Raw genomic sequence first — 57671 nt, forward strand, 5'->3', positions numbered from 1 at the left:
AATTTTGCAGCAGATTCAGCAGCGTTTGGAGCGGCCTAGGCCCTATAATATGCAGGCCCTTTATTTTGGTTTGGTCCCCTTACTCAATGCGCCGGGGCGGATGGGGCATGCCCAAACCGCTGCCGATTGTTTGTTGGCCAAGGGAGAAAAAGCGCAAAAGAAGAAATTGGAGCTTTTATTTTTGCAAAATCAGGCTAGGAAAAGAGCGCAAGAAGAGGTCTATCGGGACATTCAGCGCATCTTACAAGAGCAGGGGCAATGGATGGAGCGTTCGCTTTTATTGTTAGCACAGCCCCATTGGCCCCTAGGCGTTTTGGGCATTTTGGCCAGTCGATTGAGCAAAGAATGGGGGCGGCCCTGCCTTCTTTTGGGCCAAAATAAGGCGGGAAACTGGCAGGGATCGGGGCGTTGCCCCGAGGGCCAAGAATTACTGCCTGCGGTAGAGGCTTGTTCGGCGCAATTACTGCAATATGGTGGACATAGTCGGGCCCTAGGTTTAGAGCTCAAAAAAGAAGAATTGGCTGCTTTTGAGGCCGCCCTAGAGGCCCAGCTTTATCAGCAAATGAGTAGAGGGCCAGAACCCGAGGCCATTGCCATAGATGCGCAGCTAGATTTTTCTTTAATTGGGCCAAAATTTTGGAAACTGCTCAAGCAATTTGCGCCCTTTGGGCCGGGCAATCCCAATCCTTGTTTCATGAGCAAAAACCTTTGCGATAGTGGCTACTCCAAAGCCATCAACCAAAAGCATTTGCGTTTATTTTTGCGGCAGGGCCAAGGGAGTCCGCAAGAAGGCATTGCCTATAACTTTATGGAACATTTTGAGCAAATCAAGAGTCGCAAGCCCTTTCACCTATGCTATCAGTTAGAAGAGCATTTTTATCGGGGTCGGAGAAAGCTACAATTTGTAGCTCGGGACATTAAGTTTTAACAAAAAAGCGCTAAGCCCTTGGGGCTTAGCGCTTTTTTAGGTCTTTTTTGGGCCAGAAATTAGTTCAAATCATTTTCCATTAGGCCGCCACCATTGAGGCCAGCTCCTAGGTCCATTTGGACCTCTAACTGGTTAATCAGGCTTTCACCAGCTTTAAGACTTAGGCTAGCAAAATCGACAGTAATATCTCGGCTATTGCCGCCATCTTCTACAGGCACCGAAAACTGTCCAGCTTGTAGCTTTACCTCTCGGCTACTTTCTAAGTACTCGAAAGAATTGGAGCTAAACTTCAGGTCGGCAATTTGGAACTCCACAGCTGCTTGGTGGAGCCAATTGGCTTGACTATCGGAGGTATAGAAAGCGCCATTTCCTTGAATTTGGAGTTGGCTATCTTGGTAGCTATAGCTTCCTTGGAGCGTAAACTCATCATTGGTCATGCTAAGATAATCGAGTAGGGCTTTGGGTTCGGAGCTACCGCCCTTAGTAAAGCCGAGTTGGTCCTCGATACCTTCATAAACCATATTGAGTTCCTCGAAGGCTTCAAAATGTTCCTCTTGAGCCATTTCGAGTTCCTCCTGTAATTCGTCTAATTCTGCTCGGATCTCTTCTAATTCGCTTTGTTCCTCTGCGGACAATTGATTTTCTCGGGCTTCTAGCCCTTCTTTAGCGATCGTTTTCTCCTTAATTTGATCTTGGAGATCTAGGGTCGCATCTTCTGCAGAATAGAAAAGCTCTTGATCTTGGGCCACCACATCGGTGTACTCAAAAAGCAGGTCTAGTACCGGATCGTATTGGTTGAGTAAAGAAAGGCTATTCACATCTCCATCTTCAATCAGACCTGCTTCGAGTTGCTCATGTATTTTTTCTACTGCGCTATATTCGGCATTACCAGAGCCCACGCCATCTACGCCTGTATTTCCGGCTAGGACCTCTTGAATTCCGGCGGTATATCCGGCTTGGAAGCCCTCCTTATATTGTTGGAAAAAGGGTTGGATTTGGCTTTGGTAAAGCGCTTGAAAATTAGCTTTTAGTTGTTTGCGAATAGATTTATCGAGGCTACGTTTGCCCTCCTTATCTAGTTCGGCAATAAAATTATCGTATTCTGTTTGTAGGGCCAGTACTTGGTCCTCGATATAATCATTTTGGTTTTGGCCTGGGGCCAAAGCGGTAGGATGTTCTTGTCCAAAAATGCGCTCAAGGTCTTTATAGGCATTAGTCACCTCTGTGGCTAAGGCTTTATCCTCTTCTGAGGCAGAAGTTTGTTGTAAAGCCTCTGACTTCTCTTTTTTGATGAGTTCATTTAAGGCCTTTCTCATCTCGCCAACTAGGCGGTAGCGGCCTTTCTCCATTTCGGCAGAAGAGGCATTTGGGCTTTTATAAGAGTCATCGATGAGGAGTTCGCGAGCTTTTTCATAGCCTAGAACATACTTATCTTGACCAACATTACCAGCGGCGGCCAGCAATTGGTTTTGATAATCGGTTGCTTCGGCTAGGGCGGCTCCTTCCTCGGCGGTATCTGAATTATTGATTCCTTCTACCAGGCCTTTTCTGGCTCCACGGATATAGCCTTCTTTAAAGTTTTGCAGTTGTTTTTCCCATTCGGCGATTGCGCTGCGCAAGAACTGTTTCTCTTCATTAGACAGCTGTTCTGAGAGTAAGCCTTCGGCCTGTTTGCTCAATTCTGCGCTTAATTCCTGATAATTTTCTAGGGGCGTAGCATTTTGGTCAAAGCTAAGCAGGCTTTGAGCTTGGCCTTCAATTTGGGCCAGCAACGCTGGGATTTGGCTATCCTCTAATTCTTCGGCGGCAGCTTGGCCCGACTCTTTAGCGGCCTGAATAATTTGGGGTACAAATGCTTTCAGGTCTTCGAGCATAGTAGGCACACCATTGGCTTCAAACTCTCCTTGGAGGTTGGCCATTTGGCTCGGGCTAGCTTGGCGTTGATCTCGTCCATAGGCATAGCCTTTTTCATAGGCGCTGGCATAGGCATCGCCCAGCGTGCTGCGTAGCTCCTCTATTCTTTGGTCGAGGACAGAGCCTGACTTTTTGGTTTCTCCCTTAATTGTTTGGTTCAGGCCATCTTGGCGACCATTTGTACGGCCGAGGTGGAACTGTCCTTCTAATTCAGAAGCATAAGAGAGGCTAGGATCTTTGGGCGTATAGCTTAATTCTTCAAAATTATCGCCTTCTTTTTCGTTGGTAGCGGCTAGATAGCCTTGTTGATACCCTAGGTTATAGGCTTCTCCCTTATCAAAAAGATATTGGTAACCTTCTAAGAAGCCCTCTTGTGTGGGGGCATCTAATTCTGCGGCGACCGTTTCTTTGGTGGCTTCAAAGCTCTCGCCATTCAGCAAGGCCTTTTTATGTGCTTCAATATCTTTTCGGGCAGTTTCTTGGCCCAGCTGATAGCCTCTATCGTGGCCACCGCCTTGCATTTTTCGGCTCACCTCTTCCGTAGAGATCAGGCCAGCTTGCAGCATTTGGGCCATCTTATAGCCTTCTGCGCGACCGGCATTAAAGGCGGCAAGCGTATTCTTATCGGCTTGGGCATATTCTGCATCCTTGCCAGCGGCAGCGGCCAGCGCCTCTTCTTGTCCTGCTAGCGGAGGATAGCCCTCCAAAGACTGATAGCCAAAGAGCAGACCATCTTGGCGGGCTTTTTCGGCATTATCTTCTTTGGCCACCTTGGCGGTAGCATCATCTAATGCTTGCTGGTAGCCTTTTTCGATTTCGGTCATTTGGCGATCCACCTCTGCTTGGGGATCTTCATTACTGCTGCCTTTTTTTGTATTGGCGGCTGTTTTTTGGGCCTGCTCTTCTAGCTCTTTGCGTTTTTTGGCCAATGCGGCCTGCATTTTGGCGGCTTTTTGGGCTAAGATCTCATTGGCTTGAGCTTTAGCGGCCTCTGCAGTTTGGGCTTCGGGGGCTTCCTCATCGCCATAAAGCTTTAAGCTTCCGCTCAGTTCTTCAGTTAGTTGGCCACTAGCCATTTTGGCAATATAGAGCCAGTTATCATAATCGAGATCATAGCCTTCACGGTACTCCTTAGATTGGCCAATAGAAGCAGCTTGAGCGCTATCATTTTCATAGCCATCAATCATTTGAGAGAGCGCTTGGCCTCTAAAATTATCATATTGGCTAGCTTGGCGACCAGCATTATAGCCTTGATAATAATGCTCTTGCGCTCCGGCTTCTTTTTGTTTGCCTGTCATGGCATCATCATAGCCAGCAAAATACAGTTTTCCTTCTCTGGCACCAGCGGCGCTGCCCACCTCATAGCCTTTTTCGAAGGCGGCTTCTAGCTTTTTGGTATCTGCTTTTCCTTGCATTTCCTCTTCAATCACCTTAGCCAGGCCTTTCTTTTTATTGGTCCAGGCTTCTTCTGGTGTTTGGCTGGGGCGTTCTTTAGCGGTAGCGCTCTCGTATTTAAACCAGAGGCCATAGCCATATTCCCAGCCTTTTTCGACATAATCGACACCGCCAGACGTTGCGCCAAACTCCTCCTTTGCATTTCGGATAGTTTGCGCTTCTTCTCGCTCCTCTTTAGTTTGGGCCTGTTTGCCTGCATTATTTCCGCTGTATACCGTTTGGTTGTAGCCGACATAAAAACCTTTTTCGAACTCCTCCCCTTCTGCTTTTGCATTGGCAAAAGCCTCTTTGACCTTGGCATCGACCTCGGCCTTTTTCTCGGGCTTGCCAATAGCTGCTTGATAGTGCTGATAGAAGAGCCCGCCCATATGTCGGCCGGCCTCATAGCCTTTTGCCTTAGGGCTATCGGCGGCTACAGACATCTCTTTATCGACTAGCTTTTGCTTTTCGACATTATAGTTCGTATTGAAAGCATGATAATAGCCTGTGCTGAACTCTTTTTTGACATTTTCATCATTGAGTTGCGCCTTAATTGTGGCTAAGTTCTCTTCAATTTTTTCAATTTTGGCCGTTAGTTCCTCTTTTTTAGCGGGATCTTCAGTTGCCTTAAGTTCCTTTTTATATTTATCGAGATTAACGGTAGCGGCTGCGGCAATTTTACCAATATCTTGGCCCTTCTTATACTCTACACTATTGGTTTTGGCCTTTTGTTCATTATCGAGCTTTTGCTGCTTAAACTGATTATAAGAGGCATTAAAAGCGTGATAATAGCCTACCTCAAAGCTTTTCTTTTGCTCTGCGGTTTGTTCTTTATCCTTTCCTTCTGCAAAATACTGTTTAGCTGAATCGGGGACTGGGGGAAGATTCTCGCCCAATTCGGAGAGGGGCAGGCTTCCTTTGAGGACCTGCGTCGCTTTTTCTTTAGAAGACATAGCGGCAAGGGTGCCTAAAACATGGCCCACTGCATAATGAGGATCTTTTTTACGCTCATCTTTTTCCGCCTGAACCTTTGTCTCTTTGCCCTTCATATAAGAGGCATTAAAGCCATGATAAAAGGCTCTAGAATAAAGCTTTTTGGGATCTTCCGCAATAGGTTGACCGGAACTATCCTTATTGGCTTTGGCGTAAGTGGCGGCTTGTTGGCCCTCCTCCTTGCTCATGCCTTCGGGAGCCTTGCCTTGGCCTTGGGCCAAACCAATATTATAGCCTAGTTCATAGCCTTTGCGATAAGTGGGATTTTCCATCAGCTCTGCGGGGCCGGGCATTGACTTTTTGACAGCGGCGGCTCGGGCCTGCATATAGACCGCATTAAAGGCGCGATAATAAGCGACTTGATAGGTTTTAGAGCGGCTTTTCATGGCCGCTTTAATTTCTTTTACTCTTTCCTTATCCTCGGCCTTATTGCTATTACTTTTCACGGCAGATTCAGTCCCATCCTTAGTGCCTTCTTGGGCTTCGGGATCGGTTGCCATTTTTTGTTGTTCTTCTATTTGGGCGGCCTCCACCTTTAGTTTTTGGCCTTCTGGATAGCCTTGATTAAAGCCCTGATAAAAGCCCGTTTGGTACTTTTTGCTTTTGCTAGCCATCACCTCTTTTTGGGCGGCCACATAAGCATCTGCGGTTTCGCCTTCTGCAAAGGGCGTTACATTCATTTTGCCAGACTCATCGGTAGTCACTTTTTTGCCCAGGCCGCCAGAGCGGCCAACATCTAAACCAAAGGCTCGGCCAGCTTCTAATTCTTGGGCCTCTGCACTTTCTTCGGCAGTTTGGGCCACGGGGCCCATATTCATACGGGCGGCAAAGGCGGCACCGACCTCCTCGCCTTTTTGCTCGCCGGTAGTTGCATTGGCGGGGGCTTCGCCTCCTGCGGCAGAGTTTTGCTGTTTATTTTGGGGATTGCCCGTTGGGCTAGTTTCTCCAGTTGATTTATCTCCGCCTTTTGCTCCTGTTTTTGCGCCCACCTTAGCTTCTTCGGGGCTGACCTCCGTATTCATTTGGCTAGCTTGGCGAGCGATTTCCTCTGACTTTGCCTCTGTATTTTCGCTGCTATTTTCGCTACTGCCCTCCTCTGTTTCTCCTTCGGCCAGGGTTTCTTCTAGGGCCGCTTTGAGTTCTGCTGCTGCGGCGGTGGCCTTATCTTCAGCAAGAGTTTCCTCTATAGCGGCATCTAGCTCTGTTTCATTAAAGCTAGGGACTTCTTGGCCTAGGGTGGCGGCAATTTCGGCATCTAATTCGGCCTCATTGAAGGCGGCGCCTAGAGGCGGCATTTCTGGACCTTCCTCGGCGGTGGTTGTTGTTTCCTTGCCTGCGTTTTCTTCCTCTCCTCCTTCTTGCAAGCTAATCCCTTCGGCTAGTTTTTCGATACCACTATTGAGGCTAGCGGCAGATAATTGTTCATTGAGGGGATTTGCGGATTCGTTTAGGGGTTGGCTAAACTCCTCTTGAGTGCTTTCTTGATGAAAGCCTTCGGCCGCAGTTTGGACCACCGCATTAGCTTGGCTATTGAGTTGTTCGCCCGCAGATTGAACAGACTGCAACTCTTCATTGGCCTCAAATTCCTCGAGGCTTTGGTAGAGTTGTTCGTAAATGCGTTGATTTTCTTGCGAAGAATTTTGATTTCCCTTAGACATAACTTATAAGGCTTAATTTGGAGCAAGGTAAAGGTATTGCATAGGCCCTAACAAATTACTAACAAAAGGGCCCTTTGCCAAAACAAAGACTATATATTTTTCTTTTCTTTTCCGAATTGCGTACTTAGCAGTTCTTTGGGGGCCATTTGCGCTTATTTTTGGCCTAGCGATGTGCAGGGGTGGCCGATAGGCCAGACCAAGGCGGCTTTGCCGCCGCAGGGCCGAGCGAATAGCGAGCCCCGAAACGTAGCGCCGCAAGCGGCCCAATGAGCGATAGCGAATAGAGGGCCGCGCAGCGGAGGCCCCAAATCAAAAATAAAAAGAATTTGAAGATGAACAGCAAGAAAATTTGGAGCTTAGGCGCTTTACTTTTGTTGACGGTTAGCCTAAAGGCGCAGATTGTAGACAACAGTCATTTGGTGAACCTCAAGGAGGTGCTTCCCTATGTTTATATTTTTTACGGCCTGACCTTTTTGGCCCTTAGTTTATTGATTATGAAGCTCTTGAAGCCTCAAATGAAGACCTACTTTTTGTATGCGGCTTGTATTTTGGGCATTTTGGGGGCAGTTTTCACGAATCAGGCCTTTAATCGGGTACAAGAAGAGCAGCTGCCGGAGGTAGCGGGCAGTGAAATTCCGAAAGAAGAGATGAGCGATTATAGCCGACAGATGGTGGAGAAACAGGAGCGGGAAGTGGAGCAGCAAAAGATGGCGAACTTCTGGATTATTGCCATTCCGAACATCATTATGTTGGGTTTGGGGGTAGTTATAGACATAAAAGCCCGTCAATCGGGGAATGACGGGCAGCTTCGTGGTCGTTATGACGGGATGTAACTAGCGGAGTCGGTCAGAATCCTTAACAAGTTGGTCATCGGCATTGATTGCGCGGTTGGCCAAGAAAAGGAAAAGCATGGCCAAAACGGGGGTAAACAGCCCTAATCCAGCAGTCACTTCCTCGCTAATGGTCATGCTCCAATAAGAGGCTAAACCCATAAGGATCAAGCAATTGGCCAAGCTCAAATTATTGAGCAGCATTTGCAATTTTCTGTTTTTAAAGAGGAAGATTGTGCCAAGGCTGAGCAAGGCGGGAAAGAGGGCTAGGAGTAGCAGGACGAATTGGTCCATCAGGTCATAATCGCCATCTTGCAAGGGGCCTTCAGCCGTGCTGGGGGCCGTACCGAAGGGAAAAACGAAGAGCAAGGCCAGCGCTAGGGCCGCCAAGAGCATGTAAATAGTTTGAATACGTTGTATCATAATAATTCGGCTTTTTTTCAGATGAAATCAGGCCACAAAGTTAATTAATTCAGTTAAATGAACAAGTCTGCCCCCATCTATATCCTAGCAGCAAAGAGGAGTCCTATTGGCCGCCTATATGGGGCTTTGGCTAGCATTCGGCCCGATGATTTGGGGCTAGCGGTACTGCAAGAGTTCTCCAATTTATCGCCTACGGATCTATCGGCCATTTATGTAGGGGCGGCCAATCAGGCGGGAGAAGACAACCGCAATTTGGCTCGGCAGCTTGTTTTTTTGGCCCAATGGCCGGCGCATATTTGGGGGATTACGGTCAATAGCCTTTGTAATTCGGGTTTAGATGCCTGCGTTCAGGCTTTTCGGGCTTTGGCCTTGGGCGAGCAGGAATTGGTCTTGGCTGGGGGCGTAGAAAACATGAGTCGCAGCCCTTTTGTTCGTCTGCGGAATCAGGAGCAAGAGATAGACAGCAGCATAGGTTGGCGGATGGTCAACCCCCATTTGCCGCCAGTTTATGCGCCCTTGAGTATGCCAGAAACTGCGGAGCGTTTGGCCAAAAAAAGAGGCGTTAGTCGGGCCGAACAAGATGCCTACAGCCAGGCGAGTCGAGCTCGTTTTTTGGCGGCCCAAGCGGCGGGCGCCTTTGATCGGGAGCTGGTTTCGGTCTACAATCGATCGGGAGAGCTGCTCTTAGATCGAGACGAGCAGCCGAGGGCGCTAACGGCTTCTCTTTTGGCCAAACTGCCGCCTTTGGTCAAAAATGGCCAATTTATTAGCCTGGGGAATTCGGCTCGTTTGGGCGATGGGGCGGCCTTTTTACTCTTGGCTCAGGGCAGTTATTTGGAGCGAGAAGGGGGGCAGCCACTGGCCCAGGTAGTGGCTTGGACAAGCATGGCCTTGCCTCCCGAAGATATGGGCGAGGCCCAAATTATGGCCGTTCAGCAATTGCTTCGGCAGCAGGGACTCTCGGCTAATGAGATTGATTTTTTTGAGTTTGCCGAGTCTTTTGCGCTTCAAGGCGTTTTGGCTCAAAAGGCCCTAAATCTACGGCCCGATCAGCTGAATCCCTATGGCGGCAGTTTGAGTATGGGCAACCCTTTGGGCATGGGTGGCGCCCGAATTTTGGTCTCTTTGGCCCATGCTTTGGCCCGTCGGCCCAAGGCCAAATACGCTATTGGAGCAAGTTCGGCGGGTTTGGGGCTGGGCACTGCCGTTTTATTGAAGAAATATATTGACTAAAATTAGAACTTATCTACTGCATCAATACATCCATCACTCGATTTGGATAATCACTAATGATTCCGTCTAAGGGATAAGCTAACATGGCTTCTATATCTGCCGTTTCATTAACGGTCCAAGGAATGAGCTGCATCTTATGGCCCTTGACCCAATCTACCAAAGTATCATTGACCATAGAGAAATGGCAGCTGTAAATCTCTGGCGTAAAACCTAGCTCATCCAGATCTTTTTGCGGATCATCCGTCTCTTCTACCAACATAGATATCGGCATTTTGGGGCGCTTCTGATGGACCAATCGCAGGGTTTCCCAATCAAAAGCCTGAATATTCGCATGCCCCGATATACCCGCACTATCTATAGCCGCCAAAACCAAATCCACAAATTCTTCTACTGGCGGACAATAACGGCCATCATATTCTGGCAATCGCTTAATTTCTATATTATAATGTATGGGCTTTTCTAATTCGGCCTTCATCTCAAATAAATTTACCGACTTCACCACATCCAACAAACGAGGCTTGATCACTTTCATCTTCTGCTGAGTCGGAAAGTATGGATGGGGCAAACTCCCACAGTCATATTTAATCAGCTCCGAATAAGGCATTTTGTAGATATTAAAGCGCCGCTCTTCATTTGGCCCAATTGGACGCCCATCCAATTTATTGGCCAACAGATGCGAGACCCAAGGCTCATGCGAAACAACGACTTGGCTGTCTTGGGTCACTACCACATCCAACTCTAAGGTCCGAACACCCAACTCTAAAGCCTTCATAAAGGCCGGAATGCTATTTTCGGGCATCAAGCCACGGCAGCCTCTATGGCCCTGTATATCAATCTCTCTAAATTTAAAACTACTCATTTTAGGGCGTTTGGGCTCCGCCTCTACTTGCTCTTTCTCGCCCTCCTGCGGCTCCGAGACGTTAGCACAACTGTAAAGGCCAAAAAATAGGGGCAAAAGCCAAAGTAAAAAAGTATTTTGTCGCTTCATCATGGTCTATCTAATTTGATTGTCTTTCTTTCGTATTTTTGGGGCGATTTGGGGCCTCCCGCCTTCGGCGGGCGCTACGCTTTGGGGCTCGCAGGTCTGCTCGGCCCTGCGGCGGCTGCGCCGCCTGGGTCTGGCCTGACGGCCACCCCGCCGCATCGCTAGGCCAATTGGCCCCTTGGGCCAAAGGCGGCTTCGCCGCCTTGCCAACGAAAAATATACTTCCAACAAAATACAAAATCCCTAGAGATGTCTAGAGCTATCTTCTTGCTTTTTATGGCTTTTAGTACTAGCCTTTTGGCCCAAGCCCCCATTACTACCGTCAATAAAATTATTTTGGACCAAGAGATTCTCTTAGATCAAAAACAGAAGCGCAGCCACAGCAAACAAATAGAACTGCCCTTAGTACCCGAGTTCTGGACACAGTTCGAGTCGATTAAATCCGCCCAACTGCTATTTTATATTTATGCAGAAAGCAGTGGACAAGCGCAGTTTGAAGCCGATAGCCTAGCCCAGCTCTCCGAACTCCGCCCAGTCCTACAATGGGCCCAAGGCAAGCAAATTTTTAATCGGCCCGCAGGCCAACAACTCCCCTATGGCATCGAATGGGCCATCCTTAAAGATCCCGCTAAAGAAAAATGCCTGAAACGCTACCACAAAAAGGGAATTACCCCCGCTGGCTGGTGGAAGCGCTGCATCCTTAAACGCGATTATTTTATTTCCCCCAATTATTATAGCCCAGTCTATAGCCTCCCCAGATCGATCTACTTAAAAGAAGTGCCTCAAAGTTTGCCCCTGCTGCTCAGAACCAGCGCCAAAAGCGATACCGTCCGCCTGAGAATTCAAGCAGTGCTGCGCCTCAAGGGCAAACGCAAAGCCTATGAGGATTTAGACCAAAGCCTGCGTACGGGCCAAGAGGGCCGCCAACTGATAACAGACCCGCGCCCCAACGTTGCCGTCCCATTCCGTAGCAGAACCTACCTCGCAGAGATCAAAACCAATGAGCTCTTTCCCAGCCTGGGCCAATAGCTCAAAAATATAGCTGACCTCGGCCAGATCAAAGCCCCCCACGACTGGTGTGCCTGTATTGGGACAAAGTTCTGGACGTAGACCATCTATATCAAAGCTGATGTATATTTTCTGGGGCAAACTCTTGATAAATGGCAAGACCAACTCTTCAAAGCTGAGCCCCCGCATTTTTCCACGGGCCAAGTCTTGGTCAAAGAGGACCTGAATGCGCTCGCCTTGCTGCTTGATGTAATCTACCTCCTCATGGCAGTAGTCTCGAATGCCCATTTGGACCAAGGACAGCTTGGGCATCTGCTCCAAAGCATTATAAAAAATAGAGGCATGAGAGTAGGTAAAGCCCTCATAAGCTTCTCGCAAATCGCAATGGGCATCTATTTGCAAAATAGCAAAGCCCTCTTCATGCCGCTCGGCCAAGGCCCGCAAATAACCCAAGGGCGTAGAATGATCGCCCCCCAATAAACCAACATATTTACCCTGCGCTAGCAAATCCTTAGCCTGCTGATAGACCCAGTTTTCTAGTTTTTCGCAGGCAGAGTTCACCGCCAAGCGAGCGGCTTCATTGCCGCCTTCGCCAGCTTCTAAAGCATCTATATGCCGACTGGCCAAGCTTCTGGCCGCCTGACTTTGGGCCAAGATCTGCGTATCGGGCTGCCGCATATAAATGCCCATTTTATAGGCATTTGGGCAGTCGGCCAAATAGAGGTCTAGCTGATAAGAAGCCTCTAGGATATTGGCGGGCCCCTCTGCTGTTCCAGCCGAATAAGAGACGGTTGCCTCCCAAGGAACAGGCAAAAGGACCAAATTAGCGCTCTCCTCCGTAAAAGGTAAGCCAATAAAGTTATCGTTCTTTAGGGCAAAGCCACTAGGGTCAAAATCTTGAATAGACATGCGTTTATATTTTGGACGAAGTTCGTGCTTTTCCCTTTTTTTCAAAGCAATTTTCTAGAAAAAATTGGCCCTAGAGCGGGCCTTTCTCCAGCTCTTTTTCGGCTAGGGCCAAACAAAAGCGGCCCCCTCTGGCCTAGCGATGTGCAGCAGTGGCCGTCAGGCCAGACCGAAGCCCGAAGGGCTGAAGGGCCGAGCGAATAGCGAGCTGCGAAACGTAGCGCCGCAAGGCGAAGCCGCAGCGGAGGCCCCAAAAAACATCCCCCTACTTCCGACTCCAATAAGCAATGGGCCAAAAGCCCAACTTGCGATAGGCCCAATAGGCCAGACTAAGATCGAAAACAGCCAAGCCCAGAAAGGCCGCTATGGCTGCCCCATTAATGCCTAAAATGGGAATCAAACTATATTGTAGAATAGCCGTAATTGCGAGAGAGAACGCCAAAAGATATGCAGCCATTTTTTCTTGGCCTACAAGGCCCAGCAATTGGCTCACAGGACCCACCAACACATGTATGCCCTTGCCCAAACAGAGCCAAAGCAAGGCCGTATAAGCCTGCTGATATTCGGGACCATAAATGAGTAAAAAGTAAGGACCAAAGGCGATAAAAACAGCCAAAACGGCCATAATCGCTAAGGTAATCAGGGCTGTGCTGCCTTGGTATAGCCGTCCCAACTCCTCTAATTTCCCTTGATGATAAAGAGAGGAAAAGGTTGGCAAACTAACGGTGGTCAGCACCAAATAGGGAATTAGGGCAATATCCGAGAACTTTAAGGCCACATTATAATAAGCGATCTGTTCGGGGGGCAGCTCAAAAAAGCCCAAAAACAAAATATCTATTCGGCTATTGAGCAGATAGAGCAAGGAGCCCAAATTGAAATAAAAACTAGCTTTTTTGTAGGCGGGAAGATCTAATTTTGGCCAATTGCTCGCTTTGGGCTGTGCTTGACGATAGCGCCGCCAAAGCCAAAAGGCAAGGCCAGCGGCCAGCACAAAGCTCAGGCTTCGTCCGGCAATTAGGCCCAAATCGCTAATGGGGTAAGCAAAGAGATAGAGCAGGGCCAAAAAGGCAAAGAAGAGCAAAGGCTGCACAATTCGGTCGCCCAATTGCCCCCAACTCATCTGTCCCTCGGCCCGCAAAGCCGATTGCCAAAGCTGCAAAAAGGCATAGGCGGGAATAATAGGCAGGGCCCAAAAATAATAATCAGCATAATTGCTCAAGCCAGGTATATCAGTATACCGAAGCAAAAGATAAAAGCCAATCATCAGGAGCAAACTCGCCCAAAGGGTCCGTTTCTCGGCCCAAGCGAGCAAGGCATCTCGCTTGCCCCAAGCTTTTTGGTCCTTAAAGATAGGTAGCTCTTTGAGCAAAAGATCATCTAGGCCCATATTGGCGGCTACTTGCAAAATCAACAGCCAACTAAAGACCAAACTATAAATGCCAAAGCCCTCATCTCCCCCCAAACGGGCCAAAAGGACCGAACTGAGAAAAGTGAGGGCTGATAAACCTATTTGTAAGATAAAGCTCCAGCTTGCCGCCTTAATTAAAAAGCGGCCTAAGGGACTATCTGTTCCCATCTTGGCCCGCCATTTCTTCCACATTGCTTTGCCTAATTTTGGGCCCAAGATAAGTTTTCTATTCTACAATCGACATATCTTTGAAGGGCGAACGGGGCGTCCAGTCCTCTTTGGGGCTCAAATGGTCAAAGACTAATTTCATCAATTCGCTAGATAAGCGATTGCGATGACGCAAGTAGCAGTCAAACTCCTGCGCTACCGCCCCCACCGAACTCTTAATCTCCAAAGCCGTACGGGCGAAGTCAATTTTTTCTACCCCTCTATAAATACCCATACGCACCAAGGCATATAAAATATTGAGATACAACTGATGCGAGCGGTTCAGGCTATGCTCTAGGCCCAAGAAATGAGCTTCTAGGGTTTGGCCCGAAAAGATCGCCGTATAAAAAGCCACCAAGCGGCCCTCTAAATAGCAAGCCACCAGCTGCATATCTTCGCCCAACTCTCTTTTGAGGGCCGAAAAATACTGCTCATCAAAGGCATAGGCATTAAAGTCTACATTATCCGATATATTTCGGTAGAGGGCATAAATTTCTTTTTCTTGGGCCAAGATTTCCTCTAGTTCCAAGGCTCTCCACTCCAGATCCTTGCCCTTTTTGGCGGCTCTTTTGGCCCGCACCCGATACTTAGAAGACATATCGGCCAAATAATCCTCAAAGCTATCCCAATGCGCAGGCAACCGCATATACATGCCCGGCTGAATCCGATAGCGATGATAGCCCTCTTGCTGTAAAATGGGCTGTAAATTTTGCTCAGTAACTCCATCCAAGGCAAAATCCTTAAACATCTGTAGCTGATACTTCTTCTGCTCGCTTAGCTCTAGCTCCGTTTGCAAACGGTCCGTGGCCTCTTGCAGCCAAGCCAATTGTTTAGGGCCATGTCCCTCCTTAAAATAAAAGCCATGTTCTCCGGTTAGGCTTAAGTTACCGCAAATGAGGACATTAAAAACTGCCTGCCGCAGAAAAAACTGCTGCAACTTCTTGCGCAAAGAGCCCAAGAGCCCCTCGCCTTGCAATTCCTTTTGCACACTTTCTTGCATGTCCAAATAATAGGTCTGATAATAGGCCAAACCTACCGCCTCCTTATCTCGATAAAAGACCAAATAGCAAAAGCCCATACCTTTGGGGGGATGGGCTTCTAGGGCCTGCAAATACTCATATTGTAGAAATTTGTTTTCTTTGGGGGCCAAGCTTTGCCAGGCAACCTTCAAATCAGAGATATTCCGACTCAATCGAAAACAAAGCCCAGCCTCTACTAAAGCACTACAGGCAGGCTGTTCTTCTTGTTCTAAGAGCGAGAGAGGGGCCTTGGTCTTATTACAAAACATAGGTTATTCTTATTTTTGATGCGAAAAGGGACTGTTTTTTTTAAATATACAAGCTTTTGATGTAGCTACTTCTTTTTTACCGATTCTTTAACGCAAATCCCCCCCTATAGTTTATGTCAGCATGGAGACATCTACAGAAGAGCAAGGACCAATTGGCCATTTTTCTAAGCTATCTTTTGGCTTGCTTGGCTTGGTCGCTTTGGCAGTTCGAACTCAATTTCTTGGTGGGCTGGAAAGGTATGCACTGGCTGCATGTTCCTTTTTACACGACCCCAATTATATGCGGAATTATTGCCGCTACTTATATGCTACCGCTTTTTATTTGGGGCAAAAAGGTACCCACCTACAAATATTGGGCTATATTTCTTGTCCTTTGGGGCAGTAGCTGGGGGAGTTATAGCCTAGCCTATTTAGCTTTTGCCAATCTCTACAGCAAAATCCATTTTGGAGATACTGGTTTTATGGTGGGCTCGGCCCTCTTTCTCCTGGTCTTTTTAGAGAGCTTTGTCTTTTGGGCTGCTAGAGCCTTTGTGGGCCGTTCGCCTAGTTTTCATATTCTCAGCCTAGCCTTTATGTTCATTATGTGTGTGCCGCTCAGCCTAATCACCATTGACTTTTTTCCCGCTTTTGGCGGGGGCCAAAACTTTATTGATGCCGTCAAAATGGGCTATCCCATTTTTTGGGTTTGCCTACAATTGGGTTTACTCTCTTACGCCATTCATCGGCGGATGGTTTAGGCAAAGCTTGTCTTTTTGCTGTTCTGTTTTTCTGTTAGGGAGGGAATTTGGGGCTGCCCCGCCCTCTGGGCGGGTCGGGCCATTGCGCAGCTCGCAAGTCTGCTCGGCCCTGCAGCGGCAAAGCCGCTTTGGTCTGCCGCCTGCGGCGGCCCTGCTACAGCCCCTCAGCCTGCGGCCCCTTCGGGCCCTGCTAGACCCAAAAAGGGCCAGCCATTTTCTGGCCAGCCCCTATATTATGTAAAGTTCTACTCATTTGCTACTGAAAGTATTTATCGTCTACTTTCTGCCGAACAATAGAAAGGACCTTAGTTTTAGAAATCAGCTTCCCATATTTATCATAGGTAGTAGAATTTAAGGGAAAGCCCTTTGCCCCAGTCTGAATGAGGGCCTGTATGCCATAATCGTTCTTTAGGTAGGCGGCATATTTTTTTAGGTCCACATCAATTTCCTTGACCAGCTCGACCTCTGTATTAAATTTATCGGTTTCGATATTGAGCGTATACAGCTGCCCAAACTCTACTGATTTTCGGACCTTTTCGCTCTTAATCACCGCATTGCTCAGGCCCAGATCAGCCTCTATATCTCGAGAAGATATTTCCTTTTTGCTCTGCCCTTCCTCCGATTGAATGACCATGAGCATGTTGTTTTTTTGTGGCTGAGGCACAAAACGCATCTTTAGAGAGTTCGGGTCTGATTTGGTTTGCACCTCAAAGGCAATTTGGTCCTTTTTGATGTACCAGTTTAGCTGATAACGCATACCAGCTTCCCCTTCTTGCTCCATTTTAATGACCCCTTCAAAGTTTTGGCCCTGTAAAGGGAGTAGGCCTATGAGTAGGAGAATCAATCCCCCGAAAAGCTTATGCATAAGTAGTAGCTCTATTTAAGTTAAGTAGTTTCTAGTCGGTAATTTTGCGCAAGTATAAAAGTTGCAAACAATTTGCCAAGATTGTTTTCTGCTCAGGCTTGGCCGCTAATTTAGGTATTACACCCAAAAAGCCCCCTTATATAAATTTAGCTTAGGGTTAAATCCTTTTTTTGCGGCGGACAGGCGGCGAAGCCGCCGCAGGCTGAGGGATGGGCAGCAGGGCCGCCAAAGGCGGCAGACCAAAGCGGCTTTGCCGCTGCAGGGCCGAGCAGACCTGCGAGCTGCGAGACAGCCCGACCCGCCCAGAGGGCGGGGCAGCCCCAAACAATAATATTATTAGATAAATCCTTTTGCAAAAGGTTGAATCCAATTGGCTGATCTATAAAAAAGAAGTTAATTGCCAATGTAGCCCTTCATGGCTCCAGACAAATAGTAGCCATCAATGAAGCTACCGAGCAGGCTGTGGCCGTTGCGCTTAACGGCAAAGCCCGCTGTTCCCCCTACTGGGAAATTAGTGTTGGGTGGGTCGGGAAAATCTTGGTCATAAAGTGTAATCATCCCTACGACGGGCGCCCCCACTTGTACCAAAACATTGACAAAGAGGTAGCCCGCCTGCCCATCCTCGCCATAGCCACCGCCATCGCCGCCATAAACATTGGGCGTAATGGTAAAATCTGCCCCAAAGAGGTTAAAGTTGTAGGGATTGTTCAAGGCGCCGCCTCGACCTCCCTGAGCAAAGGCTCCCGTTCCTGCCGTTTGGCCTGGCTCATAGTATCCAAAGCCCGATCCTAGGTTGCCTCCAGCCCCACCATAAGCACCGCCGCCACCACCAGCACCAATGCCTAGGTTATAAGTCCCAATGCCCAAGTTAATGGGTTGGATCATCCCCACAGAGCCCCCGCCGCCGCCACCGGAATAGATACGGCCTTGGTTGCGCAAATCCGTGTCTACGGTCAGACTAATCGCATGGGTCCCATCAAAGCCAGTTCCAGCACCGCCACCACTAGCGCCTGCGCCAGCACCGCCATCGCCACCACGGGCCAAGAGGGTCCCTTGGTTGAGAATGCCGACCTTAGAGTCGGGATGTAGCCCACCTGTAGTAAAGACGGCAGGAGCCGTAGGATTGTCTAGGACCACCCCAGGACCAATGGTTGCAAGTACACAAATAGGTACGGCCGTTGGCAAAGCATTGGCCGCTTGCAAATCATAATCACTTTGAGGCGAGTTAATATATACTTCCATACAACTATCTACGGCCACCACAAACACTTGGTTACCGACAGTATTTCCACAAACGGCCTGAACAATCACAGAATAGACGCCAGGAGGCGCAAAGATATCAGCCTCCACATTGAGTTGTATCGTATCGGTTCCATTTACTATATGCTGATCCAAACTAGCCGTAATGCCCGCAGGCAGGTTAGGGATGATGTAGACCGAGATGTCATTGGAAAATCCATTGCGTTGATTGAGGTACAAATAAGCCGAATCTCGATTGGTATACACTCGGTCAATGTGCCCAGCAGGATTATCTATCCGAAAATCAAAGGCACAATCATCACAACTGCTCTGATTGAAGGCCAACCAGCAGCTGCCGTTAAAATATTCCATAAGGCTATCTGTAGCATTATAGACCGTAAGTCCCGGCTTGGGATTTTGGATATTATCTCTTTGTTGGCGGCTCATCCGAGGAGGCAAAAAGCCTCTATCGGTAGATTCTAGATGCAAAACCGCGCTGCTATCTGGCTGCAAGATGTTGATCCCAACTTGTGCAGTAAGCGGAAGGGCCAAAAGTAAGCCCAAAAAAGCAAGTATTGTTTTCATTATAATTGTAGTATTGTAGCTAGCCCTAAAAATAGCTAAAAGCTTAGCTTCTAATATTAAGGATAAATTTTTAAATCAATATAATATGGATACATCTTATTTGCTGACGCATTTGGGAGAAGAGCGAGAAGACTATTACAATGCAGTGATTCCGCCCATTATGCAGTCTTCTAATTTTGCCTATAATAGCTTGGCCGACTTTAGATCGGCGATTCTCAACGAGTTAGATAATTTTGTCTACAGCCGTGGCAATAACCCCACAGTGGCCATCTTGCGCCAAAAATTAGCCGCCTTAGAACAGGCTGAGGATGCCTTGGTCTTTGGCAGTGGGAGCGCCGCCTGTGCAGTGGCGATTATCTCGCAGCTCCAAGCGGGCGATCATCTGCTTTCGGTACAAAGTCCTTATTCCTGGACCTATAAATTGATTAGCAAGTTGCTTAGCCGCTTTGGCATTAGCTATGATTTTATTGATGCCAGCAATTTGCAGGAAATTGAGGCGGCTATCCGCCCCAATACCAAGGTTCTTTTCTTGGAATCGCCTAATTCGCTTACTTTTGAGCTGCAAGATTTGGCTGCCTGTGCGGCCTTGGCCAAAAAACACGGCATTCGGACCATCTGCGATAATAGTTATGCTAGCCCGATTTACCAAAACCCTATCGCCTTGGGCATTGATCTGGTTGTTCATTCGGCCACCAAATACCTCAATGGCCATAGTGATGTGGTGGCGGGGGTGGTCTGCGGAAGCAAGGCCCTGATTCAAAAGATGTTTGAGCTAGATTACATGGCCTTAGGTCCCGCTATTTCGCCCAATGATGCTTGGCTGCTCCTTAGGGGGCTGCGTACTCTGCCTTTGCGCATTCAAAAGTCTAATGAGCATGCCAAAAAGGTGGTCGATTATCTGGCCCAGCACCCCAAGGTGGACTATGTCCTCTATCCTGGCCATCCCTCTCATCCGCAGTATGAATTGGCCCAAAAACAGATGTCTGGCTTTGGCGGCTTATTCTCGGTAAACTTCAAAGCCAAGCGTATCGAACAAATGGAGCGCTTTTCGGAGGCCCTAATGCCTACTTTTTTGCTGGCGGTCTCTTGGGGAGGCTTCGAGTCTTTGCAGGTCCCTACCGCCTGCTTCTATAATCTAGGCACAGCGCCCCCTCCTCCCCTGCCCTTTAGTTTTGTGCGTTATTATGTTGGCCTAGAAGATCCCGACTATATTATCGATGCCTTCGAAAAGGCCTTTGTTCATCTAGAGGATTAGAGTTTGGGGCTGCCGCTACGCCCTTCGGTTGTCGAACTGGCGCCCCTTTGGGGCTGGTTGTCGCTCTGCTCGGGGTCGGGCTGTTTATACCCGTTGGTCATCGAACTGGCGCCCCTTTGGGGCTGGTTGTCGCAGCTCGCTGTTACTTGCTTCGCTGCGTCGGCTCCCGTTGGTCGGGTCGCTCGCCCCCTGCTGCTGCCCATCCCTCAGCCATTCTGGCCTGCGGCCAGTGGGGCCTTGGCCGCCCTAGCTTAGTATTCTTCCCTTTTTATTGCTTTGGATTTAGGCCAAGCCTTCTAAATAATCCCTCAGTGCATTTTTTTTCTAGCGAATGCTCCAAAAGAGTTGAAATGCAGTATTTCTTTTCCAGCAAATGCTAAGAATAAATCCACCAGAGCGTTTTTTTTCCAGCAAATGCTCCAAAAGAGTTGAAATGCAGTATTTCTTTTCCAGCAAATGCTAAGAATAAATCCACCAAAGCGTTTTTTTTCTAGCAAATGGCCTGAGGGATGCTATCTGAGCGTTTTTTTTCCAGCAAATGCTCTTTTGGAGTTCCAATGCAGTGTTTTTTTTCCAGCGAATGGCCTGAGGGATGCTATCTGGCCATTTTTTTCCCAGGCAATGCTCCAATGCAATCATATTGTCCTTATCTTTTTTCGGTAACCCAATAAAAGCAGTCTTTATATGCGCTATACTATATTAGCTAGTCTATTTTCTTTCTTGATTTTAATGGCTTGTCAGTCGGAACAAGGGCCATTGGCCCCTATTAAAGACAAAAGTTTAGAGCAAGGAGCTTGGCGGGGGCTTTTGCGCCTCAATGACAGTTTGGAGCTCCCCTTTGAGTTGGCTTATGATGGGCAGTCTTGGGAAATCATCAATGGAGAGGAGCGGATTCTCTTGCAAGTAGATTCTTTAGGGCCAGACAGTATGCGTTGGACCCTACCTGTTTTTGGGACCTACTTCAACATCAAGCAATTGAATAGGCATCAGTTGCGGGGAGAGTGGGTAAACAGCCAAAAAGAAGACTATCGTCTTCCGTTTAAGGCGGAAGCTGGCCAAGCTTTTCGCTTTGGACCAAAAACAGCAGCCCAAAGCAGCTTGGCCAAAAAGTGGGCGGTACAATTTTCTCCTCAAGACAGTGCCAATAGCTATCCTGGAGTAGCCTTATTTGAGCTCGACCCTCAAACTTCTATTCTAAAAGCTAGCTTTATGACCGAAACAGGCGACTATCGTTATTTGGCTGGAGAATTTAAGCGCGAGCGCTTGCAGCTTTCAGCCTTTGATGGGGCGCATGCCTTCTTATTTACCGCCCAGCGGCAGGGCGACGGCAGCCTATGGGGGCAATTCTACTCGGGCAAGCATTGGTCTACCTACTGGCGAGCGCAGCCCAACCCCAAGGCCCAGCTCCGCCCCATGGACAGCCTCTCTTTTTTAAAGGAAGGCTATGAGAAAATAAGCTTTAGCTTTCCCAACTCGCAGGGGGATAGTTTAAGTTTGGAAGATGAGCGCTTTGAGGGCAAAGTTGTTATTGTTCAGATTATGGGTAGTTGGTGTCCCAACTGCATGGATGAAAGCCGATTGTTAGAAGAGTACTACAGACGTTATCGGAAAGAGGGGCTAGAAGTCATTGCCCTAAGTTATGAGTTGCCTAAAGATATGGACAACTTCAAGCAAATAGAAAAGCGCTTACGGACTGACTTAGGCATTAGCTATCCCATGGTTTTGGCGGGGCCAGCAGATAAGAAAGCGGCGGCCAAGAGTTTGCCCATGCTCAACCATATCTTATCTTTTCCCACGGCCATTATTATAGATCGTCAGGGGAAGGTGCGGAAAATCCATACGGGCTTTAATGGCCCTGGAACAGGAGACTACTACGAAGAATATCGAGAAGAATTGGCCCAATTGATTGAGCAGCTATTGGTAGAACAATAGGGAGGGCCAACAGCTAGCGCTAGCCCATTGGTCCCTGCGCACTACAGGCCCCGAAGGGGCCGCAGGCCTAGCGATGTGCAGCAGTGGCCCGGAGGGCCAGACCCAGGCGGCTTTGCCGCCGCAGGGCCGAGCGAATAGCGAGCTGCGGAACGTAGCGCCCTGCGCCCTTCAGGGCGCAGGGAGGCCCCAAAACATAAAAAAGAGGCTTTTGGCCTTAAGTTTCTTTATTTTTGGAGCAGTTATTTGTTGATTTGCTGCAACAAAAAGGGGGCTTTTTGTCTTTTTTCATTGGTGGTAAAAGTCCTTGTCCTTTTGCCCAAACTCCCTTATCTTAAAAGAGCCATTTGGAGCAAAAACAAAGAAGAGAAACTCCTTTGTTGAGTTTATTCCCAGCGGCCTTAGTTCATCTGGCCCGACACACCTTATTCTGAGCCTAGTCCTTGGTTTTGCCAATAGCCAAACGACCTTAAAGACCAAATTTGATGCGCTTTCTTAGTGGGCCAGAGGCCCTTTTGAATGAATTTGAGTTAATTGCGGACAAAGAAAGCTTTGCCGTGCTTCATTTCTATGAGCGGAACAAAGCGGAATTGGCCCTATTGCCTTTTGCGGACTACTACCGTTTGCGGAGCTATTATGCCAATGCCTTATTTGCGGCTCAGGCCTATGCGCAGCATATAGAAGAGGCGGATTGGTTGATTGAGCAATCTATAATTTCAGACATTCGGCAGGTAGATGGGCGGGATGTCTACTTACATTTTTTATTTAGTGCTATGCGGGCCCTTTTTTATTTGGGCCAATACGAAGCTTCTTTTAAGCGGGCAAAGGCCCTAGTGGGCATGCGGCCTCATGAGCCCAAATATTTGCTTTGGTTGCGTCGCAACTTAATGCTTTGGCGGCCGAGCTGGGTGCGTTGGGGTTTTGCGGGGGCCATCTTGAGTTTGGCCAGTTGGTTGGGAGTTAGTTTATTTTCTCTTTTTCTGGTAGATCCTTTTTTCCCTTATTTGCGAGAGCTTGTCTTTTGGCTTCGGCAGGTTTCTGCCATTATGGGGGCGGCATCTATTAGCTTTGGGATATTTGGCCGATACTACTATGTAGAAAGAGAGCTCCGTAAATTGATTCGGGCTAGGCGGCCGAAAAAAGCGGCTCAGGAGCAATAAAAAAGCCCTGCTAGGCAGGGCTTTAATGGAAGCTATTTGGGCCTTAATTAAAAACCAAGGCTGTTTTTTCGAGGGCTTGAAAGGCCAGCAACTGCTTCATAGCTGCGGCAATTCGGGCCCGTTCTTTTTTGGGTTTATCGAAAGCATTTTTGAGAAAGACGGCATAATAAATAGGGCGTTGGCCGGCTTCTCTTTCTATCCAACCGGCATCATTATAAATGCCGGGCAGGCTTCCGGTTTTATGGGCCACTTGGCGGTTGGGGGGCAGGACTTCGGGGAGGAAATAGCGGCCAGTTCGGCAAGAGAGCAGGCAGTCTCTGAGCCATTGGCTAGAGTTTGCATTTAGCCAATGTTCTTGATCTAGGCCTTTGAGGAGTTGGACAAAAGCTTTTGGGGAGCCTTGGTCGCGGCGGTCCCAGAGGAACTTACGTCTAGCGACTTTACGTTCGGACCAGGGAGAAGTAGATAAAATTTGGGTAGCTCGGCTATAGGTCCAGAGGCTTTGGTCCTCGGGCAGTTCTCGGTTAGCTAGATCAATAAAAATTTCGATCAGATAGCGGTTAATGTTAATATCGGAGACCATCCAGCTTTTGAGTTGGGCCTGAACAAACTCTGGTCCGCCCAATTGGCGGAGCAGGGCATCCGTAGCGCAATTATCGCTATATCGCATCATATAGAGGGCTAGATCTTCAATTTTGGGGGCAAAATTAGTTTTGCCCGTAGTATCCCAATCCATAAAACAGCCTGAGTGGCGGCGGTCTTCTAGGTTGAGGCGAATAGAATCGAAGAGGGAGAGCTTTCCGGCCTCTTGAGCGGCCAGCAAACTAGCCACAATAGGGAGTTTATAGACACTAGCGAGGGGGAAAAGGGTATCTCCGGCGATCGAGAAACTTTTATCGAGTTGGGCATCATAGACATAGATGCCCATTTGGCCCTTAGGATTTTGGCAAATGGTCCTTAGGCTATCTTTGAGGGCTTCAAAACCGCTTAGATTTTCTTGATAGATGGGGACTTGGCTAAATGGGGGATGTTTTTCTTTTTGGCAGGCGAAAAGGGAAAAGAATAGAAAAGGGCAAAAAAAGTAAAGTACTTTCATAAGCTATTGGTTATAGTGTTGGGTCACAAATTAAGGAATTGAGCAGACTTTTAGGGGAGGAATACTTGAGGCTTTGGCTTTTTTAGAAAGGGGGGAAGCGAAGAATTCGGCTTAGGGCGAAGAAAGCATAAAGTTTATTTTAGAGAATTACAAACTTACCTCCTCAGATAATCAATCAGTTAGCAAGAAAACCAAATAAAAAGGCATTAAAAGCTTGGAAAACGAGATTCTTGCCGTATATTTGCAATGCAGAGTGGAGCAGTGGTAGCTCGTCGGGCTCATAACCCGAAGGTCGCAGGTTCGAGTCCTGTCTCTGCAACAACTTAAAGCCTTCCAGTAATTGGAAGGCTTTTTTTTTGCTCCTATTATATCTAGCTACGGCCGCAACCTAAAGGATTATTATTTGTATAATTGCAAACTTTATTTTTGAGTCTTTGGCGGCTTTATTTTGGGCCTCAATTGCAAGTGTATACATGATGAAAAACTACCTTTCTTTAATTAAATTTAGCCATACGATTTTTGCTCTTCCCTTTGCGATGATTGGCTTTTTCTTGGCCACTGTAGAGGGCAATGGAGAATTAAACTGGCGTTTATTTGCCTTAGTTCTTTTGTGTATGGTCTTTGCGCGTTCGGCGGCTATGGCCTTTAATCGTTATGCGGATCGGGACATTGATCGGCGGAATCCGCGGACGGTCACTCGGGAGATTCCGGCTGGGGTAATTTCGGCTCGCAATGCCTTATTTTTTGTATTGATCAACTGTGCCTTATTTGTGGCCACCACTTATTTTATCAATTGGCTTTGCTTTTTGCTCTCGCCCATTGCCTTATTGGTGGTTTTGGGTTATTCTTATACCAAGCGATTTACGGCTCTTTGTCATTTTGTTTTGGGGGTAGGTTTGGCTTTGGCGCCAATTGGGGCCTATATAGCGGTGAGTAATCAGTTTGCCTTATTGCCGATTATTTATTCTTTTGTGGTTTTGTTTTGGGTGTCTGGTTTTGACATTATATATGCTTTGCAGGATGAGGAGTTTGATCGTTCTTTGGGCTTAAATTCGATTCCGGCGGCTTTGGGAAAAAAGCGGGCCTTGATGGTTTCTAATGTCTTGCATGGACTGACGGCCCTTTTGGTCATTTATCCAGGCATACAAGCAACAGAGTTCTTTGGGCTTTATTATTGGATTGCGGTGGCTTTATTTATTGGTTTATTGGCCTATCAGCATTTTTTGGTCAAGCCAAATGATTTATCTAAGGTAAATTTGGCCTTTTTTACGACCAATGGAATTGCCTCGACTATTTTTGGGGCTTTGGTCATCTTTGATTTATATTTCTAATGGGCCTTTGGTCCTTTTTGCTCCCCGCCTGCTTTTCTGAGTAGGCGGGGATTTTTTGTTGGTTTGGGGGCAAAAAAAGTCCATCCCTTCCCTTCTGGACTGGATGGCTAAATATCTACTGCTGTTTTGGGGCCTCCGCAGCAAAGCTGCGGCGGTTACTCCCTTCGGTCGTCGAACTGCGAACTAAAGTTCTTGTTGTCGTTTCAGGGCTCGCAGGTCTGCTCGGCCCTGCGCTTCGGTGCTACGCACCTTCGGTTACTCCCTTTGGTCGTTGAACTGCGCCCTAAAGGGCTTGTTCTGGTCTGGCCTTTGGCCACTGCTGCACATCGGTTACTCCCTTTGGTCGTCGAACTGCGGACTAAAGTCCTTGTTGTGGCCAGGCGCTGCGCGCCTTTGCGGCCCTTTGGGCCTATTGCATGGCGGCGGCTGAAAGCCGCTGGCCATTTTTGGGTTTCAACCCGAAAAATTGGCTGAGGGATGGATAGCAGTGGCGCGAAGCGCCAGACCCAGGGCTTTTGCAGCGAAGCGAAAAAGCCCGCAGGGCCGAGCAGACCTGCGAGCTGCGGCACAGCCCGACCCAGCCGCAGGCTGGGGCAGCCCCAAAAAAAATTAGTCCTTCTTGGTCTGTTCTACAAGAGTTTCTATAGTATTATATAGATTCTGGATAATATTCGATTGGTTTTGGACCATTTTGCGGAGCTCCTCCATTTCTGAGCGGAGCATATTATTGATATTGGAGGGAGAGGGTAAAAAGGGAGAAATTTTGGCTCGGACATACCAAATTTCTTGAATATCCTTCACGCTCATTTCGAAGGGTTCATAATAAGTATTATCGGAGAGAAGCAGCAGTTTTTGCTCGGCTTTGATATGATTGTGTACGCGTTTGATGAGGACATCGCCCTTAGTGACCACCACATAGACATAATTATCTTTGAGAGAAGAGGCCCAGAGGCTAGGTTCTAGGTAGCTACAGACCACCTTATCGCCTTCAAAAAGGGTGGGTTCCATACTATCTCCGGAGAGATCGAAAGAGCGGTGAGTGCCCACCTTATACTTATAATCGGGCAGGGTATAATTGGGTAATTCCTGAATAAAAGTGGGGTCTTTAGACTCTGAGGCATAGCCAGCTTGAGCGGGCACGGGCACATGCACAATCCGTTCATCATTGTGAGAATCGGTCACTACGGTAAGGACCTTAAGATTAGCTTGTGCGTCTTCGGTCATAAAGAGCGGGCCTTCTCCGGAGAAAAGATAAACGGGATTTAGCTTATAGGCATCGATTGCTTTTCGGAGCAACTCGATGGTTACATCTCGGCGTTTTTTGAGGATTTCGCTCAGGCTTTGGGGCAGATAATCGAGAGAGAGGGCAAATTGTCGGCTAGAGCGGATGCGTTGCTCTTTTTTGAGTTGGTCATGACAATGGATAAAGCGTTCGGTTACTACAGAATTCATAAGCAAAAAGTTAATGCCCTAAAGCTATTATAAATGAACTCGATAGGGAGTTCTAGAACAAATTTAACTTTTTGCGTGTACAGTGACAACTATTTACGCAAATAATTTAAACTCTAAGCTAATTATTTAGATAAATTCAAAAGAGCGGACTTTAACAGTCTGCTCTTTGTTTGGGTTTAGGTCTTTTGCTGTAGTGGTTTTAACTTCATCTAATATTAACAGAACCTTTAGGTATTTTGCCTAAATTTAAACAATTGGTTAAATCAGGCTTAATAAATTTGGAAATATCGAGTTATTGCAATACTTCCAATTGAAACTAACAAAAAACAACTTATGGAAAATTATTACATGCTAGAATTTGAGGTACCTGCAGAGATGCAGTCCCATGTAGAGGCTCGTTCTGCAGAACATCATGCAAAAGTAGAAGAATTGATGGCCCAAGGGCGGATTCAGTCTTTTTCTTATTCAGCCAACGCTTTGCGTTCTTGGGCCATTGTAAGGGCGAGTTCGGCGATTGAGGTGATGCGTTTGATTCAGGAACTACCTTTGCAAGATTGTATGATTCCTAGCATTATTAGTTTGGAAAGTCATCATGCGGCGGCTCCTGCTTTGGCGGTAGCGGCGCAGTAGGTCAAAAACTTAATATAAAGGCAAAGTTGGCTTTAAGAGCAATAGCGGTTCTTTTGCGAACAATTGACATATATAATCGTCGCTTGTTCTAAGTCTAAGCGCTGTTTTTGTCTAGCCTTTACCCAAATGGCAAATTCTGAGGGCGCTTCTTCTTGAAACTCGCCCAACTTTAATACGGTATACAGTCCTTCTCCTGCAGGCAACAACCAACTTTGTTCATCTAGGGCAATAAGTTGGCCTTCGGGGTAGGCATGTACGGATAAAACTGGCCTAGAAGCTTGTTCTTTAAGGACTTCTATAGCCATTTCGGCCAAATCATCTGTAGTGGGGTCTTCCTTTTCGGCTTCTAATATGACGCAACTTCCGTTTTGGAAGAGGACCCAGTGGGGATAATGTTCGGCAGTTAACTTACTAATTGTAGTTAACCATTGTTCGTGTATAACTGGATTGTTCAATAGTCTGTTTTTTGGTTTGCTACCAATAAGTTAGGGCAAATAATACAGCTATACAATAGGCCTAGGGCCCTGAGCGCAACTGTTGCGCTCAGGGCCCTTTTTGTTAAAATAAAGTTAACTGTTTTCACTGTGATTGATGTTACTACATCAATGCATTTTATCTCGGATATTTGTAACAGACAATTAGCCCAAAGGGCTAGTTCAAGAAAAGCAAAATAAAAAAATCGCTTTTGTCAATTTGGTCACAAAGATATACGATAAGCCGCCGTACTTTTGTAATGAACAAGAAAGGAAACGGCAAGTTTATAAAATAAAATTTCAGCTTGTCACAAAAGTCACAAACAATCTTTTAGAACGACCTTATCTTTGTATCAACAACAATTTACTAAACATCACACTTAAAAATATAAGCATTATGAAAGTTGAACAGCTGTATACTGGATGTCTCGCACAAGGTGCCTACTACATTGAATCTGAAGGCGAAGCCGCTATCATTGACCCTCTTCGTGAAACTGCTCCTTATATGGAAATGGCCGAAGAGCGTGGTGCAAAGATCAAATACATCTTGGAAACTCACTTTCATGCCGACTTTGTTTCGGGACATATCGATCTAGCTAAGAAATCTGGCGCCCAAATCGTTTTTGGCCCTAAAGCAGAAACTGGCTATGACGCTTATGTAGCTAAAGATAATGAAGAGTTGAAACTCGGAAAGTTGCGCATCAAAGTATTGCACACCCCCGGCCACACTCAAGAGTCTAGCTGCTTCCTCCTACTCAATGAAGAAGACGAACAACTAGCAATCTTTACTGGAGATACCCTCTTCATTGGAGATGTTGGACGCCCTGACCTAGCCATCAAGTCTGATGTTACTATGGATGACTTGGCTGGTATGCTCTACGACTCTCTACACAACAAAATCATGCCTCTAAACGACGACCTCACTGTTTATCCTGGTCATGGCGCTGGTTCTGCTTGTGGTAAGAATATGTCTAAAGAAACTTATGCTACTTTGGGCAACCAAAAAGAATTCAACTATGCCCTTCAGCCTATGAGCCGCGAAGAGTTCATCGTAAAAGTAACTTCTGGTTTGGCTACGCCTCCTCAGTACTTTGGCCACAATGCCATGATGAACAAAGCAGGCTACAATAGCTTTGATGAAGCCCTCGCTCAAGGAACTACTCCTCTAGATGTAGACGCCTTCAAAGCAGAAATGGCTAAAGGTACTCTCATCCTCGATACTCGCCACCAAGATACTTTCGAAAAAGGCTATATCGCAGGCGCTATCAATATCGGTCTCGACGGTAGCTTTGCCCCTTGGGTTGGCGCTATGATCGAAAACCTCAAACGCCCTATCTTGCTTATCGTTCAAGAAGGCCGTGAAGAAGAAGCCGTTACTCGCCTAGCCCGCGTTGGCTACGATAATGTTGTCGGTTTCCTGAAAGGAGGTATCGATGCTTGGACAGCCGCTGGCGAAGAAGTAACTACTGTAAATACAATTTCTGCCACCGCCCTTGCCGAAGCTATCGCTAAAGGCGATGACGTAAAAGTTATCGATGTCCGTAATGAAGGAGAGTTTATCTCTGAGCACTTGCTCGTAGCGACTAGCTACCCCCTAGCCGAAATGGCCAAAAAAGTAGAAGACCTTGACAAAAAAGCCACTTACTATGTACACTGTGCTGGTGGTTACCGCTCAATGATCGCTTCTGCCGTTCTACAAAATATGGGCTTCGAAAATATCATCAACGTAGCCGGCGGTTTCAAAGCTATTAGCGAAACCGACGCTCCTAAGAGTGACTACGTTTGCCCTTCTACCCTACTCTAGACGACACACACCCTTTAGAGTACACCCAATTAAAACAAGTCGATAGTCTTCTATCTTAATTAAAATGCGCTAACCAGTTAGGGAGCTAGCTGGTTCAGCGCCTTTTTCTACCTAAATTTCAATTCATCATGTTCTTATTTGCGCAAGAAGTTACAGACATGTTGTCTCAACCTTGGCCTTGGTATGTCTCCGGGGCACTGATCGTTCTGGTTATGCAACTGCTCGTTTTTAACGGCAAATCCTTTGGCGTTTCCGCTAGTATGCGCGCCGCCTGCTCTGCTATGGGCGCCGGCAAAAGCGTCTCTTTCTTCGATTTTGACTGGAAAGGTAGCCAGGGCTGGAATATGCTCTTTATCATCGGTGCAGCTATCGGAGGCTTTATCTCTATGCAGTTTCTCTCCGGCGATGAAGCTATGGATCTAGGCAGCAAGACAATGGAATACGTCAAAAGTATCGGCTTCTCAGAGCCAGAAGTAGCAGATAACGGTAAAACTATGCTTTTACCCAAAGAATATAATGATCCCAACTTTGTGTTCTCCGCTAAAGGCCTATTTACCCTGATCTTTGGTGGCTTCCTAATCGGATTTGGCGCCCGCTATGCCGGCGGTTGTACCTCTGGACACGCTATTAGCGGCCTGTCTCAACTCCAAATCCCTTCTCTTATCGCTGTGATTGGCTTCTTTATCGGTGGCCTCACAATGACTTATTTTATCTTGCCTTTGCTATTTGGCGCCTAAATCTATCTACAATATGAAATTTGTAAAATATCTAGGTCTAGGCCTCCTCTTTGGCATGGTCATGACCAAATCCGAAGCAGTATCTTGGTACAGAATCCAAGAAATGTTCCTCTTCGATAGTTTCCATATGTACGGTATCATCGGTACCGCCGTGGTACTCGGAATTATCACTACCGCCCTGATTAAAGCACTCAATCTGCAAACCTTCAAGGGCGAAGAAATTAAGTTCCACCCCAAAAATATGTCTATTCCACGCTACCTCATCGGTGGTATTATTTTCGGCCTCGGCTGGTCTATGACCGGCGCCTGCCCCGGCCCCATGTATACCCTACTGGGCCAAGGCTACTGGGCCGTACTCATTATTATCGCATCTGCTCTAGTCGGTACTTACCTTTATGGCGCCCTGCGCTCTAAATTACCGCACTAGTCCGCATAAATTTTAGCTAGTTGTTTGGACCGGACGACTAGTCTAGGAGGGGAAATCGGTCTGGCTCAGCTTCTTTTATAGAGGCTGGGCCTTTTTTTTGCCCTTTCCCCTAAACTTTTGCCTCAAAAGTTCCTTAACTTTGACAAGATTACATCCACTTTAGGGGTGTTTAGTTTTTATTTGGGGCCTCCCGCCTGCGGCGGGCGCTACGTTGCGGGGCTCGCAGGTCTGCTCGGCCCTTCAGCGCTTGCAGCGCTTCGGTCTGGCCTACGGCCACCCCTCCACATCGCTAGGCCAATAACGCCCAGCCATTAAGCAAAAACTAAACTGAGAATAGACCCTTATCACCTGATGCAGCTCGTACTGCCGTAGGGAAAAGTGCCGTCCTCTTGCTTCAGGATAGCCATACCTATGCCATCAAAGAGCCGCCTAAGCTCCTCTCATCTATGCCAAACGCTATCCAAATCTTCCTCAATGGCCAAGCCATGAGCTGCCCCCAAAATTATAGCCTCTTCCAACTCCTCCAACAATTAAAGAAAGAGAATGAAGGCGGCCTAGCCCTAGCTCTCAACCAAGAGGTTATCCCCAAAGCCCTCTGGGCCAATACTTTCCTTAAAAATCAAGACCAAGTTTTACTCATTACGGCTACCCAAGGCGGTTAGCCCCAATTTGCTATGCAAAAAATTATATATCATGAGAAAAGATAAATTGCCTCAGCAGGAAGGAATTACCAGAACCCCCTTCCCTAGCTCTAAGAAAATTTATGTTCCCGGCCGTATCCACCCTCAAATTAAGGTGGCCATGAGAGAAATTAGCCTCTCGCCTACCAAGATTCAAGCTACCGGCGAACTAGAAGAAAATCCCCCCGTTACAGTCTATGATACTAGCGGCCCCTATACCGACCCCAATGTAGATATCGATATCAATAAAGGCCTAGAGCCCCTCCGCCAACAATGGATTCTCGACCGCCAAGATGTAGAGGAACTAGAAGGCATTTCTTCTAATTATGGCCAAGAACGCCTCGCTAAAAGCGATATCGACTGGCTCCGGTTTCCCAATCTGCGCAAACCGCTCCGCGCCAAAAAAGGCCAGAACGTTTCGCAAATGCATTACGCCAAAAAAGGAATCATCACTCCCGAAATGGAGTATATCGCTATCCGCGAAAACCAAAGAAGAGCCGAACTAATGCAGCAAGGGATCGACTTTGGCCAACAACATCCCGGACATAGCTTTGGCGCTAATATTCCGCAAGGGTTTATTACCGCAGAATTTGTCCGCGAAGAGGTGGCCCGCGGCCGTGCCGTTATCCCCTCTAATATCAACCACCCCGAATCAGAACCCATGATTATTGGCCGCAATTTCTTGGTCAAAATCAACGCAAATATCGGTAACTCTGCCGTAACCTCTAGCATCGCCGAGGAAGTAGAAAAAGCCGTTTGGGCCTGCCGCTGGGGTGCCGATACGATTATGGACCTCTCTACAGGCCAAAACATTCACGAAACCCGCGAGTGGATTCTCCGCAACTCTCCCGTGCCTATCGGGACCGTGCCCATCTACCAAGCGCTAGAAAAAGTCAATGGCGTTGCCGAAGACCTGACTTGGGAAATCTTTAGAGATACCCTCATCGAACAGGCCGAACAGGGCGTGGATTATTTTACGATCCATGCCGGTGTCCGCCTCGCTTATATTCACCTCACCGCCAAAAGAGTAACGGGTATTGTTTCTCGTGGCGGCTCGATTATGGCCAAATGGTGCCTGGCCCACCATAAAGAGAATTTCCTCTATACCCATTTTGAGGATATCTGCGAAATTATGAAGGCTTATGATGTGGCCTTCTCTCTAGGCGATGGCCTCCGCCCCGGCTCTATTGCCGATGCCAATGATGAAGCCCAATTTGCTGAGCTAGAAACCCTTGGCGAATTGACCAAAATTGCCTGGAAACATGATGTACAAACTATCATTGAAGGGCCCGGCCATATTCCTATGCACATGATTAAGGAGAATATGGACAAACAGCTCAAGCACTGCGGCGAAGCGCCTTTCTATACGCTCGGCCCATTAACTACCGATATTGCTCCCGGCTACGATCATATTACCTCAGGCATCGGTGCCGCCATGATTGGCTGGTACGGTACGGCCATGCTTTGCTATGTGACGCCCAAAGAACATTTGGGCCTTCCTAATAAAGAAGATGTAAAAACAGGAGTAGTCACGTATAAACTAGCGGCCCATGCTGCCGATTTGGCCAAAGGACATCCCGGCGCACAATATCGCGATGATGCCCTAAGTAAAGCCCGCTTCGAGTTCCGTTGGTACGACCAATTCAACCTTTCGCTAGATCCTGATACCGCCCGCGCTTATCATGATGAAACCCTACCCGCAGAAGGCGCCAAGATTGCCCACTTCTGCTCGATGTGTGGTCCAAAATTCTGCTCGATGAAAATTACGCAGGAGGTCCGAGACTATGCCGCTGGCCTAGACGAAGACGCCCAAACCGCCCTAGAAAAAGGAATGGCCGAAAAATCAGAGGAGTTCTTGAATAAAGGCAGTAAAATCTACCACTAGAGATAGCTACCCGCCCCTACTGCGGGCCCTGCCCGCAGAAAAGGAGCGCAGCGACTGGCTGAGGGATGGTAGGCAGTGGCCCAAAGGGCCAGACCAAAGGCTTTTGAAGCAAAGCGAAAAAGCCTGAAGGGCCGAGCAGACTTGCGAGCTGCCGAACAGCCCGACCCAGCCGAAGGCTGGGGCAGCCCCAAATTATTCATCTAATTGTTAAAGGCCTCTAGATGGGGCCTTTGGCTTTTGAAATAGCAAAAATGAAGATCAGATTATTGACGCATCCCGAACTCTTGACGGATGAAATACAACTTATCAATGCCCTTTTTGCCGAGGGCTTAGCCTGCCTCAATTTGCGTAAGCCCAATTTTACGGCCCAGCAATATGAAGACTTTCTGGCCCAGATTGATGCCCAATATCACCCCAAAATTATTTTGCACGACCACTATGAACTCTGCGATAAGTATAAAGTGCAGGGGATTCATTTGGGCGAGGCCCGCCGCCGCAGCTATAAACCCGCAGAACTCTTGGCGCTCCGCCAAAAGCTCCAAAAAGCAGGCTTGGCCCTAGGCTCCTCGGTGCATGAACGCGCTACTTTAGACGAATTGGCCCCCAAGCATTTCGATTATATTTTTGTGAGTCCCGTCTTTAGCTCTATTTCTAAGCAAGGTTATGGCCCCAAAGAAGATTGGACGATTAGCGGCTACAAGGCCCAATACGACTTTAACATTGTAGGCTTGGGCGGCATTGATTTGGACAGCCTGGGCGCCGCCGCCGAAAAAGGCTTTGAAGAAGTAGGTGCCCTAGGCTCCGTTTGGCTCAAAGGCGAGGCCGCCCCCGCCTATTTTGCTAAAATGCTCGCAGCATGTCAGGCCCTTTTGTCTTAAGTATTGCGGGTTTTGATCCCTCTGCGGGGGCGGGCCTTTTGGCCGATATCAAAACCTTTGAACAGCTGGGCGTCTATGGCCTCTCGGTTTGTAGCGCCCAAACCATACAACGACCCGGCCGCTTTGCCGATTTGCGCTGGACCGAAGCCGATTGGGTGGAGCGACAACTGGCCTTTTTGCTGCAAAGCTATACGCCCAAGGCCGTGAAGATCGGCATTATTGGAGATTTGGCCCTTTTGGGTCGCCTTTTGGACCAACTAGCGGCCTTGGCCGCTCCGCCTCTAGTGGTTTGGGACCCCGTGCTTAGCGCCTCTGCGGGTTTTGACTTTCAGCAGGCCGATGCTTTTGAGGACCTCAAAGCACTGATTGAGCGAGTAGATGTTTTTATGCCCAATCGCCAAGAGCTAGAGCGCCTTTGGCCCAAACAATCGCCCTTGGCCGTGGCCCAAAGCATTAGCCAGCAAACGGCTTTATTGCTCAAAGGGGGACATGATCCCCAAGCGAAGGGCTTGGACCAACTCTTTTTGGCGGGCGAGCTAGCCGCTCAATGGCCCCCAAAAATGATTGCGCCCTATGATAAGCATGGAACAGGTTGCGTGCTTTCCTCTGCCCTCACTGCCTTTTTGGCCCTAGGGCTCCCCTTAACCACCGCCTTTGGAAAAGCCAAAGACTACAACCTTCAATTTATGAACAGCCAGCCCTCTCTGCTCGGTTGGCACAGGAGCTATCAAGATGAGTAAAAAAGAAATTGCCGCCTTACAATATGTGAGTAGCGGGCAGCGAATACAAGAACATCTGGACCAAATTGCAGATTTTCTGGCGGCAGGTGGCCGCTGGGTTCAACTTCGCCTCAAAGAAGTGAGTACCGCCGATTATTTGGCCGCTGGAAAAACTGCCCGTGCCCTCTGCGATCAGTATCAGGCCCAACTCATTATTAACGACCAGATTGAGGTGGCCCAAGCTGTAGCCGCCGATGGCCTGCACCTAGGCCGTAGCGATATGCCCTTGGAGGAAGCTCGGGCCATTTTGGGCCCAGATTTTATTTTGGGCGGCACCGCCAATAGCTGGGAAGATATTCGGGAAGTTTATTTGGCTGGAGCCGATTATATTGGGCTGGGCCCCTTCCGATTTACCCCCACCAAAAAGAAATTAAGTCCTATTTTGGGCATGAAAGGCTATCGAGAACGGCTGCAACAACTAGAGCGTAAAGGCTGGGAGATTCCCGTAGTTGGCATTGGCGGCATTAAGCTGGCCGATATAGAAGGCTTATTGCGGACTGGCCTGCATGGGGTGGCCCTTTCTGGCCTCATCAACCAAACGACAGACAAAAAGACCCTAGTCAAAGAAATTTATCAACTTTTGGAAATGGCCCCTAGTGGGTATAAATGAAGATAGGCATGGATACATTAAAAATTGCCGATAAGGAATTTAACTCAAGATTATTTACGGGCACAGGCAAGTTTGCCTCTTCTGCCCTGATGCGGGAGGCCCTTTTGGCTTCTGGTTCGGAGCTGGTCACGGTGGCCCTCAAGCGGATGAATGTGGAGAAGTCGGAGGACCCTATTGTGGACCAACTTGATGCGCCACACATTCACCTTTTGCCCAATACCTCTGGGGCTCGCACGGCTGAGGAGGCCATTTTTGCGGCCCAATTGGCTAGAGAGGCCTTGGGGACCAACTGGTTGAAACTCGAAATTCACCCAGATCCCAAATACTTGATGCCCGATCCCATCGAGACCCTCAAAGCGGCCGAAAAGCTCGTCAAATTGGGCTTTGTGGTCCTGCCCTACATCCATGCTGATCCCGTGCTTTGCAAGCGCTTGGAAGAGGTGGGCGTGGCTGCCGTCATGCCTTTGGGCTCGCCCATTGGGAGCAATAAAGGCCTAAGAACCCTTGATTTTCTAGAGATTATCATTGAGCAAAGTCAGTTGCCCGTGGTGGTAGATGCGGGTATCGGTAGCCCTTCTGATGCCGCCAAAGCCCTAGAAATGGGGGCCGATGCGGTTTTGGTCAATACGGCCATTGCCGCTGCTCAAGACCCGGTAGAAATGGCCAAAGCCTTTAAATTGGGCGTTATGGCGGGGCGCATGGCCTTTGAGGCCCGCCTAGCCGAGCAGCGCATGGGGGCCGAGGCCAGCAGTCCCCTGACCTCCTTCCTTGGCGATTAAGCGCCCATCAACAACCTTTAGCAAGCCCTACTATTCTTGGATAGTGGGGCTTTTCTTATTGATTTTTTGGGGCCTGCCGCCTTCGGCGGCCGGGCCCTTGCAGGGCTCGCAGGTCTGCTCGGCCCTTCAGCCCTTCGGGCTTCGGTCTGGCCTGACGGCCACCCTTTCAGGCCCCTAGGCCGTTTGGCCTTCGGCCATCATAGCTGCAGGTTAAAACCCGCAGCCAATTTCGGAACAACTAAGCTAGATTTTGGCCCCCCTTTGGCCTGCAGCTTAAAAGCCGCAGGACCTGAAAAAAGACTGTTTAAAATTTTGTGTCTGCCCTTTCCTCTGCCTAGGGACAAGCCCCTAGGCTAGCTTTTTTAGACAGCCCTCTAAAGAGGGCCTTTGGATAAGGTTCTTCTCTACGATAACAACTGAACAAGGCCTTGTATATCAATAGTTGAGGCCCTTGTCAGGGCTGACTCCATTGGATTAGCCTAGGGGCTTGTCCCTAGGCGACGATTGGCCAAATCCTAAGCAGCTAAAAGCCCAAATTTTATTCTAATACACAAAATTCTGAATAGTCTCCCAAACCGAACTAGTTCACCTCCAGACCGAACTAGTTTACCTCCAGACCGAACTAGTTCATCTCCAGACCGAACTAGTTCATCTCCAGACCGAACTAGTTCACCTCCAGACCGAACTAGTTCACCTCCAGACCGAACTAGTTTACCTCCAGACCGAACTAGTTTACCTCCAGACCGAACTTTTGCCCTGTTTGATTTTGTTACATTATTTTCATTTTTAACAATTCCTTAACAATTGGAAACCAAAATCCTGTTTCTGCAGCCTAAAGGCCGCAGCCAATCTTGTTGGGCCATCATTTTGTTCGCCGCAGCGGCTTAAAAGCCCCTGCTTCATTGGAGATAGGCGAAAGCATTCAGTTTTCAGGTCTTGCGGCTTTTAAGCTGCAAGCCATGGGACCGCTAAAAGCTTGCTAATTGGGACCTAATCTGGCTGCGGGTTTCAACCCGCAGGTCTATATATCCATCCTACAGGCCCGAAGGGCCGCAGGCCTAGCGATGTGCAGCAGTGCGGCGCAGCCGCAGACCAAGGCCGTCAGGCCGCAGGGCCGAGCGACCCGACCAACGGGAGCCGACGCAGCGAAGCAAGTAATAGCGAGCTGCGGAACGACAACAAGGCCTTTAGGCCGCAGTTCGACGACCAAAGGGAGTAACCGCCTGCCGCAGGCAGGAGGCCCCCAAAAACAAAAAGGCCCAAAACCGAAGTTCAGGGCCTTTTAGGAGAAAATTGGTTATGAATTAGTTGATCCCGTGCATCCAGCGTTTCACCACTCCAGAGAGGAGGATGAGGAGGACACCGCCACCAACGGCAACAAAACCAAGAATCATAAATACGTTGATACAGATCACTAGTGTATCCTCGGCCACTGTTTTAGATACAGCGGCATTGGGGCTAGCGGCCATCATCTCTTCGATTTGTTCTTTGGGGAACTGCTTAGGCTCTTCTGTTTTGAGACTAGCATCGGTAGAGAGGAAGCTAATTTTTGCCTTTTTAATGAGGCCCTCTTTATAGAGGCCTTCTTCTTGTTTGGCGGCCTCTTCCATAATGGCTTTATCGGCCACAGTAACGGCATGATACTTCTCGCCATTTTTGTTGAGTTCTGCGAGGAAGAAATCGCTAAGAACGAACTCCTGTACAGAATGTGTTTCGAGGGCATCGGCAGCAGTAAAGCCGAGCTCCTTCATTTTGGTGGTATCTTCAGAGCTACCTACATACATTTTGTAGACCTCTTTATTGGCCAGCATGGCGGTTTTGATATCTTCATTTTCCATGCTATTGTTGAAGCGGTCGAGGCGTTCGGTTTCCACCATCAGCTCCGACATATCTACATTGGTCATTTGGGCAATTTTGGCCCCTGCCAAGTGAGCGAAAGAGGTAGACATCAGCCAGAAGCCCATGATAAAGCCCACCACTTTGGCGGGAGAAAGCTTAGTGACTAGCGAGAGGCCCACAGGAGAGAGGGCCAATTCGCCCAAAGTGTGGAGAAGGTACAAAAGGGCCATAAAGATAGCGGGGATCATCCCTGCGGTAGCCATCCCTTCACCGAGTTTGAGGACCAAGAAACCGGCACCCAAAAGAACAAGGGCAATACCGAACTTCACGGGAGCGGCGGGTTCCTTTTTAGCCTTAGCCAACTGAATCCACATAAAAGAGAAAACAGGGGCAAACATCATGATATAAAGCGGGTTGAGCGACTGGAACATGGTAGTAGTCAGAAAGCTCGTTTTGGCCACATTATTATCGGTAAACACAGTAAGGGCACTACCGGCTAGCTCAAAGAAGGTCCAGAAAATAATGGTAAAGAAGAAGAGCGTAAGGACCACCCAGAGGCGTTCTCTTTGGACCTTATCATAGCTCAAAGAAGTAAAGATCAGGTAGCCGATCATACCGCAGCCCATGAGCAAAACAATAAGGTCAAGTAGGCCATGGCTTTGGAGGAGGAACCAAACGAGAGGCACCACTACCAAGCTAATAATATAAATCGCCCAATTGACAGGAAGGCCTAGCACTTTGGGAGAGCTTGCATTTTCCTCTAGGGTATAAGAGGGTACCTCTTCATCGCCCACTTCATCTTCAGTGGCTTCATGAGGGGCATAGCCCTTATCTTCTAGTACTCCAGAGCGTTGGGCCATCCAGAAAATGATCAGGCCTAAAAGCATTCCTACACCAGCTAGAGAGAAACCCCAGTGCCAGCCTTCGATCTCTCCGACCACCCCACAGGTAAGGCCAGAAAGGAAAGCACCGATATTGATTCCCATATAAAAGAGCGTAAAGGCACCATCTCGGCGGGGGTCCGTTCTAGAATAGAACTTACCGATCATACTCGAGATATTCGGTTTAAAGAAGCCATTACCGAGAATCAGCATAGCGAGGGCGGTGAGGAAAATATATTCATGTTCAAAAGCCATGAGGAAGTGGCCGATCATCATCAGGATGGCTCCCCACATAATGGCTTTTCGGTAGCCCATAAAGCGCTCGGCTAATAATCCCCCGATAAGTGGAGTCGCGTACACCATAGAGCCATAGGCCCCATAAACGCTATAGGCTTGGTCATAATCATATTCGAGCATACCTTTGGTCATATAGAGAACCAAGAGGGCACGCATACCGTAGTAAGAAAAGCGCTCCCACATTTCCACAAAGAAGAGGTAGAAAAGAGCTTTGGGGTGGGCCTTACGGTTCGTCAGAATCACAAAAGCGATCCAAGCGATGCTAGCCACCCAAGCTATCGTCATGATAGTATAAGGATGCATAGTTTAAAATAAGTAGGTTGAATAATGAAGTAGTTTGTCCCCGCAAAAAAAGGGATGTCCTTTTGGGGCCTTAGCGCGACAAGAGGACATCCGGGGGTGTTAATCTTAGATTAAGCTTGCATCAAGGTAATAAAAAGCTAGAAATTATGGAACCTCCCGATAGATTTTAAGTGAGCTAGCGCACTAAAGCGCCTTAGATCATGGACCAATAAGAAAAAACCTTGCGCCAAATTCTGGGCGCAAGGTTTTTTGTTTGGGCGCTTTGCTTAGGATTAAGCAAAAAAGAAAATATAGATAAAATAGAGTCCAGCCGCTAAAAAGAGCAAGCCCGTCAGTTTGCGGACATAGCGTTCTAGGGTTTGGATCTGCTTAAAATAGCGACTCATCTTATGGGCCGAAAAGGCCAGTAGGTAAGCAAAAAAGAGGACGGGCAGGGCGGTTCCGATAGAAAAGAGGAGGCCCATCAGCCAGGCTTGGGTTCCTTCTTGTAAGGCCAAGGGGACTAGAGCGCCAAAGAAAAGGGCGCCACTATAGGGGCAAAAAGCCAGAGCGAAGAGAATGCCCAAGCCAAAGGCCCCGCTATAGCCCTTAAAGCCTAGCTTTTGGCCCCATTGGCCCAGGCCTGCTTGGCCCAATTTGGGCAGGGGGATCCAGCCCAGCATAAACAAGCCCAGCAAGAGTAAAATGGGGCCTAAAAAGCGTTCGCCTTTAGTTTGTAAGAAAAGCGCAAGCTCAAATTGGCTAGCGCCGAAGCCCAAAACCAATAAAATCAGTAAATAGACCAGGCTTCGGCCCAAGGTATAGGCCAAACCAGCCCAAAGCGTAGCTTTTGGTCCCTCTATAGATTTGGCAATATAGGCCGTGGCCGTAATATTGGTGGTCAGTGGGCAGGGACTAATAGCGGTCAGTAGGCCCAAGGCAAAAGCGGCCAAGGCGGGTAATTCCTTAGTGTGGGCCAGGGTATCTAGAAAATCCATCTATTGAGCTAACTGATTAAGTGCTTTTTCAATTTCGAGCTTGAGCTCATCCTCAAACTGGCTATCGTCTTTAGTGGCGCTACTAAAGGCAAAATCGGTAAGGTCCAGAATATGCTCGGTAGTAGGCGTAACGGTTTGCAGATACAGGCCAGTCCCAGAAGCCTCAAACTTCTTGGCCAGCTCATAATTATCGGCCTCTTCTACACTCATAAACTGATAGACCAGCTTATACTCTTGGAGTTCTTGGGCAAAATGTTCGGCCAAGACCTTTTTGGTCCTTGCCTCGATCGTATTGCAGGTTTTGCAGCGGCGCTTAGTATAAGTTTCTAAGAGTAAAAGATGATAAGGAGGGCGTTCGGCCTCTTCAATAGTGGGAGGAATAGCCGCTTGTACGGTTTGGGGAATTTCTGCGGGGGGCGTAGCCTCTCCACAGGCAGAAGCGAAAAGAACGATCAAAAAGAAGGGAATAGAGAGCGAAAGTAATTTCATAATGAGCAGTTTTCTTAGCGGCCTAGCGCTGCGGAGGGGGGGCGCGAAGCGCCAGACCAAGGCGGCTTGCCGCCGCAGGGCCGAGCAGACCTGCGAGCCCCGCAGCATAGCGCCGCAAGGCGAAGCCGCAGCGGAGGCCCCAAAAGATGATTAAATTAAATAAGGGGCTACAGCATTAAACAGAAAGCCCAATAAAATAATGAGCAGCGCCACTAGACTAAAAAAGAGGATAATTAGTCGCCATTGCATCACCTTTTTGAGCAACATGGCCTCGGGAAAAGACAGGCCAATAGTAGCCATCATGAAAGCCATGGCTGTGCCTAAGGGAATACCTTTTTGGATGAGCACCTCGAGTAGAGGCAGAATGCCTGCGGCATTATTGTAGAGCGGAATCGCGAGGACCGTAGCTAGAGGCACCGACCAAAAGCTGTTTTTGGGCAAATAGTTTTCGAGAAAACCCTCTGGTGTATAGCCATGCAAAAAGGCGCCTAGGGCAATACCGACCAAAATATAGGGCAGCAACTTTTTGAGGGTACCCAGAGCCTCTTGCCAAATGGCCAAAAAATTGGGTTTCCCAGCCTTAAACTGCTGTTGTTGAACCGCCTGAGTTTTGGCCAAAGCCTCTTGTAGCCAAGGGCTCAGCCAGCTATCTAGGCGAAACAAAGCGATGCTCCAACCCGCAAAAATGGCCAGCGTCATAGCGGCAAAAAGGTAGAAAAACGTAAACTTCCAGCCCCAGGCCGCCAGAAAATAGGCCAAGGCAATTTCGTTGACCAAAGGCGAGACAATCAGAAAGGTGAAGGTCAGGCCCAAGGGCAGGCCGCCACGCAAAAAGCCAATAAAAAGCGGGACCGAAGAGCAGGAGCAAAAAGGCGTAATGGCCCCTAAGAAAGCGGCAAAAACATAATCGAGGCCAAAGAGTTTATTCTTACTCAAAAAGCTGCGGATGCGGGCCGTGGGCAAATAATGATTGACCAAGCCCATCAGTTGCGTAATGAGCAAAAGCAGAATAATAATCTTGACGCTATCGTAGAGAAAAAAGTGTAGGGCCGCCCCAAATGGCGAATCAACCGAAAGGCCAATTAGACGAACAAAATAGGCCGCCCCATCTTCCAAAAACTGGAACATCCTAGTTGGCGTTTAGCAATTTGGCCAGCTCCTGCTTAGAAGGAAGGCCCACAAAAGAAGGCTTTTCATCAATGACCAAGGCAGGAGTGCCCATCACATCATAAGCCATAATATCCATAATGTCCTCTACCTTTTCTAGCTCAAAATCAAGCTGATGCTCGGCTTTGTAGTCGGCAATGAGTTGGTAGAGTTGCTTGCATTTGGCACAGCCCGTGCCCAAAACTTTAACTGATTTCATTGTATTGTATTTTTACGATTTAATGTGATGATATAGCTTTTGAGCAGCTTATCAAGTGATGTATATTACAGATGGCCATAATATTTTCCTTTGAGGTAGAAAGCCAAGCGGACCAATAAAATAAGGGCGGGGACCTCAATCAATGGGCCCACAACAGCCACAAAAGCGGCAATAGAATCTAGGCCAAAAAGGGCAATAGCCACCACAATAGCTAGCTCAAAGTTGTTGCCTGCTGCCGTGAAGGAGATAGCCACATTCTGATCATAAGGGACCTTTTGCCAGCGGCTAATGAAGAAGCCCAATAAAAACATCAGAACAAAATAGAGGCTGAGCGGAAGAGCCAAATGCAAAACCTGCAAGGGCAATTCAATAATGATATCTGCCTTGAGCGAAAACATCAAGACAATAGTAAATAAGAGGAAGAGCAGCGTTAGCGGGCCTATTTTGGGCAGAAACTTTTGCTCATAATTGGTTTTGCCCCAATATTTCTGTCCTAAAAAGCGGCTTAATCCACCTAGCGCAAGGGGAATCCCTAAATATATGCCCACCGTTTTGAGCAAGTAATGAAATGGAATTTCTGGAATCTCATCTAGCTCAATGCCTAGCCAAGCTGGCAAATAGTTAATAAAAAATAGCGCATAGGCCCCATAAGCCAAAAGTTGAAACAGGCTATTGAGAGCCACTAAAGCGGCGGCATATTCTTTATTTCCCTTGGCCAAATCATTCCAAACCAAGACCATAGCAATACAGCGGGCCAAGCCAATGAGAATAAGGCCCGTCATATACATAGGCTGATCGGCAAAGAACAAAACCGCAAGGCCAAACATCAGAAAGGGGCCAATTATCCAGTTGAGGACCAAAGAAAGCCCCAATACCTTTGTATTCTTCAAAAGCGCTGGCAATAGCCGATAGTCTACCTTGGCCAAAGGCGGGTACATCATTAAAATCAATCCAATAGCTAAAGGGATATTCACTTCTTGATATTCCCAACTAGCCAGAATTTCGCCCCAATTGGGAATAAATTTCCCCAACAGTAGCCCTAGTAACATGGCCATAAAAATCCATACGGTCAGGTATTTATCTAGATATTTCATTTTGGCTGCATTTACTAAAAATATAAAAGAGGTCTCGCCCTATTTCTTCTGCTCTTTGACGATATACAAAGGCCGCTCGATCTTGGCCATCTACCTTAGAAGGATCTTCATAAGGCAATGAAAAACGCTGATAAGCCTCTGGCAAATAAGGACAATCTGCCTCCACTTCACTACAAAGCATAAAGGCATAAATAGGCATTTCTGTCTGCTCGTCGATAGCCCAAAGTTTACTTTCTAAAGGACTCCCTTTACCCTCAGCCCAATAGAGCTGTCCCTGAGATAATGAGAAACCCAGCTGCTGAAGGCTGGCTGTAGTCTGAGGCGCTAAAGGTCCTGCAGCAGTTCCCGCAGAATGAATCTGAAAATTCAACCCAAAATAATGGTTGAACAAATGCGCCCAAAATTCTGCAAATTGACTTCTTCGGCTGTTGTGGCGACACACAAAATAAAGCTGGCTACCTTTTGGCGCAGCCCTTAAGGCAGCTATAATTGAAGCAAAACGATCAGGAGGGTAATACCTAACCTCCTTCTCCAATTGCTCAATTTGCTGGAGGAGTTTTGGATAAATAGACATAGATTTAAGATTTAGCAGCAGCCAGAATTTGGTCCACAACAAGAGCTTTTCTCTTCTTTTTCCTCTCCCTCAAATGTTATCCCACAAGCCTCTTTGGCCAAACAATCCGTTTGCTTAGCGTTCAAAATAAGCTGCCCAGAGGCGTTTAGGTCTAGCCAATAATACTCTAAACTCTGCGGCCCCTGATACTCTACGGCCAATTCTAAATCCGCCAATTGCAGCTTTTCTTCTGCCAACTCAATGATTTTGAGCATTTTACTAGGCGCCAAACGATGCTCTACATCATCGGCCACCCAAAATTGTAGGACCAACTCCTTTTGTTCTCGGAGCTGCCCACCACAATCCATAAATCTTTTTTGAACTTCTCCCAACTCAGTCAAATGAAAATGCGCTGGAATAGGCTGCCCGTCTTGTTGCAAAACAGTAAGGCGTTCAATTTGCCCCAAATAAGTTTTTAATGCTGATAGTTTCATAAGATCGTATTTTTACGATGGATTAGGTAAAAAGAAAAGGCCATTTCGGCCTAACAATCGTAAAAGTACGATAAGTAATTTAACTTTCTAGCTTAGCAGCAATTTTTATTAGAATTTAACAATTCTGGGCCTGCGATCAGTGGACCTAGGGTGTTTTGCAGCTTTTTCCAGCCCGCTTTATTGATACAATAATTACGGCGAACCCCCTCAATATTTCCTTGAATCAGGCCCGCTTCCTTCAGGGCCTTAAGGTGTTGGCTAACGGTAGCTTGGGCCAGCCCTAGCTCCTCTACCAAATCGCTAGTAATGCAAGCATTGGCAGAAATGAGGCGCTCTAGAATAGCGATTCTAGCGGGATGCGCTAATGCCTTAGCCAATTTGGCCATTTCGTTTTGCTCGCTACTAAAAAGCTCTGTTTTGCTGCTCGCCATAGTTATTTTTTAGATTTCTTTTCTTCTTCTTCCAAGAGTTCTTCTTGTTCTCGAATATAGGCTTCAATCAATTTATCTAGAATTTGCCGCATAGGTTTTTTCTCCTGTCGGGCAATAGTTTTAAACTGATCAATTTTCTTACTATTGAGCACCACCGTAAGCCGTCTTGTTTTCTGCTTTGCTTTTCGGCTGCCGTTAGTTTCCTGTTCTTCAGGGCTTTCCGGAATAGTTCGTCGGAGTAAAAGCTCTATCCCCACGGCTTTTTCGCCATCTTTATTTTGCACAACGCCCCTTTTCACTTCGGCCACCGAGGTGCCTTCTTTCCCAAAAGAGCTCTCAATACTTTCCTTAAAAAAGCTCTCTAGGTTATCGGCAAAAGATTTTCGGCTACTTTTACGTTTTTTGCCTGTTTTCTTTTTGCTTTTCGGGCTGCTTTTCTCCTCTTCTACCGTCAAAACAGAGGGATTATCTTGGGCATTATCCTCATAGAGGGTGTGCTCAAACAGTGATTCAAGGTCGGTAGAAAAGGATTTTTTATTTCGCTTAGCCATGATGCGGATACAATTGGAGAGGGCAGTTAAATAGAGGTAGAGGAAGGTATTTTGGGGCTTCCCCTTCGGCCCTTTGGGCCTTCGGGTCGGGCTGTGTCGGGGCTCGCTCTTCGCTCGGCCCTGCGCGGGCTTTGCCCGCTAGGTCTGCGGCTTTGCCGCCCCCCTATCCATCCCTAAGCCGGCGGCTTCGCCGCCTCTAGGTCCAGAGGCTATTCTTAGAGAAGAGCTTCCCGTATAGCAATATAACAAAAAAATTCTTTTCTGCTTCTTGCTTCTCTCTGCATAAGAGCAAAAGGGGCTATTTTGTTCCTTTAGGGGGCTAGTTTTAGGCGGCGCAGCCGCCTGCGAGCGCAGCGAGCCATGGCCCAGCGCTGCGGAGTGGGTGGCCGAAGGCCAGACCGAGTTTTTTGAGCGCAGCGAAAAAAACGTAGGGCCGAGCAGACCTGCGAGCCCCGCAGCATAGCGGCGGCCGCCCCACTATAAAGGGCGGCCGCGGGCCCCAAAAACAGTTAGTAGCGCTCTTCTTCTTCCTCTTCTTCAGAATCGGGATTATTTATATAATCAATAGCATCTTGGGCCATTCGGCTATTGGGGTATTCGGACAATACGCGTTCGTAGGCGCTGCGAGCTTCTTCCCAGCGGTCTTCCTGAAAATAGCAGAGGGCATAGTTAATCAGGGCCATTTCCTTATAGCTCATATTAGATATACTGAGGATAAAGAAAGAGCGGTAATCGTCTAGCCAGGCATGCTGTTTAAAATAATCGTAGCTACAGCTAAAGGCCTGTCGGGCCAGCTCATAATCTTCATTTTGCAGGGCCTTCATGCCCGAGCGATGATGATGAGGGATAATATTTTGGAGCAAAACAGAGAGGCCCAAATAGAGCAGGGCGCCCAACCAAGGCGCCATATCCCAGCCCAAGCCAAAGGCTCGAAGCAAAGCAATAAAAAGGGCAAAAACGATAAGGTGGGGCCAAATGGCCATCCACTTAATTTGTCGGAGTAAAGTGAGCATAAATTAGATTGTCCAGTCCTTGCCCTGCGCTACCTGCCAAGCGGCAAAGCCACCTCGCAAGGCATAGAGCTGCTTAAAACCATTATTGTACATAACCTCGCAGGCTTTGGCGGCCCATTGGCCCTGCTCGCAATATACAAAATAGGGCTGGTCTAGATCTAGGCCATGTAGAAATTCTACAAACTCTGGCCTTTGCTCAAAATTTACCAATACCGCATTGGGGATACTATCTCGACCCAGATCGGCATTGCCTCTAATATCTAGCAAAATGGCATTGGGGCGCTGCTCTAAGGCCTCCAACCAATCCTCAATATCTAGATTATAAAAAGGTGGAAGCTGCTGTTTTTGTCTTTTTCCTCGAATAAAAAACAGCCAGATAAAAATGGCAACAACGGTCAGTACCGTAGCAAAAAAAACAGGATTCATAATAAAAGTTATTCTTCTTTTGCTCTTTAGCGCTGCATTTAGGAGGAGGAGACCCGGCAGCGGCCAGCCCAAAATGGCTGGCCGCAAAGCTGAGTCTAAGGCTTAAGTAGAAAAAGTAAATTATACTTTGGCTACTTCCCAAGCCATCATACCTCCGTCCAAATTCGTGACTTTGGCATAGCCATTTTGGGCCAAAAATGCGCAGGCATTAGCTGAACGACGGCCAGAGCGGCAGTAAATGTAATAAGATTTGTTGGCGTCCAATTTAAGGACCTCCTGTTGGAAATTGTCGTCGAAGAAGTTGAGCTCAATCGCTCTCTCAATCTTACCCTCGGCAATCTCATCGGGAGTGCGTACATCTAGTACAACAGCGTTTTCATCGGCTTCAAAGGCTGCCTTAAATTCGGCAGGACCTAGATTAGGAAAGCTCATAGTTTCTATCATTTAGCAGTTAAAAGAATGTCCACAAGATAGGGCTTTCCCGCTAACTACAGTGTGACTTTGTTCCTATAACGCTTTTTTGCCCAAGAGGTTTTATTGTAGGAGGTTCCGCTCTTCGGCCTCTTGCAAAGCAGAGTGCAAAATAACGGGCTCTGACTTCTTGTCCATCCGCAAAACTAACATCTGTACTAGGGTCGAAAAGGCAATGGCAAAGTACAAATAGCCCTTAGGTATTGCCTCAATATGGAAGTCTCCAATTGCCGCATGGGCCAAATGTCCACCCTCTGCAATCAACATAAAGGAAATGAGGAGCAAAAAGGATAGCGCCAACATCTGAATAGATGGATGCTTATTGATATAGCGACCAATTGGGCCAGCAAAGGCAATCATAATCAATACCGAAAAGATAACCCCCAAAATCATGACCGGCAAGGCGTTCAAATCGCTCTGCGTCAGGTCTTGGGTAAGGCCAATAGCCGTCAGAATAGAGTCTACAGAAAAGACCATGTTGATGATGGTAATCTGTATAATGACATCCATCAGCTTGGCCCCCGTTCCATCATTGTTCTCGGGGTTGTGCCCCTCCAATTTATGATGAATCTCCTTAATGGTTTTGTAGAGCAAAAATATCCCTCCCAAAATTAAGACAATGGCCTGCCCATTGGGCTGTGCATGAAAACTCAAAATGTGGAGGTCTCCCCAGCTAGCCGTGAGGTACTGCAACATAATAGAGATACCAAACAAGAGAATCACCCGAAGCACCATCGCCAACAATAAGCCGATGTTACGCGCCTTGGGCTGCTCTTCCTTAGAGAGTTTGTTGGCCACAATAGAGATAAAGACAATATTATCAATCCCCAAAATAACCTCCATAAAGGTCAAGGTCAATAGGGCTGTCCAGGCCTGTGGCGAGGCAATCAGTTCCGCTAATCCTTCAAACATAATTTATTGGTCCGTTTTCATCTTGCTAATAAATTCATCCAATCGAGCTTGGGCGGCTTTCAATTCTTCCTCATAAGAAGGCACTACCGTCCCTTGCCCAGGCATCGTTTCTACATAAACAGAGGTAGATGGGAAGGCAATCTGTACCCCTAGGGCCTCTGCTAGCCGCAAGATAGCAAAAATAAGCTCTTCTTTCCAAGCTAATTCCTGCGCCCAATCATTCGTCTTGAAGTAGACCATAAAGAGCACATCCAAGGAAGAGGCCCCCATGTTATTCAAGTGAATATAGACGTTTTCTTTGTCGGTATGCGGATGCACTTCATGCAGTCTTCTCAAGCCCTGAATAAAGGTTTCTATTAGGGCCGGTGGCGTATGATAGGCCAAACCAATTGTGGTATTAAAGCGACGCATCTCCCGCTCGCCTAGGTTGTTAATGGTCTCATTCATGAGGTTGCCATTGGGCACCGAAATAACCGAGGTGTCCATGGTCTTAATTCTCGTCGACCGAAAACCAATGTCTGTGACGGTCCCCGTTACCGAGCCCACACTCACAAAGTCCCCGATCTGAAAGGGCCGATCGGCATAAATCATCATAGAACCCAAGAGGTTGCGCAGGGCTTCTTGGGCCGCCAAGGCCACGGCCAAACCACCCAGTGAAAGTCCCGCCAATAGGGCCGTTACATTCACCCCACAAACACTGAGGGCATGAATAAAGGCCGCCGCAATAATCAAGGCATTGACGATCCGTATAAAGATGGGCAGCAAGTACTCATCGGTGGTGGTTTTGGTCTGGCTGGTCAACCACTCCAAATAAGAACGGAAAAAAGCCAAACTGCGCATGGCCAAAACCGCCACCAAAACGGTATTCGTTAGCTTGAGCAATAAGAGCAGATAAAAGCTCAAGCCAATGGGCAACTGCAATACAGGCACAAAGGTATAGACAATATAAAGGACCAAAAGGTAGCTCAAGACCTTGGCCATCCGAATGACCTGCTTCTCATCAAAATGCCCCTTACCCAAGCGACTGTTGGCCAAAAAGTGAATGGTCCAACGAAATAACCTAGAGATAAAGGCATGTAGAATAAAACTTAGGGCAATCAAAATTAACATCCCCAAATATTGCCAGCTGGCCAAGCCCATAAAGCGCTGCTGCCCCAATTGTGGCAATAAGCCCAGCAATAAATCACTCCCAAAGGGGTAAACTTGCTTGTGCAGTTGCGGAATCGCCCGCTCTGTCTCTCTCGAATAATGCCATTTACCCGATATTTTATTGCGCTCCAAGTATACTTCGGGTAGCTCTTGCGGATAGGGAATATAGACGTTTTTCTGCCCCACAGAATCCTTATACATGGGGTCTTCTGGTACCCTGCTCAAAGAGACCCGCAGGCCTTTTCCATCCCAAATTTGCTTGAGCTTTAAGGCCAAATCTTGGCCCGCCTCGCCCCGCTTATAAAAGGGCCTAGCCGCCATGCTGGCATCATAATGCTCGGCCTGCAAATAGTATAAATGCGTATAAATGGCATCATAGGGCGTCAGCAAATTGGCCGCTGGCTTCTCCGAGGGGTCCCCCTCCTGCCCCCAAGCCAATATAGGCAGCAAAAGAATAAGTACTAAATATAACCGCTTGTTGATGAAGCGCATAAGTATTTTTGTTTTATGTTTTTTTACTCGAGCACAAAGTTAAGTTTTCTTCAGCGCTTAGAAAAGCTTCTATTCTTAAGTTTATATTTATGTTTTTTGGGGCCTGCCGCCTTCGGCGGCCGGGCTGTGCACTGGCTCGCAAGTCTGCTCGGCCCTGCGGGGCTTCCGCTGCGCTTCAGCCCCTGGGTCTGCGGCTGCGCCGCACCAGTTACCATCCCTAGGCCTGCGGCCCCTTCGGGGCCTGTAGGACCCAATAAGGAAAGGTCCAAAACTTAAGTTTTGGACCTTTTTCTGTTGTGCAGGAGTACTTTTAGCCATCGGGAGGGGTTTCTATACCTATCCAGATGGGTTCACATACCCGTCGAGAGGGGTTCCTATACCCATCAAGAGGGGGTACTCTAGCCCTCCGCAGGGCTACTCCTAATCATCAGGAGCATTTCCAGACCTCCGAGCGAGGGCCTCTCCTAGTCCGCTATAGGGGTTCACTTACCCATCCAGAGGGGTTCAGCTAGCCATCAGGAGGGGTTCCCATACCCCTCGGGAGAACTTCAGCTAGCCATCGGAAGGGGTACAACACCCCTCTCTAGGACTAGACGTAGCCCTCTGCAGGGCTAGTCCTAATCATCAGGAGCATTTCTGGACCTCCGAGCGAGGGCCTCTCCTAGTCCGCTATAGGGCTGCTGTACATTATCTTGAGGGCTAGCCCTACCCCTCCAGAGCAGTCTTCCTAGTTATCAGGACCATTCTTTTACCTAAAGAGGAGGACTTAGGCTAGTCATCGGCAGGACTTGTACTGCTCCAAAGGAGGACCTATAGAGGTCCTACAGAGGACCTAGGCCTATAGTATAGAGGACTTGAGTAAGTCCAAAAGAGGAGTTACAAAAGCCCTCTAAAGGACCTCCCCTAGCCCAAGCGAGGACTTAGCAAAGTCCTCTTGAGGAGCTATACAACCCCAAGCGAGGACCTCACTAAGTCCTGCTGAGGGGGTGCAGTACTCCTCGCCCTTATTTCAGCTAAAAGATGGGGCTGTTTGCTATCTAAGCAATTGAATTCATTAACTTACAACTATTATAAAATGCCAATCATAGCTTAGGAAAAGAAAACATCCCCTCGCAGGAGGGGATGTCGATTTTTTAGTTAGCCTTGGCCCTAGGGATGGCCAAGAAGTTCATTTTGTTCATTTTATGAGGGTTTCAACCCTCATTCATATATCATTGCGGAGCAATACTGCTGTTGTATGGCTGCTGGTTTCAACCAGCAGCCACAGCTAGCAGGCGGCGAAGCCGCCGCAGGCAAAGGCCAAATGAAAGCCCTGCCACTTCTATCCTTTGCTTTAATTTCTTGCTATTCTGCGTTATTTTTCTCAGCCATAGCTACAGCTATGCCTTTAAAAAATGCCTTGACTAGCCTGAAATTTTTATCAAAGGATGGCCGAAGCGCAGAACTTCCATTCGGCCTAGGGGCCTGAAAGGGTGGCCGAAGGCCAGACCAAAGCCCGAAGGGCTGAAGGGCCGAGCAGACTTGCGAGCCCTGCAAGGGCCCGGCCGCCGAAGGCGGCAGGCCCCAAATCCTAACCCACTACCCCAGTCACCTTAATCAAATAGACATCTTCTAGCTGCTCAGCTCGGCTAGCTGGGTTGAGGAACTTAGCGGTTAGTCTGGTCACATGAAAATGATCGAAATGCTTAATCTTCTCGTAACGGATGCCAGCTTTATCGAGTTCGGCTAGGCTTTTTCCACGGATGAGGATGATCCATTCGGCTTGTCCAGCGGCGGTCTCTATATCCTTAGGCGAATCGAAGACCTTGGCCACCTTGCCCAGATAGAAATCAAAAGAATGTTGAGAGAAATCATAGACCCCTACATTTTGCTCGGCCAAGCCCTCTTGGACCAGATAATGAGCCGCCTCAGAGCCCGACTGATAGGGCAAAAGCGCTTGATAGACATGGGCATTCATGCCTACATTCACAATAGCCATGGCAAAAACAGCGGGCAAAACCAATTGCATGGGGCGCTGCTGCTTGAACTTAAAATAAGGGATAAAGCTAGCTAGAGCGGCTAAAATGAGAAGTACAACCAACCAAATCGGGGCGCCAGGGAAGGCCCAGCCCATCAAAAGGGCCAAAAAGGCCAGAGCTGCAGTATGCAGGACAATACTTTGCCCCAGGGCCAAGGGCCAAACCCAAGACTTACTCGACTTGGCCAAATTCATTAACTGATGAGCGACCAAAACGGCCATCATGCCATACATCGGAAAAATATAATGCGGTAACTTATAACGAGAAAAAGAGAGGGCAATAAAAGGGAGGACAAAACCGCCAAGCGTCAGTAATTCCACCTTTTTCCCCTGCCAAAACTCTTGCAAACGGCGCAGCATGGCCCAAAGCGCTAGGGCCGACCAAGGCAAAAAAGACCATAGGAAGGTGTGCACAAAAAAGAACTTTCCGCTATCATTGGCCCATTCATTTTCTCCAGTGATACGGCCAAAACTTTGCTTCCAGAAAAAGAAATAAATCCCCTCCCAATCGGGAAACTGCAGATAGAGCCCATACAGCATAGGCGCCAAAACTAGCAAGACAATAGGTGCACCGAGCAGCCACTGCCAACGAAAGAGCATCTTCCAGTTTTTCTGCCCCAAAAGATAGCAGCCAATAGCGGCGCCAGGAACCACTGCCCCCAATGGCCCCTTGGCCATCATGGCAAAGCCCACCGCCACAAAACCCCAAAACAAATGCTTGAGTTGGGCCCCATTTACGTACTTCACCAGCTGCCAAATGGCCAAGATAGAAAAGTTAGAAATCAGCGTATCGGTGCGCACATCATGGTTAAACATCAGCCAAGCTTGGGTGCTGGCCAAAATTAGGGCCGCCAATTGGCCCGTTTGCTTATTATAAAGCTCCTTACCGAGTTGGTAAGTAGCCCAAAAACCCATAATTGAAGAGAGGACCGAGGGCAAGCGAAAGGCCCATTGAGAGACCCCAAAAATGGCATAAAACAAAGCAGAAGACCAAAATAAAAGTGGCGGCTTGTCCAAATAATCCTTTCCCTTATGATGCACTTGCAACCATTCTCCCGACTGCAACATCTCTTGACTAATAGAGGCATATTGGGCCGAATCCACATCCATAATCGTGACCATAAAAAGCCCCAAAACATAGGCAAGGGCCAAGGCCGGCCAGGCCCATTTATAAGCTGTAGGCTGCATAAAAAGCCGTTTTTGATATTTACAAAACTGCGCAAAAGTAGTACTTTTAAACTAGATTCATCGGCTATTATGAGGCCTTGCTCGGAAAACCCCCACAAACTGAAGCCCTTTAGGGATGATTTTGTAATTTTACTAGCTGTTTAGCTGATTTCCTAAAAGGAAGAGCATTACAAACTGTTCTTTTCTTTTTTGGGGCTGCCCCGCCCTGCGGGCGGGTCGGGCCATTGCGCAGCTCGCTGCTCGCTCGGCCCTGCGGCGCTTTCAGCGCTTTGGTCTGCCGCCTGCGGCGGCCCTGCTACAGCCCCTCAGCCTGCGGCGGCTTCGCCGCCTGTAGACCGCAAAAACAATCCCCCAACATCCAATTTTATCAAAACAAAATACCAATACTATATGCTTGCCCAAATGACCAATGGCGAACAACTAAAAGCACTACTAGACAGCCCTAAAAATATTGTCATTAGTGGCCATGTCAACCCCGATGCCGATGCACTGGGATCTACTTTAGCCCTTTATCACTACCTACAAACCCTAGGACATCGGGTGCAGGTAATTATGCCCAGTGAGCTGCCTCAGATGCTAGACTTTATGCCTGGCTTTCACCTTATTTGGAACTACGAGCGCAAACAAAAAACCAGTAATACCACCATTCTACAAGCCGATATTCTCTTTTCTTTAGATTACAGCGCCTTGGACCGTTTGGACAGCATGGAGTCGGTCTGGCGAAAGGCCACTGGCTACAAAGTACTGATTGACCACCACATGCAGCCCGAAGACTTTGCGCAAAGTCGGCTTTGGCGGACCAGCTCTAGTTCTACCGCAGAATTGGTCTATGACTACTTTGCCGAATTGGGCGCATTGGAGCAAGTCCCCTTAATGGCCTTTGAATGTCTTTATGTAGGCATCCTTGGCGATACCGGTCGTTTTCAGCATGCCACCAATGCTCATCTTTTCCGCATCATTGCAGATATGACCGAGCGAGGGCTCAACAGCAACTACATCACTAACATGATGACCAACTCCTTTAGTGAGAAGAAAATGCGTCTTTTGGGGCATTGCATCAATAAAATGAGCTTTTTGGAGGGCCTAGATGTGGGATACATTGCCCTTAGTCAGGCCGAGCATCAGGAATTTAACATTCAGCGAGGGGATTTAGAGGGCGTAGTGAACACCATCTTACAAATTCGCAGAATTAAGGTAGCGGCCTTAATTACAGAGCGGAAAGATCGGGTAAAGCTCTCTTTGCGGTCCAAAGGAGATTTCTCTGTACAGGAGGTCTGCAAAAACCATTTTAATGGCGGCGGGCATCGCAATGCTTCTGGGGGCATGAGTAGAGAGAGTTTAGAAGAAACATTAAATCGCTTTAAACGCCTGATGAATGAAGACTATGCTTCGGTTTTGCGTACTACTGCTAAGTAGTAGTTTATTTTGGTCTTGTCAAATTACTTGGGAGCAAGCAGAGGAGGGTTATGCCTTTCATACCTTAGCGGAGGGGCCAGTAAAAGGGCAGGTTCCTCAGTTTGGGGACTCCATTTGTTTTAGCTACAGTTTGGTATATCCCGATCGTGTAGAGCGGGGGGAGCGTTGTTTGATTTATCCGGTAAAAGCGCAGCGCAACTTCTTTTTACATCCTTTGGTCCAAATGCATCCGGGCGATAGTTTGGCCGTTGTTTGGAACTACGGGCAGTTGGCCGAAGAATGGCCAGAGGGGGCGGAGCATTTTGGACCTACAGACAGTGTACAGATTCAATACCGTTTAAACTACCTTTTAGATCGGCTTTCGCTCAAGGCGCAAAGGGAGCAAGACTATGCCCTAGCACATGGTTTTGAGCAGTTAGAAGACTGGAAAACCGAGAGTGCTCAGAAGCGGGAACAGGCCGATAGTCTAGAAGAATTGCTTTCGGCCTATCGTTCGGCCTATTTGGCGGAGCAGCTTCAGTTTGAGCAGGCAGAAGAAGGCTTCTTTTTTCGTTTGCAGGGAGAAGGTCGGGGCGCAGCTCCAGCCTATTGGGCCTATTATATTTTATTGGAGCTAGAGAATGGCCAAGGCCTAGACAACAACCTGCGCCGAGGAGACCGTTTGTCTTTGGAAGCAGGGCAGCAGGGGCTACCGCCTTATTATCAGCAGGCCTTGGCCAAAATGCAAATTGGGCAAAGGGGCTACTTTATCTTCCCCAAAAGTAGAAAAGTCCTTTACCTAGAACTAGTTGCGCCAAAACAGCAAGCAGAATAAGCCCCAGCTATGTTTAGATCTACGGAACTACAGGCGGCGAAGCCGCCGCAGGCTGAGGGATGGACAGCAGTGGCCGAAGGCCAGACCAAACGGGCGAAGCCCGTGAAGGGCCGAGCGAACAGCGAGCTGCGATACAGCCCGACCCGCAGGCCCAAAGGGCCGAAGGGGCAGCCCCAAAAAAAGAAAAACTACCTCTTCCTCCTCCTATTGCTGAGCAGTTTGCTATGGACCTCCTGCCGATCGGTTCCGAAGGGCTGGACGAGCTATCATCAGGGGAAATTTTGGTATAAACATAGCGGCCAGCAGCAGCGAAAAGGGCTGCGGCTGCCCAAAGAAGGGGACCAACTAGAGATTAGTTATAGCATTTGGAAGGGCGATAGTTTATTGTTGAGTTCGGCAGATCAGGCGGTGCCCGTATTGGTTGAAATGCCTTCGGCAGAAGCGCACAACTTATTCACAGAGGCCCTGAGTTTGATGGCCGAGGGCGATAGTTTGGAGGTATTGGTCTTGGCCAAAGCGGCTGCCGATATCTTGGGCCCCTATGCGGCAGAATTTGGAGAAAAAGAGCGAGTGCGCTTTGGCTATCGGCTCAAAACATTAAAAAGCCAGGCGCAGCTAGCGGCCGAAATTGAGGCCGAGCGGGCCCGCATTGCCCAGCGGCGGCAGTGGGTACAGGCAGAATTGGCCAAAGACAGCAGTTTGAGTCAGTTAGGGGGGCGAGCTGCCGAGGGAATAAGATTTGAAAAGCTAAAGTCCACAAAAGGTCCAAAACTTCAGCTTGGGCAGTTGGCCCAAATCCAATATATTTGCCTGCTACCTAATGGCGACATCATAGATGACAGTTTCTTGAACATGCGTCCGATTTGGGTAGAGCTAGGCGACTTAAAAACGATTCGGGGTTGGTCTTTGGCCCTAGAAGAATTTGCAGAAGGCGAGCAGGGGCTCATCTATCTCCCTTCGGCTTTGGCCTATGGGGCCTTGGGCAATCCGCCCTTTGTGCCGCCTCATAGTCCCCTTATATTTTATATAGAAGTACTGACTACAAAATAAAAACAGATGATCAATCGCTTTTGGAAATACGGCCCTATGGGCCTGCTTTTTTTGCTCCTCATGGCCTGTTCGGCAGAGCGTTCGGCCCAGCAGAAAATCAAGGAATTGGAAGAGCGGGTGGCGGCCAGTTTGGAAGAGCAGCAACAAAACGTCTTGGTCAAAGACAGCTTGCTTGGCCAACTACTATTTGCCTATGCCGACTATAGCCAGCAATTTAAGGACGATCCGCAAACGCCCATTTATCTCTATAAAATGGGTAGTTATTACTATCGGATGCAAAACTGGAAAGAAGCCAGCAAACATTTAGAGATGGTCATTGACCAATTTGAAGACAGCAAAGCCTATCCCGAAGCCCTCTTATTGGCGGCCTCGATCTATGATAGTCCGCATGATCGAAACAATGAGCGGGCGGGACAGCTCTATGAAAAATACCTCAAGGCCTTTCCGAATGGAGAAGGACGGGCCACCGCCGAATTCTTCTTTAAGCCTGCAGAAGAAAAAATGGAAGCTCGGATTGGCGAGATGCAAAAGCAACTTCGCTCGGGCCCCAAAGGGCAATTGGATAGAGCCATGGCGCATAAACTCGTGCGGCAGTACCTGCATTATACCCGCAACTACCCCAGCAGCGAATTTAGTCCGGCCTACTGCTTTGAAGGCGGAAAACTGGCCTCTAGCATTGGGGAAAGCTATGATGCCGTACAGCTTTGGAAGCGAATTTATGAGCAATATCACGACTTTCATCTCTATCCGCAGACCCTTTTGCAATTGGCCCTAGAATATGAGCAGAAGATGCCCATTTTCATGCAGCAATATCAAAGAAAAAAGGAGTTTCGCTCGAAGATGCATGCCGATTTTGAGCTCGAGAAGCTCACGGAAATCAATTGGACCGAAGAAGCCCGCAA

50 protein-coding genes and 1 tRNA gene (2 of these 51 running past the window's edge) are annotated in these 57671 nt (G+C 48.0%); 23 read left to right on the top strand and 28 right to left on the bottom strand.

The window, feature by feature from the left end; genetic code table 11:
- Positions 1–928: the 3' portion of a single-stranded-DNA-specific exonuclease RecJ gene (gene recJ, locus SGRA_RS06335; protein WP_015691788.1), read on the top strand. The gene continues 767 nt to the left of window position 1, outside the view; only the last 928 of its 1695 coding nucleotides appear in the window; its start codon lies off the left edge, out of view; its stop codon occupies positions 926–928.
- Between the two features lie 59 nt (positions 929–987).
- On the opposite strand, the gene SGRA_RS06340 is transcribed toward recJ, so the two are convergent.
- A complete protein-coding gene (locus tag SGRA_RS06340; RefSeq protein ID WP_015691789.1) occupies positions 988–6927 on the bottom strand; it encodes a GumC domain-containing protein in 5940 nt (1979 codons plus the stop codon).
- Between the two features lie 332 nt (positions 6928–7259).
- On the opposite strand from SGRA_RS06340, the gene SGRA_RS06350 reads away from it, so the two are divergent.
- On the top strand, positions 7260–7760 hold the full coding sequence (locus SGRA_RS06350; RefSeq protein WP_015691791.1) for a hypothetical protein: 501 nt from the start codon (positions 7260–7262) through the stop codon (positions 7758–7760).
- Here SGRA_RS06350 and SGRA_RS06355 read toward each other — a convergent pair whose 3' ends face one another.
- Positions 7761–8180 (bottom strand): DUF4293 domain-containing protein, encoded by a 420-nt coding sequence (locus SGRA_RS06355; protein ID WP_015691792.1) that lies wholly within the window; start codon positions 8178–8180, stop codon positions 7761–7763. It lies immediately after the preceding gene.
- 57 nt (positions 8181–8237) lie between these two features.
- On the opposite strand from SGRA_RS06355, the gene SGRA_RS06360 reads away from it, so the two are divergent.
- Entirely contained in the window at positions 8238–9413 is a 1176-nt protein-coding gene (locus tag SGRA_RS06360) for a thiolase family protein (protein ID WP_015691793.1), read from the top strand.
- Positions 9414–9426: 13 nt separating this feature from the next.
- Here SGRA_RS06360 and SGRA_RS06365 read toward each other — a convergent pair whose 3' ends face one another.
- The 4 genes from SGRA_RS06365 to SGRA_RS06385 form a co-directional block, all read right to left on the bottom strand.
- A complete protein-coding gene (locus SGRA_RS06365) occupies positions 9427–10404 on the bottom strand; it encodes a glycerophosphodiester phosphodiesterase family protein (protein ID WP_041329527.1) in 978 nt (325 codons plus the stop codon).
- An 882-nt stretch (positions 10405–11286) separates the two neighbouring features.
- Positions 11287–12315 carry an agmatinase family protein gene (locus tag SGRA_RS06375; protein ID WP_015691797.1) on the bottom strand — a complete coding sequence of 343 codons (1029 nt, stop codon included), beginning with the start codon at positions 12313–12315 and terminating at the stop codon, positions 11287–11289.
- 262 nt (positions 12316–12577) lie between these two features.
- Positions 12578–13912, bottom strand: a complete 1335-nt coding sequence (locus SGRA_RS06380; protein WP_015691799.1) for a flippase — start codon at positions 13910–13912, stop codon at positions 12578–12580.
- Positions 13913–13946: 34 nt separating this feature from the next.
- Positions 13947–15215: a GNAT family N-acetyltransferase gene (locus SGRA_RS06385; RefSeq protein ID WP_015691800.1), complete on the bottom strand. Its 1269-nt coding sequence runs from the start codon at positions 15213–15215 to the stop codon at positions 13947–13949.
- 113 nt (positions 15216–15328) lie between these two features.
- On the opposite strand from SGRA_RS06385, the gene SGRA_RS06390 reads away from it, so the two are divergent.
- Complete coding sequence (locus SGRA_RS06390; RefSeq protein WP_015691801.1) at positions 15329–15952, top strand: hypothetical protein; 624 nt, start codon at positions 15329–15331, stop codon at positions 15950–15952.
- A gap of 256 nt (positions 15953–16208) precedes the next feature.
- Here the strand turns inward: SGRA_RS06390 and SGRA_RS06400 are convergent, their stop codons facing one another.
- Complete coding sequence (locus tag SGRA_RS06400; protein WP_015691803.1) at positions 16209–16817, bottom strand: DUF4412 domain-containing protein; 609 nt, start codon at positions 16815–16817, stop codon at positions 16209–16211.
- A gap of 393 nt (positions 16818–17210) precedes the next feature.
- A complete protein-coding gene (locus tag SGRA_RS06410) occupies positions 17211–18641 on the bottom strand; it encodes a hypothetical protein (protein ID WP_015691805.1) in 1431 nt (476 codons plus the stop codon).
- A gap of 85 nt (positions 18642–18726) precedes the next feature.
- On the opposite strand from SGRA_RS06410, the gene SGRA_RS06415 reads away from it, so the two are divergent.
- Positions 18727–19896, top strand: a complete 1170-nt coding sequence (locus tag SGRA_RS06415; RefSeq protein WP_015691806.1) for a trans-sulfuration enzyme family protein — start codon at positions 18727–18729, stop codon at positions 19894–19896.
- 459 nt (positions 19897–20355) lie between these two features.
- On the opposite strand, the gene SGRA_RS06420 is transcribed toward SGRA_RS06415, so the two are convergent.
- Positions 20356–20535 (bottom strand): hypothetical protein, encoded by a 180-nt coding sequence (locus SGRA_RS06420; protein WP_015691808.1) that lies wholly within the window; start codon positions 20533–20535, stop codon positions 20356–20358.
- A 45-nt stretch (positions 20536–20580) separates the two neighbouring features.
- On the opposite strand from SGRA_RS06420, the gene SGRA_RS06425 reads away from it, so the two are divergent.
- Both SGRA_RS06425 and SGRA_RS06430 read left to right on the top strand, forming a co-directional pair.
- A complete protein-coding gene (locus SGRA_RS06425; protein WP_015691809.1) occupies positions 20581–21828 on the top strand; it encodes a peroxiredoxin family protein in 1248 nt (415 codons plus the stop codon).
- A 482-nt stretch (positions 21829–22310) separates the two neighbouring features.
- Positions 22311–22985 carry a hypothetical protein gene (locus tag SGRA_RS06430; RefSeq protein ID WP_015691811.1) on the top strand — a complete coding sequence of 225 codons (675 nt, stop codon included), beginning with the start codon at positions 22311–22313 and terminating at the stop codon, positions 22983–22985.
- A gap of 43 nt (positions 22986–23028) precedes the next feature.
- Here the strand turns inward: SGRA_RS06430 and SGRA_RS06435 are convergent, their stop codons facing one another.
- On the bottom strand, positions 23029–24081 hold the full coding sequence (locus SGRA_RS06435; RefSeq protein ID WP_015691812.1) for a serine hydrolase: 1053 nt from the start codon (positions 24079–24081) through the stop codon (positions 23029–23031).
- Positions 24082–24328: 247 nt separating this feature from the next.
- Between SGRA_RS06435 and SGRA_RS06440 the strand changes: the two genes are divergently transcribed.
- Positions 24329–24400, top strand: a tRNA-Met gene (locus tag SGRA_RS06440).
- 154 nt (positions 24401–24554) lie between these two features.
- On the top strand, positions 24555–25412 hold the full coding sequence (locus SGRA_RS06445) for a UbiA-like polyprenyltransferase (protein ID WP_015691813.1): 858 nt from the start codon (positions 24555–24557) through the stop codon (positions 25410–25412).
- Between the two features lie 609 nt (positions 25413–26021).
- On the opposite strand, the gene SGRA_RS06450 is transcribed toward SGRA_RS06445, so the two are convergent.
- Positions 26022–26864: a S24 family peptidase gene (locus SGRA_RS06450; protein ID WP_015691815.1), complete on the bottom strand. Its 843-nt coding sequence runs from the start codon at positions 26862–26864 to the stop codon at positions 26022–26024.
- A 333-nt stretch (positions 26865–27197) separates the two neighbouring features.
- On the opposite strand from SGRA_RS06450, the gene SGRA_RS06455 reads away from it, so the two are divergent.
- Complete coding sequence (locus SGRA_RS06455) at positions 27198–27494, top strand: muconolactone Delta-isomerase family protein (protein WP_015691816.1); 297 nt, start codon at positions 27198–27200, stop codon at positions 27492–27494.
- Positions 27495–27526: 32 nt separating this feature from the next.
- Here SGRA_RS06455 and SGRA_RS06460 read toward each other — a convergent pair whose 3' ends face one another.
- Positions 27527–27949, bottom strand: a complete 423-nt coding sequence (locus SGRA_RS06460; protein ID WP_015691817.1) for a hypothetical protein — start codon at positions 27947–27949, stop codon at positions 27527–27529.
- Between the two features lie 415 nt (positions 27950–28364).
- Between SGRA_RS06460 and SGRA_RS06465 the strand changes: the two genes are divergently transcribed.
- The 9 genes from SGRA_RS06465 to SGRA_RS06510 all read left to right on the top strand — a co-directional run bounded on the left by SGRA_RS06465 (position 28365) and on the right by SGRA_RS06510 (position 36546).
- A complete protein-coding gene (locus SGRA_RS06465) occupies positions 28365–29771 on the top strand; it encodes an MBL fold metallo-hydrolase (protein WP_015691818.1) in 1407 nt (468 codons plus the stop codon).
- A gap of 128 nt (positions 29772–29899) precedes the next feature.
- Positions 29900–30508 (top strand): YeeE/YedE family protein, encoded by a 609-nt coding sequence (locus tag SGRA_RS06470; RefSeq protein ID WP_015691819.1) that lies wholly within the window; start codon positions 29900–29902, stop codon positions 30506–30508.
- Between the two features lie 13 nt (positions 30509–30521).
- Positions 30522–30935: a DUF6691 family protein gene (locus SGRA_RS06475; RefSeq protein ID WP_015691820.1), complete on the top strand. Its 414-nt coding sequence runs from the start codon at positions 30522–30524 to the stop codon at positions 30933–30935.
- A gap of 446 nt (positions 30936–31381) precedes the next feature.
- Entirely contained in the window at positions 31382–31597 is a 216-nt protein-coding gene (gene thiS, locus SGRA_RS06480) for a sulfur carrier protein ThiS (RefSeq protein WP_050981194.1), read from the top strand.
- A gap of 31 nt (positions 31598–31628) precedes the next feature.
- Positions 31629–33500, top strand: a complete 1872-nt coding sequence (gene thiC, locus SGRA_RS06485) for a phosphomethylpyrimidine synthase ThiC (protein WP_015691822.1) — start codon at positions 31629–31631, stop codon at positions 33498–33500.
- Positions 33501–33751: 251 nt separating this feature from the next.
- Positions 33752–34378: a thiamine phosphate synthase gene (locus SGRA_RS06495; RefSeq protein WP_148268290.1), complete on the top strand. Its 627-nt coding sequence runs from the start codon at positions 33752–33754 to the stop codon at positions 34376–34378.
- A complete protein-coding gene (locus SGRA_RS06500) occupies positions 34357–35118 on the top strand; it encodes a hydroxymethylpyrimidine/phosphomethylpyrimidine kinase (protein ID WP_015691825.1) in 762 nt (253 codons plus the stop codon). The genes SGRA_RS06495 and SGRA_RS06500 overlap by 22 nt, the downstream gene beginning before the upstream one ends.
- Positions 35111–35767, top strand: a complete 657-nt coding sequence (locus SGRA_RS06505) for a thiamine phosphate synthase (RefSeq protein WP_015691826.1) — start codon at positions 35111–35113, stop codon at positions 35765–35767. Before SGRA_RS06500 ends, SGRA_RS06505 begins: the two co-directional genes overlap by 8 nt.
- A gap of 8 nt (positions 35768–35775) precedes the next feature.
- The gene (locus SGRA_RS06510; RefSeq protein ID WP_002659408.1) at positions 35776–36546 is read left to right on the top strand and encodes a thiazole synthase; all 771 of its coding nucleotides are present in this window, start codon (positions 35776–35778) and stop codon (positions 36544–36546) included.
- A 1304-nt stretch (positions 36547–37850) separates the two neighbouring features.
- On the opposite strand, the gene SGRA_RS06525 is transcribed toward SGRA_RS06510, so the two are convergent.
- From SGRA_RS06525 to SGRA_RS06615, 16 genes are all read right to left on the bottom strand, one after another.
- The gene (locus SGRA_RS06525) at positions 37851–39866 is read right to left on the bottom strand and encodes a peptide MFS transporter (protein ID WP_015691829.1); all 2016 of its coding nucleotides are present in this window, start codon (positions 39864–39866) and stop codon (positions 37851–37853) included.
- Between the two features lie 272 nt (positions 39867–40138).
- Positions 40139–40843, bottom strand: a complete 705-nt coding sequence (locus tag SGRA_RS06530) for an aromatic aminobenezylarsenical efflux permease ArsG family transporter (protein ID WP_015691830.1) — start codon at positions 40841–40843, stop codon at positions 40139–40141.
- Positions 40844–41332: a nitrophenyl compound nitroreductase subunit ArsF family protein gene (locus SGRA_RS06535; RefSeq protein ID WP_015691831.1), complete on the bottom strand. Its 489-nt coding sequence runs from the start codon at positions 41330–41332 to the stop codon at positions 40844–40846.
- Positions 41333–41482: 150 nt separating this feature from the next.
- On the bottom strand, positions 41483–42460 hold the full coding sequence (locus SGRA_RS06540; RefSeq protein ID WP_015691833.1) for a permease: 978 nt from the start codon (positions 42458–42460) through the stop codon (positions 41483–41485).
- Position 42461: 1 nt separating this feature from the next.
- Entirely contained in the window at positions 42462–42698 is a 237-nt protein-coding gene (locus SGRA_RS06545; protein ID WP_015691834.1) for a thioredoxin family protein, read from the bottom strand.
- Between the two features lie 65 nt (positions 42699–42763).
- Positions 42764–43792, bottom strand: a complete 1029-nt coding sequence (gene arsB / locus SGRA_RS06550) for an ACR3 family arsenite efflux transporter (RefSeq protein WP_015691835.1) — start codon at positions 43790–43792, stop codon at positions 42764–42766.
- Entirely contained in the window at positions 43776–44366 is a 591-nt protein-coding gene (locus SGRA_RS06555; RefSeq protein ID WP_015691836.1) for an arsenate-mycothiol transferase ArsC, read from the bottom strand. The genes arsB and SGRA_RS06555 overlap by 17 nt, the downstream gene beginning before the upstream one ends.
- Before the next feature lie 11 nt (positions 44367–44377).
- Positions 44378–44839, bottom strand: a complete 462-nt coding sequence (locus SGRA_RS06560) for a DUF6428 family protein (RefSeq protein WP_015691837.1) — start codon at positions 44837–44839, stop codon at positions 44378–44380.
- Positions 44840–44931: 92 nt separating this feature from the next.
- The gene (locus SGRA_RS06565) at positions 44932–45270 is read right to left on the bottom strand and encodes an ArsR/SmtB family transcription factor (RefSeq protein WP_015691838.1); all 339 of its coding nucleotides are present in this window, start codon (positions 45268–45270) and stop codon (positions 44932–44934) included.
- 2 nt (positions 45271–45272) lie between these two features.
- Positions 45273–45821 (bottom strand): hypothetical protein, encoded by a 549-nt coding sequence (locus SGRA_RS06570; RefSeq protein ID WP_015691839.1) that lies wholly within the window; start codon positions 45819–45821, stop codon positions 45273–45275.
- Between the two features lie 509 nt (positions 45822–46330).
- Entirely contained in the window at positions 46331–46834 is a 504-nt protein-coding gene (locus SGRA_RS06580; protein ID WP_245538651.1) for a tetratricopeptide repeat protein, read from the bottom strand.
- A 3-nt stretch (positions 46835–46837) separates the two neighbouring features.
- Positions 46838–47260 (bottom strand): rhodanese-like domain-containing protein, encoded by a 423-nt coding sequence (locus SGRA_RS06585; protein WP_015691842.1) that lies wholly within the window; start codon positions 47258–47260, stop codon positions 46838–46840.
- Positions 47261–47380: 120 nt separating this feature from the next.
- Positions 47381–47692: a rhodanese-like domain-containing protein gene (locus SGRA_RS06590; RefSeq protein ID WP_015691843.1), complete on the bottom strand. Its 312-nt coding sequence runs from the start codon at positions 47690–47692 to the stop codon at positions 47381–47383.
- A 102-nt stretch (positions 47693–47794) separates the two neighbouring features.
- On the bottom strand, positions 47795–48643 hold the full coding sequence (locus SGRA_RS06595; protein WP_015691844.1) for a TerC family protein: 849 nt from the start codon (positions 48641–48643) through the stop codon (positions 47795–47797).
- A 3-nt stretch (positions 48644–48646) separates the two neighbouring features.
- The gene (locus tag SGRA_RS06600) at positions 48647–50284 is read right to left on the bottom strand and encodes a mechanosensitive ion channel family protein (RefSeq protein ID WP_015691845.1); all 1638 of its coding nucleotides are present in this window, start codon (positions 50282–50284) and stop codon (positions 48647–48649) included.
- Positions 50285–51854: 1570 nt separating this feature from the next.
- Positions 51855–53489, bottom strand: a complete 1635-nt coding sequence (locus SGRA_RS06615; RefSeq protein WP_015691848.1) for an ArnT family glycosyltransferase — start codon at positions 53487–53489, stop codon at positions 51855–51857.
- Between the two features lie 390 nt (positions 53490–53879).
- On the opposite strand from SGRA_RS06615, the gene SGRA_RS06620 reads away from it, so the two are divergent.
- The 4 genes from SGRA_RS06620 to SGRA_RS06635 form a co-directional block, all read left to right on the top strand.
- On the top strand, positions 53880–54905 hold the full coding sequence (locus tag SGRA_RS06620; protein WP_041329863.1) for a DHH family phosphoesterase: 1026 nt from the start codon (positions 53880–53882) through the stop codon (positions 54903–54905).
- Positions 54865–55719, top strand: a complete 855-nt coding sequence (locus SGRA_RS06625; protein WP_015691850.1) for an FKBP-type peptidyl-prolyl cis-trans isomerase — start codon at positions 54865–54867, stop codon at positions 55717–55719. Before SGRA_RS06620 ends, SGRA_RS06625 begins: the two co-directional genes overlap by 41 nt.
- 219 nt (positions 55720–55938) lie before the next feature.
- Positions 55939–56769 carry an FKBP-type peptidyl-prolyl cis-trans isomerase gene (locus SGRA_RS06630; RefSeq protein WP_245538652.1) on the top strand — a complete coding sequence of 277 codons (831 nt, stop codon included), beginning with the start codon at positions 55939–55941 and terminating at the stop codon, positions 56767–56769.
- 6 nt (positions 56770–56775) lie between these two features.
- Positions 56776–57671 carry the 5' portion of a tetratricopeptide repeat protein gene (locus SGRA_RS06635; protein WP_015691852.1) on the top strand. It continues 148 nt past the right edge of the window, so 896 of the gene's 1044 nt are visible here — the first part of the coding sequence; its start codon is at positions 56776–56778; the stop codon falls past the right edge of the window.

The organism is Saprospira grandis str. Lewin (assembly GCF_000250635.1).
In the GTDB taxonomy this organism is placed as follows: domain Bacteria; phylum Bacteroidota; class Bacteroidia; order Chitinophagales; family Saprospiraceae; genus Saprospira; species Saprospira grandis.

Excerpts from the sequence above, each read along its gene's own strand:
- SGRA_RS06435 (WP_015691812.1), bottom strand. The coding sequence starts at position 24,081 with ATGAAAGTACTTTACTTTTTTTGCCCTTTTCTATTCTTTTCCCTTTTC.
- SGRA_RS06545 (WP_015691834.1), bottom strand. The coding sequence starts at position 42,698 with ATGAAATCAGTTAAAGTTTTGGGCACGGGCTGTGCCAAATGCAAGCAA.
- thiC (WP_015691822.1), top strand. The coding sequence starts at position 31,629 with ATGAGAAAAGATAAATTGCCTCAGCAGGAAGGAATTACCAGAACCCCC.
- SGRA_RS06600 (WP_015691845.1), bottom strand. The coding sequence starts at position 50,284 with ATGCGCTTCATCAACAAGCGGTTATATTTAGTACTTATTCTTTTGCTG.
- SGRA_RS06470 (WP_015691819.1), top strand. The coding sequence starts at position 29,900 with ATGTTCTTATTTGCGCAAGAAGTTACAGACATGTTGTCTCAACCTTGG.
- SGRA_RS06465 (WP_015691818.1), top strand. The coding sequence starts at position 28,365 with ATGAAAGTTGAACAGCTGTATACTGGATGTCTCGCACAAGGTGCCTAC.
- SGRA_RS06525 (WP_015691829.1), bottom strand. The coding sequence starts at position 39,866 with ATGCATCCTTATACTATCATGACGATAGCTTGGGTGGCTAGCATCGCT.
- SGRA_RS06565 (WP_015691838.1), bottom strand. The coding sequence starts at position 45,270 with ATGGCGAGCAGCAAAACAGAGCTTTTTAGTAGCGAGCAAAACGAAATG.
- SGRA_RS06505 (WP_015691826.1), top strand. The coding sequence starts at position 35,111 with ATGAGTAAAAAAGAAATTGCCGCCTTACAATATGTGAGTAGCGGGCAG.
- SGRA_RS06595 (WP_015691844.1), bottom strand. The coding sequence starts at position 48,643 with ATGTTTGAAGGATTAGCGGAACTGATTGCCTCGCCACAGGCCTGGACA.
- SGRA_RS06510 (WP_002659408.1), top strand. The coding sequence starts at position 35,776 with ATGGATACATTAAAAATTGCCGATAAGGAATTTAACTCAAGATTATTT.
- SGRA_RS06570 (WP_015691839.1), bottom strand. The coding sequence starts at position 45,821 with ATGGCTAAGCGAAATAAAAAATCCTTTTCTACCGACCTTGAATCACTG.
- SGRA_RS06430 (WP_015691811.1), top strand. The coding sequence starts at position 22,311 with ATGCGCTTTCTTAGTGGGCCAGAGGCCCTTTTGAATGAATTTGAGTTA.
- SGRA_RS06585 (WP_015691842.1), bottom strand. The coding sequence starts at position 47,260 with ATGAATCCTGTTTTTTTTGCTACGGTACTGACCGTTGTTGCCATTTTT.
- thiS (WP_050981194.1), top strand. The coding sequence starts at position 31,382 with ATGCCAAACGCTATCCAAATCTTCCTCAATGGCCAAGCCATGAGCTGC.
- SGRA_RS06560 (WP_015691837.1), bottom strand. The coding sequence starts at position 44,839 with ATGAAACTATCAGCATTAAAAACTTATTTGGGGCAAATTGAACGCCTT.
- SGRA_RS06540 (WP_015691833.1), bottom strand. The coding sequence starts at position 42,460 with ATGTTCCAGTTTTTGGAAGATGGGGCGGCCTATTTTGTTCGTCTAATT.
- SGRA_RS06590 (WP_015691843.1), bottom strand. The coding sequence starts at position 47,692 with ATGAGCTTTCCTAATCTAGGTCCTGCCGAATTTAAGGCAGCCTTTGAA.
- SGRA_RS06530 (WP_015691830.1), bottom strand. The coding sequence starts at position 40,843 with ATGGATTTTCTAGATACCCTGGCCCACACTAAGGAATTACCCGCCTTG.
- SGRA_RS06380 (WP_015691799.1), bottom strand. The coding sequence starts at position 13,912 with ATGTGGAAGAAATGGCGGGCCAAGATGGGAACAGATAGTCCCTTAGGC.
- SGRA_RS06385 (WP_015691800.1), bottom strand. The coding sequence starts at position 15,215 with ATGTTTTGTAATAAGACCAAGGCCCCTCTCTCGCTCTTAGAACAAGAA.
- SGRA_RS06410 (WP_015691805.1), bottom strand. The coding sequence starts at position 18,641 with ATGAAAACAATACTTGCTTTTTTGGGCTTACTTTTGGCCCTTCCGCTT.
- arsB (WP_015691835.1), bottom strand. The coding sequence starts at position 43,792 with ATGAAATATCTAGATAAATACCTGACCGTATGGATTTTTATGGCCATG.
- SGRA_RS06555 (WP_015691836.1), bottom strand. The coding sequence starts at position 44,366 with ATGTCTATTTATCCAAAACTCCTCCAGCAAATTGAGCAATTGGAGAAG.
- SGRA_RS06375 (WP_015691797.1), bottom strand. The coding sequence starts at position 12,315 with ATGTCTATTCAAGATTTTGACCCTAGTGGCTTTGCCCTAAAGAACGAT.
- SGRA_RS06350 (WP_015691791.1), top strand. The coding sequence starts at position 7,260 with ATGAACAGCAAGAAAATTTGGAGCTTAGGCGCTTTACTTTTGTTGACG.
- SGRA_RS06495 (WP_148268290.1), top strand. The coding sequence starts at position 33,752 with ATGAAGATCAGATTATTGACGCATCCCGAACTCTTGACGGATGAAATA.
- SGRA_RS06445 (WP_015691813.1), top strand. The coding sequence starts at position 24,555 with ATGATGAAAAACTACCTTTCTTTAATTAAATTTAGCCATACGATTTTT.
- SGRA_RS06615 (WP_015691848.1), bottom strand. The coding sequence starts at position 53,489 with ATGCAGCCTACAGCTTATAAATGGGCCTGGCCGGCCTTGGCCCTTGCC.
- SGRA_RS06340 (WP_015691789.1), bottom strand. The coding sequence starts at position 6,927 with ATGTCTAAGGGAAATCAAAATTCTTCGCAAGAAAATCAACGCATTTAC.
- SGRA_RS06455 (WP_015691816.1), top strand. The coding sequence starts at position 27,198 with ATGGAAAATTATTACATGCTAGAATTTGAGGTACCTGCAGAGATGCAG.
- SGRA_RS06390 (WP_015691801.1), top strand. The coding sequence starts at position 15,329 with ATGTCAGCATGGAGACATCTACAGAAGAGCAAGGACCAATTGGCCATT.
- SGRA_RS06620 (WP_041329863.1), top strand. The coding sequence starts at position 53,880 with ATGCTTGCCCAAATGACCAATGGCGAACAACTAAAAGCACTACTAGAC.
- SGRA_RS06425 (WP_015691809.1), top strand. The coding sequence starts at position 20,581 with ATGCGCTATACTATATTAGCTAGTCTATTTTCTTTCTTGATTTTAATG.
- SGRA_RS06420 (WP_015691808.1), bottom strand. The coding sequence starts at position 20,535 with ATGATTGCATTGGAGCATTGCCTGGGAAAAAAATGGCCAGATAGCATC.
- SGRA_RS06360 (WP_015691793.1), top strand. The coding sequence starts at position 8,238 with ATGAACAAGTCTGCCCCCATCTATATCCTAGCAGCAAAGAGGAGTCCT.
- SGRA_RS06400 (WP_015691803.1), bottom strand. The coding sequence starts at position 16,817 with ATGCATAAGCTTTTCGGGGGATTGATTCTCCTACTCATAGGCCTACTC.
- SGRA_RS06415 (WP_015691806.1), top strand. The coding sequence starts at position 18,727 with ATGGATACATCTTATTTGCTGACGCATTTGGGAGAAGAGCGAGAAGAC.
- SGRA_RS06365 (WP_041329527.1), bottom strand. The coding sequence starts at position 10,404 with ATGATGAAGCGACAAAATACTTTTTTACTTTGGCTTTTGCCCCTATTT.
- SGRA_RS06535 (WP_015691831.1), bottom strand. The coding sequence starts at position 41,332 with ATGAAATTACTTTCGCTCTCTATTCCCTTCTTTTTGATCGTTCTTTTC.
- SGRA_RS06450 (WP_015691815.1), bottom strand. The coding sequence starts at position 26,864 with ATGAATTCTGTAGTAACCGAACGCTTTATCCATTGTCATGACCAACTC.
- SGRA_RS06500 (WP_015691825.1), top strand. The coding sequence starts at position 34,357 with ATGTCAGGCCCTTTTGTCTTAAGTATTGCGGGTTTTGATCCCTCTGCG.
- SGRA_RS06625 (WP_015691850.1), top strand. The coding sequence starts at position 54,865 with ATGAAGACTATGCTTCGGTTTTGCGTACTACTGCTAAGTAGTAGTTTA.
- SGRA_RS06355 (WP_015691792.1), bottom strand. The coding sequence starts at position 8,180 with ATGATACAACGTATTCAAACTATTTACATGCTCTTGGCGGCCCTAGCG.
- SGRA_RS06580 (WP_245538651.1), bottom strand. The coding sequence starts at position 46,834 with ATGCTCACTTTACTCCGACAAATTAAGTGGATGGCCATTTGGCCCCAC.
- SGRA_RS06475 (WP_015691820.1), top strand. The coding sequence starts at position 30,522 with ATGAAATTTGTAAAATATCTAGGTCTAGGCCTCCTCTTTGGCATGGTC.